46 protein-coding genes, 1 other RNA gene and 1 pseudogene (1 of these 48 cut by a window edge) are annotated in these 57,181 nt (G+C 72.8%); 17 read left to right on the top strand and 31 right to left on the bottom strand.

The window, feature by feature from the left end; all coding sequences use genetic code 11:
- Together LZ495_RS34570 and LZ495_RS34565 are read left to right on the top strand one after the other, a co-directional pair.
- A protein-coding gene (locus LZ495_RS34570) for a nicotinate phosphoribosyltransferase (RefSeq protein WP_235057085.1) crosses the window boundary here: on the top strand, nt 1–677 show its 3' portion. It extends 628 nt beyond the left edge of the window; the window shows 677 of its 1,305 coding nt (coding positions 629–1,305); the start codon falls outside the window, past its left edge; the stop codon is at nt 675–677.
- Nucleotides 678–733: 56 nt separating this feature from the next.
- Nucleotides 734–1,366, top strand: a complete 633-nt coding sequence (locus LZ495_RS34565) for an isochorismatase family protein (protein ID WP_235057084.1) — start codon at nt 734–736, stop codon at nt 1,364–1,366.
- 73 nt (nt 1,367–1,439) lie between these two features.
- Here LZ495_RS34565 and LZ495_RS34560 read toward each other — a convergent pair whose 3' ends face one another.
- Entirely contained in the window at nt 1,440–3,359 is a 1,920-nt protein-coding gene (locus LZ495_RS34560) for an immune inhibitor A domain-containing protein (protein WP_235057083.1), read from the bottom strand.
- 124 nt (nt 3,360–3,483) lie between these two features.
- On the opposite strand from LZ495_RS34560, the gene LZ495_RS34555 reads away from it, so the two are divergent.
- Nucleotides 3,484–3,753: a hypothetical protein gene (locus LZ495_RS34555; protein ID WP_235057082.1), complete on the top strand. Its 270-nt coding sequence runs from the start codon at nt 3,484–3,486 to the stop codon at nt 3,751–3,753.
- 117 nt (nt 3,754–3,870) lie between these two features.
- Here the strand turns inward: LZ495_RS34555 and LZ495_RS34550 are convergent, their stop codons facing one another.
- The 4 genes from LZ495_RS34550 to hppD all read right to left on the bottom strand — a co-directional run bounded on the left by LZ495_RS34550 (nt 3,871) and on the right by hppD (nt 8,512).
- Entirely contained in the window at nt 3,871–4,527 is a 657-nt protein-coding gene (locus LZ495_RS34550) for an RDD family protein (RefSeq protein WP_235057081.1), read from the bottom strand.
- Between the two features lie 140 nt (nt 4,528–4,667).
- Complete coding sequence (locus LZ495_RS34545; protein WP_235057080.1) at nt 4,668–5,675, bottom strand: RDD family protein; 1,008 nt, start codon at nt 5,673–5,675, stop codon at nt 4,668–4,670.
- An 88-nt stretch (nt 5,676–5,763) separates the two neighbouring features.
- Nucleotides 5,764–7,170, bottom strand: a complete 1,407-nt coding sequence (locus LZ495_RS34540) for an FAD-binding oxidoreductase (RefSeq protein WP_235057079.1) — start codon at nt 7,168–7,170, stop codon at nt 5,764–5,766.
- A 208-nt stretch (nt 7,171–7,378) separates the two neighbouring features.
- Nucleotides 7,379–8,512 carry a 4-hydroxyphenylpyruvate dioxygenase gene (hppD, locus tag LZ495_RS34535; RefSeq protein WP_372498687.1) on the bottom strand — a complete coding sequence of 378 codons (1,134 nt, stop codon included), beginning with the start codon at nt 8,510–8,512 and terminating at the stop codon, nt 7,379–7,381.
- 233 nt (nt 8,513–8,745) lie between these two features.
- Between hppD and LZ495_RS34530 the strand changes: the two genes are divergently transcribed.
- The gene (locus LZ495_RS34530) at nt 8,746–9,225 is read left to right on the top strand and encodes an Lrp/AsnC family transcriptional regulator (RefSeq protein WP_235057078.1); all 480 of its coding nucleotides are present in this window, start codon (nt 8,746–8,748) and stop codon (nt 9,223–9,225) included.
- A 96-nt stretch (nt 9,226–9,321) separates the two neighbouring features.
- Here LZ495_RS34530 and LZ495_RS34525 read toward each other — a convergent pair whose 3' ends face one another.
- From LZ495_RS34525 to LZ495_RS34515, 3 genes are all read right to left on the bottom strand, one after another.
- Nucleotides 9,322–10,089: a S16 family serine protease gene (locus LZ495_RS34525; RefSeq protein ID WP_235057077.1), complete on the bottom strand. Its 768-nt coding sequence runs from the start codon at nt 10,087–10,089 to the stop codon at nt 9,322–9,324.
- A gap of 12 nt (nt 10,090–10,101) precedes the next feature.
- Nucleotides 10,102–10,809: an IclR family transcriptional regulator gene (locus LZ495_RS34520; protein WP_235057076.1), complete on the bottom strand. Its 708-nt coding sequence runs from the start codon at nt 10,807–10,809 to the stop codon at nt 10,102–10,104.
- Between the two features lie 781 nt (nt 10,810–11,590).
- Nucleotides 11,591–13,372, bottom strand: coding sequence for a DEAD/DEAH box helicase (locus LZ495_RS34515; RefSeq protein WP_235057075.1), 1,782 nt, complete (start codon nt 13,370–13,372; stop codon nt 11,591–11,593).
- 252 nt (nt 13,373–13,624) lie between these two features.
- Between LZ495_RS34515 and LZ495_RS34510 the strand changes: the two genes are divergently transcribed.
- The gene (locus LZ495_RS34510) at nt 13,625–14,506 is read left to right on the top strand and encodes a hypothetical protein (protein ID WP_235057122.1); all 882 of its coding nucleotides are present in this window, start codon (nt 13,625–13,627) and stop codon (nt 14,504–14,506) included.
- A 107-nt stretch (nt 14,507–14,613) separates the two neighbouring features.
- On the opposite strand, the gene LZ495_RS34505 is transcribed toward LZ495_RS34510, so the two are convergent.
- On the bottom strand, nt 14,614–15,048 hold the full coding sequence (locus tag LZ495_RS34505) for a winged helix-turn-helix transcriptional regulator (protein WP_235057074.1): 435 nt from the start codon (nt 15,046–15,048) through the stop codon (nt 14,614–14,616).
- Nucleotides 15,049–15,155: 107 nt separating this feature from the next.
- Between LZ495_RS34505 and LZ495_RS34500 the strand changes: the two genes are divergently transcribed.
- From LZ495_RS34500 to LZ495_RS34485, 4 genes are all read left to right on the top strand, one after another.
- Nucleotides 15,156–15,818, top strand: coding sequence for an NADPH-dependent F420 reductase (locus LZ495_RS34500; RefSeq protein WP_235057073.1), 663 nt, complete (start codon nt 15,156–15,158; stop codon nt 15,816–15,818).
- Nucleotides 15,819–15,987: 169 nt separating this feature from the next.
- Nucleotides 15,988–16,437, top strand: coding sequence for an SseB family protein (locus LZ495_RS34495; protein ID WP_235057072.1), 450 nt, complete (start codon nt 15,988–15,990; stop codon nt 16,435–16,437).
- Nucleotides 16,430–16,804: a hypothetical protein gene (locus tag LZ495_RS34490; protein WP_235057071.1), complete on the top strand. Its 375-nt coding sequence runs from the start codon at nt 16,430–16,432 to the stop codon at nt 16,802–16,804. The genes LZ495_RS34495 and LZ495_RS34490 overlap by 8 nt, the downstream gene beginning before the upstream one ends.
- A complete protein-coding gene (locus LZ495_RS34485; protein WP_235057070.1) occupies nt 16,804–21,399 on the top strand; it encodes a DUF6531 domain-containing protein in 4,596 nt (1,531 codons plus the stop codon). Before LZ495_RS34490 ends, LZ495_RS34485 begins: the two co-directional genes overlap by 1 nt.
- 75 nt (nt 21,400–21,474) lie before the next feature.
- On the opposite strand, the gene LZ495_RS34480 is transcribed toward LZ495_RS34485, so the two are convergent.
- The 5 genes from LZ495_RS34480 to LZ495_RS34460 form a co-directional block, all read right to left on the bottom strand.
- Nucleotides 21,475–22,167 (bottom strand): response regulator transcription factor, encoded by a 693-nt coding sequence (locus LZ495_RS34480; protein WP_235057069.1) that lies wholly within the window; start codon nt 22,165–22,167, stop codon nt 21,475–21,477.
- Entirely contained in the window at nt 22,164–23,447 is a 1,284-nt protein-coding gene (locus LZ495_RS34475) for a sensor histidine kinase (RefSeq protein ID WP_235057068.1), read from the bottom strand. The genes LZ495_RS34480 and LZ495_RS34475 overlap by 4 nt, the downstream gene beginning before the upstream one ends.
- 4 nt (nt 23,448–23,451) lie before the next feature.
- On the bottom strand, nt 23,452–24,615 hold the full coding sequence (locus tag LZ495_RS34470) for a hypothetical protein (protein WP_235057067.1): 1,164 nt from the start codon (nt 24,613–24,615) through the stop codon (nt 23,452–23,454).
- Between the two features lie 103 nt (nt 24,616–24,718).
- Nucleotides 24,719–26,203, bottom strand: a complete 1,485-nt coding sequence (locus LZ495_RS34465; protein WP_235057116.1) for an MFS transporter — start codon at nt 26,201–26,203, stop codon at nt 24,719–24,721.
- A gap of 58 nt (nt 26,204–26,261) precedes the next feature.
- The gene (locus LZ495_RS34460; RefSeq protein ID WP_235057066.1) at nt 26,262–27,191 is read right to left on the bottom strand and encodes an NAD(P)-dependent oxidoreductase; all 930 of its coding nucleotides are present in this window, start codon (nt 27,189–27,191) and stop codon (nt 26,262–26,264) included.
- 133 nt (nt 27,192–27,324) lie between these two features.
- Between LZ495_RS34460 and LZ495_RS34455 the strand changes: the two genes are divergently transcribed.
- The 4 genes from LZ495_RS34455 (at nt 27,325) to LZ495_RS34440 (ending at nt 29,901) form a co-directional block, all read left to right on the top strand.
- On the top strand, nt 27,325–28,332 hold the full coding sequence (locus tag LZ495_RS34455; protein WP_235057115.1) for a helix-turn-helix domain-containing protein: 1,008 nt from the start codon (nt 27,325–27,327) through the stop codon (nt 28,330–28,332).
- A 26-nt stretch (nt 28,333–28,358) separates the two neighbouring features.
- Nucleotides 28,359–28,919 (top strand): hypothetical protein, encoded by a 561-nt coding sequence (locus tag LZ495_RS34450; RefSeq protein ID WP_235057065.1) that lies wholly within the window; start codon nt 28,359–28,361, stop codon nt 28,917–28,919.
- 90 nt (nt 28,920–29,009) lie between these two features.
- Nucleotides 29,010–29,360 carry a VOC family protein gene (locus tag LZ495_RS34445; RefSeq protein WP_235057064.1) on the top strand — a complete coding sequence of 117 codons (351 nt, stop codon included), beginning with the start codon at nt 29,010–29,012 and terminating at the stop codon, nt 29,358–29,360.
- A gap of 208 nt (nt 29,361–29,568) precedes the next feature.
- The gene (locus LZ495_RS34440; protein WP_235057063.1) at nt 29,569–29,901 is read left to right on the top strand and encodes a hypothetical protein; all 333 of its coding nucleotides are present in this window, start codon (nt 29,569–29,571) and stop codon (nt 29,899–29,901) included.
- A 51-nt stretch (nt 29,902–29,952) separates the two neighbouring features.
- Here LZ495_RS34440 and LZ495_RS34435 read toward each other — a convergent pair whose 3' ends face one another.
- From LZ495_RS34435 to LZ495_RS34415, 5 genes are all read right to left on the bottom strand, one after another.
- Nucleotides 29,953–32,142, bottom strand: a complete 2,190-nt coding sequence (locus LZ495_RS34435; protein WP_235057062.1) for a xanthine dehydrogenase family protein molybdopterin-binding subunit — start codon at nt 32,140–32,142, stop codon at nt 29,953–29,955.
- Nucleotides 32,139–34,511, bottom strand: a complete 2,373-nt coding sequence (locus tag LZ495_RS34430) for a (2Fe-2S)-binding protein (RefSeq protein ID WP_235057061.1) — start codon at nt 34,509–34,511, stop codon at nt 32,139–32,141. Before LZ495_RS34430 ends, LZ495_RS34435 begins: the two co-directional genes overlap by 4 nt.
- Nucleotides 34,508–35,338 (bottom strand): FAD binding domain-containing protein, encoded by an 831-nt coding sequence (locus LZ495_RS34425; protein ID WP_235057114.1) that lies wholly within the window; start codon nt 35,336–35,338, stop codon nt 34,508–34,510. The genes LZ495_RS34430 and LZ495_RS34425 overlap by 4 nt, the downstream gene beginning before the upstream one ends.
- Nucleotides 35,339–36,377: 1,039 nt before the next feature.
- The gene (locus LZ495_RS34420; RefSeq protein ID WP_235057060.1) at nt 36,378–36,668 is read right to left on the bottom strand and encodes a DUF3039 domain-containing protein; all 291 of its coding nucleotides are present in this window, start codon (nt 36,666–36,668) and stop codon (nt 36,378–36,380) included.
- A gap of 89 nt (nt 36,669–36,757) precedes the next feature.
- On the bottom strand, nt 36,758–37,315 hold the full coding sequence (locus LZ495_RS34415) for a YqgE/AlgH family protein (RefSeq protein WP_235057059.1): 558 nt from the start codon (nt 37,313–37,315) through the stop codon (nt 36,758–36,760).
- 336 nt (nt 37,316–37,651) lie between these two features.
- On the opposite strand from LZ495_RS34415, the gene murA reads away from it, so the two are divergent.
- A complete protein-coding gene (gene murA, locus LZ495_RS34410) occupies nt 37,652–39,031 on the top strand; it encodes a UDP-N-acetylglucosamine 1-carboxyvinyltransferase (protein ID WP_235057058.1) in 1,380 nt (459 codons plus the stop codon).
- Nucleotides 39,032–39,199: 168 nt separating this feature from the next.
- On the opposite strand, the gene LZ495_RS34405 is transcribed toward murA, so the two are convergent.
- Nucleotides 39,200–39,481 carry an HU family DNA-binding protein gene (locus LZ495_RS34405; protein WP_235057057.1) on the bottom strand — a complete coding sequence of 94 codons (282 nt, stop codon included), beginning with the start codon at nt 39,479–39,481 and terminating at the stop codon, nt 39,200–39,202.
- Between the two features lie 204 nt (nt 39,482–39,685).
- Nucleotides 39,686–41,116, bottom strand: coding sequence for an NAD-dependent malic enzyme (locus tag LZ495_RS34400; protein WP_235057056.1), 1,431 nt, complete (start codon nt 41,114–41,116; stop codon nt 39,686–39,688).
- A 475-nt stretch (nt 41,117–41,591) separates the two neighbouring features.
- On the opposite strand from LZ495_RS34400, the gene LZ495_RS34395 reads away from it, so the two are divergent.
- Both LZ495_RS34395 and LZ495_RS34390 read left to right on the top strand, forming a co-directional pair.
- Nucleotides 41,592–42,821 (top strand): AGE family epimerase/isomerase, encoded by a 1,230-nt coding sequence (locus tag LZ495_RS34395; protein WP_235057055.1) that lies wholly within the window; start codon nt 41,592–41,594, stop codon nt 42,819–42,821.
- Entirely contained in the window at nt 42,818–43,783 is a 966-nt protein-coding gene (locus tag LZ495_RS34390) for a carbohydrate kinase family protein (RefSeq protein WP_235057054.1), read from the top strand. The genes LZ495_RS34395 and LZ495_RS34390 overlap by 4 nt, the downstream gene beginning before the upstream one ends.
- A gap of 1,651 nt (nt 43,784–45,434) precedes the next feature.
- On the opposite strand, the gene ssrA is transcribed toward LZ495_RS34390, so the two are convergent.
- From ssrA to ftsE, 6 genes are all read right to left on the bottom strand, one after another.
- Nucleotides 45,435–45,802: a transfer-messenger RNA gene (ssrA, locus tag LZ495_RS34385) on the bottom strand.
- Nucleotides 45,803–45,947: 145 nt separating this feature from the next.
- Nucleotides 45,948–46,460: an SsrA-binding protein SmpB gene (gene smpB / locus LZ495_RS34380; RefSeq protein WP_235057113.1), complete on the bottom strand. Its 513-nt coding sequence runs from the start codon at nt 46,458–46,460 to the stop codon at nt 45,948–45,950.
- A 77-nt stretch (nt 46,461–46,537) separates the two neighbouring features.
- Nucleotides 46,538–47,698 carry a S41 family peptidase gene (locus LZ495_RS34375; protein WP_235057053.1) on the bottom strand — a complete coding sequence of 387 codons (1,161 nt, stop codon included), beginning with the start codon at nt 47,696–47,698 and terminating at the stop codon, nt 46,538–46,540.
- Nucleotides 47,699–47,744: 46 nt separating this feature from the next.
- On the bottom strand, nt 47,745–49,007 hold the full coding sequence (locus tag LZ495_RS34370) for a M23 family metallopeptidase (protein ID WP_235057052.1): 1,263 nt from the start codon (nt 49,005–49,007) through the stop codon (nt 47,745–47,747).
- A 318-nt stretch (nt 49,008–49,325) separates the two neighbouring features.
- Nucleotides 49,326–50,240: a permease-like cell division protein FtsX gene (gene ftsX / locus LZ495_RS34365; protein WP_235057051.1), complete on the bottom strand. Its 915-nt coding sequence runs from the start codon at nt 50,238–50,240 to the stop codon at nt 49,326–49,328.
- A 116-nt stretch (nt 50,241–50,356) separates the two neighbouring features.
- On the bottom strand, nt 50,357–51,046 hold the full coding sequence (gene ftsE / locus LZ495_RS34360; protein WP_235057050.1) for a cell division ATP-binding protein FtsE: 690 nt from the start codon (nt 51,044–51,046) through the stop codon (nt 50,357–50,359).
- A 313-nt stretch (nt 51,047–51,359) separates the two neighbouring features.
- Here ftsE and LZ495_RS34355 point away from each other — a divergent pair, with 313 nt between their 5' ends.
- Entirely contained in the window at nt 51,360–51,548 is a 189-nt protein-coding gene (locus tag LZ495_RS34355; RefSeq protein ID WP_235057049.1) for a hypothetical protein, read from the top strand.
- Between the two features lie 141 nt (nt 51,549–51,689).
- On the opposite strand, the gene LZ495_RS34350 is transcribed toward LZ495_RS34355, so the two are convergent.
- The 4 genes and pseudogenes from LZ495_RS34350 to LZ495_RS34335 form a co-directional block, all read right to left on the bottom strand.
- The gene (locus LZ495_RS34350) at nt 51,690–52,583 is read right to left on the bottom strand and encodes an LPXTG cell wall anchor domain-containing protein (RefSeq protein ID WP_235057048.1); all 894 of its coding nucleotides are present in this window, start codon (nt 52,581–52,583) and stop codon (nt 51,690–51,692) included.
- Between the two features lie 336 nt (nt 52,584–52,919).
- Entirely contained in the window at nt 52,920–54,029 is a 1,110-nt protein-coding gene (prfB, locus tag LZ495_RS34345; protein WP_235057047.1) for a peptide chain release factor 2, read from the bottom strand.
- A 61-nt stretch (nt 54,030–54,090) separates the two neighbouring features.
- Nucleotides 54,091–56,163, bottom strand: a complete 2,073-nt coding sequence (locus tag LZ495_RS45095) for a protein kinase domain-containing protein (RefSeq protein ID WP_308268686.1) — start codon at nt 56,161–56,163, stop codon at nt 54,091–54,093.
- Nucleotides 56,164–56,466: 303 nt separating this feature from the next.
- Nucleotides 56,467–57,181: pseudogene (locus LZ495_RS34335) on the bottom strand (hypothetical protein); the annotation flags it as partial.

The following is a 57,181-nucleotide window of genomic DNA, read 5'->3' as shown; positions in this document are numbered from 1 at the left end:
AACGCGCCGCGTTCACCGCGCAGATCGCCGCGCTGGGCAAGGACACCACGCTGCTGGTGGACACCTACGACGTCGCCGAGGCGGTGCGCACCGCGGTCGAGCTGGCCGGGCCCGAACTGGGCGCGGTCCGGCTGGACTCCGGCGACCTGCTGCTGCTCGCGCACCGGGTGCGGCGGCAGTTGGACGACCTGGGCGCCGCGAAGACCCGCATCGTGGTGACCAGCGACCTGGACGAGTACGCCATCGCCGCCCTGCGCGCCGCCCCGGTGGACGCGTACGGCGTGGGCACCCAGCTGGTCACCGGCAGCGGCCACCCGACCGCGTCCATGGTCTACAAGCTGGTCGCCCGGGCCGGTTCCGATGCGGCCGACGCGCCGCTGGTGCCGGTCGCCAAGAAGTCCCCGGGCAAGCCGAGCCACGGCGGCCGCAAGACGGCGCTGCGCGCGTACGACGCGGACGGCGTGGCCGAGGCGGAGGTGCTGCGCACCGGCGCGACCGGCCCGGTGGGGCCGGAATTGCGGGAGCTGCTGGTGCCGTTGATCCGCAAGGGCGAGGTCGTGGGGCGCGAGCCGCTGGCCGCGGCGCGCGAGCGGCACGAGCGGGCGCGGGCGGAGCTTCCGCTGTCCGCGACGCAGCTGTCCCGCGGCGAAGCGGTGCTTCCCACCGTCTACGAGTGATGCGAGTGAGCAGTACGTACATCCCGATGTCCGATGGCGGTTCCGAGGAGGGCGGCATGACCCGGGCCTTGATCGTGGTCGACGTGCAGAACGACTTCTGCGAAGGCGGCAGCCTCGCGGTCGGCGGCGGTGCCGGCGTGGGCGCGGCGATCCGCGCGCATGTGGCGGGCAATGCCGCCGAGCAGCCGCCGGACCCGGTGCACGTGCCGGGCGGGGTGCCCGCGTACGCGCACATCGTGGCGACCCGGGACCGGCATGTGGACCCGGGCGCGCACTTCTCGGCGACCCCGGACTACGCGGCCAGTTGGCCGGTGCACTGCGTCGCGGACACCCCGGGGGCGGAGTTCCACCCGGCGTTCGCGCCCGCGGTGGCGGACGGGCAGGTCGAGGAGGTGTTCTCCAAGGGCGCGCACGCGGCCGCGTACAGCGGCTTCGAGGGGGCGGCCGAGGACGGCACCGGGCTCGCGGCGTGGCTGCGCGGGCACGGCGTGACGGACGTGGACGTGGTCGGCATCGCGACCGACCACTGCGTGCGCGCCACCGCGCTGGACGCGGCCCGCGAGGGCTTCGCGACGCGCGTGCTGCTCGGCCTGACCGCGGGCGTGGCGGCCGAGTCGACCGCGCGGGCGCTCGGCGAGCTGCGCACCGCGGGCGTCGAGCTGGTCGGCGAGCCGGTCGTCACGGGCTGAGCCGCCCGCACAGACCGCACGGACCGAGCAGACGGAGCAGACGGAGCAGACGGAGCAGACGGAGCGGACGGAGTCAGCTCGGCCCGACGGTGATGCGGACCGCATCGCCGGCGCGGGCCGGGCTCTCCACCGCCACGCGCACCCCGACGGCCGGCACCTTCACCCCGGCCAGCGGCGACTGCGACGACCAGTACGTGCCCGCCCGGTCGTCGAAGACGGCCTTGCCGGGGCGGGGCGCGAGGGTGGTGCGGCGGTCGGGTGAGCCGACCAGGATGGCGTCGGTCTTGTCGTCCGGCAGCCCGAAGGGCGCGTCGAAGACGGCCAGTCGGGCCCGGGCCGCGGTGTTGTCGGCGGACAGCGGTTCGGCGTGCGCGTCGATCGGCAGGACCAGTCCCTGCCCGGGATGGTCGGCCACGTCGTTGTCGCCGTACGCGGTGTCCCACAGCCACACCATCACGCCGGTGCCGTACGGGTAGTGCGAGGAGCCGGCCGAGGCGCCCTGGCCGTCGTACGGCCCGGTGCGCAGCACCTTGTCGGTGCCGGTGTACTGCCGGTTCTCCACGATGTACCAGCGGGCCTTCGTGCTGCCCTTGCGCGGCGGCAGCGGCACCAGGACGGCCTGCGGGTCGCCGGTCGACTGCAGCGGCGCGAGGAGGACCGACATGGTGGCCTTGGGATCGGCGATCATCCAGTCGAGCCAGCCGAGTTGCAGGCGGTCCCAGGCGGACAGCGAGCCGGGCGAGTTGCCGAGGCCGGGGGCGCCGTCGCCGAGGTAGCCGCCCAGGCCCATGAGGGACCAGAACGCGACCGGGGAGCCGCTCCCGGTGTCGCGCCGGTCGTACAGGTCGGGAAGGCCGAGGTCGTGGCCGAACTCGTGGGCGATCACGCCGAGTCCGCCGTTCTCGGCCTGCATGGTGTAGTCGCCGGCCCAGACGCCGCTGCGGCCGATGCGGGTGCCGCCGGCCTGATTGCCGGGCGGGCCGGTGCGGCCGGCCTGGTCGCCGTACGCGAACCAGCGGTGCGACCAGATGGCGTTGGCGCCCTGCGCGCCGCCGCCGGCCGCTTGGTCGGCACCGGCCTTCACGACTTCAAGGTGGTCGAGGTAGCCGTCCGGCTCGTCGAAGTCCCCGTCCCGGTCGTGGTCGTCGCGGTCCCACTTGTCGAACGGGGCCAGGGCGTCCTCGATCTGGCGGGCGCTCAGCCCGTCCGCAGCGCGGTCGGCGTACCACTCGTTCATGGCGTCGCGGACGAGTTCCCACACGTTGGTGCAGACCTTGGCGCCGCAGGCGTCGCTGCCGTAGCGGGCCTCGTTCCAGCGGACCCGCACCCAGTCGGTGACGTTGCCCTCGACTTCCATGCGGCCGGAGGACTGCGCGCGGTAGTGCGTGGCGAGCGAGGGGCCTTTGGACCCGTCGCCGAAGAACAGGTCGTGGAAGTAGGCGCGGTCGAAGCGCTCGGTCCACACCGTCTTGTCGTCGACGCTGCGGTCGGGCTCCGGGATGGTGCCGTGCCGCGGGCCGGGCACGGCTCCGTACTTGGGGGTGCCGTTGGCGTCCACGCCGGCGCTGCGGTCGATGCTGTCGCCGAATTCCACGAGGACCACGAAGACGCGGGCGTGCGCGGGCGGCCGGAGCTGCACTTTGGGGCCCGCCGGGAGCGTGACGACGTCGGGGGCGCTGTGCGGGCCGGCGCCGGCCCCCTGGGAGGCGGTGACGACCGAGGAGACGGCGGCCTCGCGCTGGGCGCGGCGGGCTTCGGAGAACGGCCCGGGCAGATCGTCCGTGTCCAGGGGGCGGGCCGGGCCGGCGGCGGCCGGTTCCGGGCCGTCCGCGGTGCCGGTGCTGCGGACTCCGCCGCCGCCGGACGTCGTTCCGGTGCCCACCAGCAGGCAGCCGATCACGCCTGCGACCGCGAGAGACGCCGCCGCGCGCGGGCGCAGCGCGGCGCCGAGCCGGCCCGCGGCGGCCCCGATCGCCCGTCTGGTTCTGGTCAAGTAGCCCATGGCGCCTCCGTGTTCGCACGCCGTCTCGAGTGGGAACGCCTACCGGCAGCGGGGTACGGTGGCCCGAGGACCCGGGCCACGAGGACCCGGCCGAAGGCGGGGAGGTGGGCCGGCCGTGAACCGACTCGACATCACCCATCTGTCGTCAGGAGCGCTGGTCGCGGTCACCGCGACCGCACTGTTCCTTGTCCTGACCGGGACGCGTTCCGCGGGCGGTGCGGCGGTGGCCGCACTGCTCGGGATCGTGCTCGGCACGGCGACCGCGCTGCACCGCACGCGCTCGCCGATGAGCCCGCGCGCCGTGCAGGCCCGGGCGGTCCGCCGCCGGAATGCCGGAGCGGGGCAGGGCCGTACGCCGTCGGACCGCCGGCGTCACGGCTCCTGACCTCTGCGTCCGGAACCGGCGACACGAGGAGCAGCGCAGGACCACTGCGGTGCCGGGCCGCGGAGACGCGGCCCGGCACCTGTCCGGCGCTGTGCGGCTGCATACCCGGCGCCCGGCTCAGACCCGGATGACCGTGGTCTTGGCGGCCTTGTCGTGCAGGCACTGCTGCCACGGCTGGTCCCAGGTGTGCCACAGCACGTTGATCAGCCAGAAGACGAGGCCGGGGCAGGACAGGATGAGCGGCAGGACGTAGACGGCCGCGCGGATCCAGGACGGCGAGCCCTGCACGCTGCCGCCGTCGGCGACCCGGACGACCCGGATCCCGGCCGCCTTCTTGCCGAGCGTCTGGCCGTTGTTGTTGAGCATCAGGCCCTCGTACAGGAAGTACAGGACCGCGGCGACCGCGCCGATGCCGATCTGCTTGCCCAGGCTGACGTCGTCGGTGTCGGTGCCGACGAACGCGAGCGAGATGACGAACGCGATCACGAACCAGATCAGCGTGTCGATGACGCGGGCCATGAAGCGGCGGCCGCTGCCGCCGAGCGTGGGCCCCGCGTTGTAGGGCGCGCCGTATTCGCCGGGCGGGGGCGGCATCTGGCCGTACGGCTGCCCGGGCGGCGGCACCGCGCCGCCGTAGGGGTCCTGGCCGTACGGCGGCTGGCCGCCCTGCGGAGGCTGGCCGTACGGGGGCTGCGGCTGCGCCGGGTCCGCATCGGACCCGGACGGCTCCTTGCGGAACGGGTCCGGGGGGCCGGGAGGTTCGCTCGTACTCATGCATATGAGTAAAAGCGACAGTTAGTACTTTTCTGCGCTTAATGCTCCATTAGAGGGCATGGCGCGCCGCGAACCCGTCGCTCGTTCGAGGGAAACCGCGCGTTCCGGAGCGGCCCGTCGCCGCCGCGGCTGATGCGCCGTCAGTCGCAACCCACGAAGGTCCGGGACGCCTTGTCGTGCCAGCCCTGCCGCCACGGCCGGTCGAAGGCCCCGCGGACCACCCCGACCAGGCCCACCAGCAGCATGCCCGGCACCCCGAACACCAGCCAGCGGGTCGCGGTCTGCCGGAACGTCGGGGTGTCGTGGCTGTCGATGTCGACCACCTTGAGCCCGAACAGCGTCTTGCCCAGCGAGCGCCCCCAGCGCCAGGTCGGCAGCGCCTCGTACAGGAACATCGCGACCAGCACCGACCCGGCGACCGCGCCGCCGGCCAGCGCGGTCTCGGCGTCCAGCAGCCAGACCGTCTCGGTGCGGCCCTCGTAGCGGATCCGGTTCACCTTCTCGCGCAGGTGGTCCAGGGCCGGCGGGACCATCACGATCGCCACCGCGACGCCGACCGCGAGCGGGATCAGCAGGTCCGCGATCCGGGCCAGCAGCCGGCGCGGCAGCGGCGCGGGCCGCAACTGGGCGATCGCGAACAGGTCGTTGCGCGGCGGCGGGATGAACGGCTCGACGGTCGTGCGCGTCGCGGCACCCCAGGCGGGCGCGCCGGACTCCGCGGCCGCCCGGCCGGCGGCCGGGAACGGGTCGGCGGCCGTGGCGGTGCCCGCCGAGGACGCGTGCGGCTGCGCGTTCGGCGCGCCGGCGGCGGCCGGGCCGGGGTCCGGCGGGAGCCGGTCCAGCGGCACCGACTGCGCGGCTATGACCTCGCCCTGGATCACGCGGCCCTGGGACTGGCGGCCCGAGTCGTGCGCCTGGTCGGCGTCGGCGTACGCGGCAGCGTCCTCCGCACCGGCGGCGCCTTGCCCGGGCCCGTCGAACTCCCCGGCCGGGCGGCTGGAATCGGGCACCCAGGCGGAACCGTCCCAGTAGCGGACGTAACCGGGGTACTCCGGATCCGGGTACCAGCCGGCGGCTGGAATCGAGGAGTTCGAGGACATGGCCCAGATCTTGCCGTACCGCCGCCCGCGGCGGGCACGCTCCCCCATGCGCACCCGTTCTTTTTCCGCCGGACCCGCCCCGGACCCGCCGCGGACCCGCCGCGGACCCGCCCACGGCCGCGGCGCCGGCCGCAGGTCAGGGCGCGACGACCTTGCCGGGGTTGAGGATCCCGAGCGGGTCGAAGGCCGCCTTGACGGCCTGGTGGGCGCGCACGCCGACCGGGCCGAGTTCGCGGGCCAGCCAGTCGCGCTTGAGCGAACCGACGCCGTGCTCCCCCGTGATGGTGCCGCCGAGTTCGAGGCCCAGCTCCATGATCGCGTCGAAGGCCGCCCGGGCCCGCTCGGTGGCGGCCGCGTCCGCGGCGTCGAAGATGACGATGGGGTGGGTGTTGCCGTCCCCGGCGTGCGCGCACATGCCGATCACCGTGTCGTGCGCGGCGGCGATCCCGGCCACGCCGTCCAGCATCGCGGCAAGCCGCGAGCGCGGCACCGCGACGTCGTCGATCATGCTGGAGCCGAGCCGCTCCAGCGCGGGCAGCGCCAGCCGCCGCGCGGTCAGGAACATCGCGGACTCCTCCGCGTCGTCCGCGGCCAGCACCTCGAACGCTCCGGCCGCGGTGCACAGTTCGCCGATCGCGGCGAGCTCCGCGCGCGGGTCCGGGGTGTCCAGCGCGATCAGCAGCAGGGCCTCGGTGTGCTCCGGCAGGCCCATGTTGGCCAGCGCGTTGACGGCCCGCACGGTGGTGCCGTCCATCAGCTCCATGAGCGAGGGCGTGTGCCCGGCGGCGGTGATGTCCGCGACGGCGCGCCCGACTTCGGCGGTGCTGCCGAACTGCGCGGCCAGCACCAGCGCCGGGGGCGGCGTGGGACGCAGCGCCAGGACCGCCCGGACGACCACGCCGAGCGTGCCCTCGGCGCCCACGAACAGCCGCGTGAGGTCGTACCCGGCCACGCCCTTGGCGGTGCGGCGGCCGGTGCGCAGCAGTTCGCCGTCGGCCAGCACGACGTCCAGGCCCAGCACGTACTCGGCGGTGACGCCGTACTTGACGCAGCACAGCCCGCCCGCGCCGGTGCCGATGTTGCCGCCGATCGTGCAGGTCTCCCAGCTCGACGGGTCCGGCGGGTAGGTGAGCCCGAACGCGGCGGCGGCCTTGGACAGATCGGCGTTGACCACGCCCGGTTCGACGACCGCGACGCGGTCCACCGGGTCGATCTCCACGATGCGGTCCATGCGCACCAGGGACAGCACGATGCAGCCGTCGACCGCGTTCGCCCCGCCGGACAGCCCGGTGCGGGCGCCTTGCGGCACGACGGGCACCCGGAGCCGCGAGGCGACCCGCATCACGTGCTGCACCTGCTCGACGGACTCCGCGAGGACCACCGCGGCCGGCCGTCCGGCGGCGCACAGACTGGCCTGGTCGTGGGCGTACGAGGCGGCCACGTCGGGGTCGGCCACCAGCGCCCGGTCGGGCAGCCCGGCCCGCAGCTCGGCGATCAGATCGGCACCCGGTTCGCGGTGCCCGGCATCGTCCCTATCGTCCATACCCGCAGGCTAGCGCCGCACCCCGGACACCCCCAGAGCACCCGCACCACGCCGTCCTCCGGGCCCGCGAAGACCCCGGGGCCACGTCGTCGGGGCCCCGGGGTCTTCGTTCGTGCGTGGTGCACCCGGGTCGGCGATGGCGGTCGCCTGCCGGGCGATTCCGCGGTGCCACCGGCCCGCCGCCCGGGCCGGCGTCACATCCGCGGGGTCAGAGGTTGCCGCGCTTGGCCTGCTCGCGCTCGATGGCCTCGAACAGCGCCTTGAAGTTGCCCAGGCCGAAGCCCTGCGAGCCGTGCCGCTCGATGATCTCGAAGAACACCGTCGGGCGGTCCTGGACCGGCTTGGTGAAGATCTGCAGCAGGTAGCCGTCCTCGTCGCGGTCCGCGAGGATCTTGAGCTCGCGCAGCGTGTCGACCGGCACGTGCGTCTCGCCGACCCACTCGCCGAGCGTGTCGTAGTAGGTGTCCGGCGTGGCCAGGAACTCCACGCCCGCCTCGCGCATCGCGCGCACGGTGGCCACGATGTCGTCGGTGGCCAGCGCGATGTGCTGGACGCCGGGGCCGCCGTAGAACTCGAGGTACTCGTCGATCTGCGACTTCTTCTTCGCGATCGCCGGCTCGTTGATCGGGAACTTCACCTTGCGGGTGCCGTCCGCGACGACCTTGGACATCAGCGCCGAGTAGTCGGTGGCGATGTCGTCGCCGACGAACTCGCGCATGTTCGTGAAGCCCATGACGCGGTGGTAGAACTCCACCCACTCGTTCATCTTGCCGAGCTCGACGTTGCCCACGCAGTGGTCGATCGAGGTGATCATCGGCTTCTCGCGCACCGGGGCGAGCGGGCCGCGGGCGGCGTAGCCGGGCAGGTACGGGCCCGCGTAGTCGTGCCGGTCGACCAGCGAGTGGCGGGTGACGCCGTAGGTGGCGATCGCCGAGCGGACCACGGTGCCGTTGTCGTCGCGCAGTTCGTTCGGCTCCTCGACGCCGGCCGCGCCGTGGCCGGTGGCGAAGGCGTACGCGGCGCGCGCGTCCGGGACCGCGATGGACAGGTCGACGACGCCGTCGCCGTGCTCGGCCACGTGCCGGGCCAGGTCGGTGTCCGGGTGCATCGGGGCGGTGACCACGAAGCGGGCCTCGCCGGACTCCAGCACGTAGGAGGCGCTGTCGCGGTTGCCGGTCTCCGGGCCGGAGTAGGCCACGCAGGTGAAGCCGAACGCGGTGGAGTACCAGTGCGCGGCCTGGCGGGCGTTGCCGACCGCGAAGACGACCGCGTCCATCCCGAGCACCGGGAAGGGGTCCTGCGCCGTGTCGCCGGCGTCGGTGCGGTGCAGCATCTCGGTCATGAGGGCTCCCGGGTCGGTCGTGGCGATCGGCGTGCGATCCCCGTGCATCGGCGTGCCGCCGAGTACGTCCGTACGTCGGCTCCTGTTCGAAGCCTCACCCCGCCTGGCAAGTTGCGCAACAGGTGCCATTTCGACTGGTCAATCTGTACAGTCGAGCCCGCGACCGTCCGGTTGATCTGTGCAGCCTGCCCAGCCGCCGGGAAACGCCCGCGACGCAAAGACCGGAGGAGCCCGTGGCCATCGACCGGCTCGACGCCGCCCTGATCCGCCTCCTCGACGAGGAGCCGCGGCTCGGCGTCCTGGAGTGCTCGCGCCGCCTGGGCGTGGCCCGCGGGACGGTCCAGGCGCGCCTGGACCGGCTGCACGCGCGCGGCGTGGTCCGCGGGTTCGGGCCGCATCTCGACCCGGCAGCACTGGGGTTCGCGGTGACCGCGTTCGCGACGCTGGAGATCCGGCAGGGCCGCGGCCCGGACGTGCGGGCGCACCTGGCGTCCATCCCCGAGGTGCTGGAGCTGCACACCATCACCGGGCGCGGCGACATGCTGTGCCGCCTGGTGGCCCGGTCGAACGCGGACCTGCAGCGGGTGATCGACCATGTGGTCGAGTTCGAGGGGATCCTGCGCGCGTCGACCGCGATCGCGCTGGAGAATCCGGTGCCGTACCGGGTGCTGCCGCTGGTGGCCGCCGCGGTCGAGGAGCCGGAGAAGCCTTAGGGGGTGCCGGGCCGCGCCGGCCTCGGCGGGGCGGGCTTCGGCGGGACGGGCTTCGGCGGGACGGGCTTCGGCGGGACGGAGCTCAGCGGACGCGCCTCAGCAGGCGGGGACCTTGCCGCCCTGCTGGATCGCCATCAGCGCGTCGACCGCCTCGGGAAGCGTCTTGACCGGGACCAGCCGCAGCCCGTCCGGCGCCGCGTCCTCGGCCGCATCGCATTCCTCGGCGGGCAGCAGGAAGACCACCGCGCCGTCCCGCTTGGCGGCCTTGGTCTTCATCGCGACGCCGCCGATGCGGCCGACCTTGCCGTCCGCGGTGATGGTGCCGGTGCCGGCGACGGTCTTGCCGCCGGTGAGGTTCTGAGTGCCGAGCTGGTCCACGATCCCCAGCGAGAACATCAGCCCGGCACTCGGGCCGCCCACGTCGGGCAGGTTGAGCGTGACCTTGACCTGGTTCGGGTCGAGGCCCAGGTAGTTCAGGGCCGCGACCGCCGCGTGGTCCTGGGACTCCACCATGTCCTTGGTGTTGTCCGCGATGATCTCCTTCTTCGACTTGCCCTCGGGGTAGACCGACGACTTCGGCACCACGGCCTCGTCGGAGTCGAACCACGCGTCGAGCAGGTCCGGCAGCTTGAGCTTCACGTCCGGGTCGGTGGCCCGGATCGTGGTGAGCAGCAGCTTGCCGTCGGTGGGCTGCGGGGTGGCCCCCTCGATCCGGATCACCGGGACACCGTCCTCGCTGCCCAGCGTGTCGGCCGTCTCGCCGGGCACGATGAGCGTGTACGGCAGCGGCACGGTGAACGAGAACACACCGAAGACCACCACGAGCAGCAGCGAGAGGAGGAGGTTGCGCTTGGTACGGGCCACCCCGGAATTAAATCAGCGCACCCGCACGCTCGCGGCCGGCTCGTCGCGCTGCGCGGGGACGACCGGTCCCCCGCCCAGCGTCTCGGCCAGTTCCAGCGCCGCTTCGGCGACCCGCGGTCCGAAGCGCTCGCTGTCCAGTTCGCTGAACGACAGGACGCCCACGCTGGCCTCGACCCCGGCCAGGGCCGGCACCGCGGCGGCGATGCCGGGGGCCGAGCGGTGTCCGTCGCCGGGCACGTGCACGTACGGGACCGCGGGGTCCAGGCCGGCGCGTACGCGGCGGGCGGTGAGGATCGCCAGTCCGGCGGCGCCCTGTTCGAGGGCGTGCCGGGATCCGACCCGGTAGGCGACGTGATAGTCGGTCCAGGTGGGTTCGGCGACCGCGACGGCCAGCGCGTCCAGGCCGTCGACGATGGTCAGGTGGGCGGTGGCACCGGTCTCCTCGGCGAGGCGGCGCAGGCACGGCACCGCGGCGTCGCGCACGAGCGGGTGCGCGCGGCGGGCGAGTTGCAGCGCGCCGAGGCCGAGCCGGGTGCGGCCCCCTGCGTCGCGGCGTATCAGGCCGTGCTGTTCGAGCGTCGCGAGGATCCGGTACACGACGGTGCGGTTGACCCCGAGCGCCGCCGAAATCTCGGGAACGGTCAGCCCTTCGGGGGCGTCGGCCAATTGTTCGAGGACCTTGAGTCCCCGGTCCAGGGTCTGTGATGTCTCCGCGGCCACGAGAAGCCTCCCTTGCACGCGTGCTCTAGCATTCCCGGGATTGCCAAATGCCCGGGTCCTCCACAAGGCGCGACTCCGGGCGCGGCCTGGTGGCGGACGCCGGGGTCACGATGCTGCTGCGCGGCGCCAGGTCGTGGTTGCGCGGACAACTCGTCTGCCGTCCGTGGACAGGTTGGACGGGGGTGCCGGCCGCCCAGGGCTCTTGTCTCTGGTACGGCTGTCGTCAATCACGGTAATCAGGGGTCAGCCTGCTGGTAAGCGAGTTTCCGGAATGTGGACGGATTCTCAGCGAGATCTCATCGCCAAAAGCTGGCAAAGTCGGGCAAAAGACACGGTTCGTTCGCGAGTGACACGTGCGACATCCGAAGTTGATCTCATCATGCGGACCATGGAGCGTCCGAATCTCGTGCGTACCGTCCGGTAGGCGGAGCCTCTGCACCGATTCAACGCGCGAAGATGCGCTCAGCGTGCCGGATTTCCAAGATCGAAAGCAAATTCCGGCGCCGTTCGCAGCCTCGGCGAAACGATCTTTCGGAAATTTGCGCAAAGTCGCGAAGGAACCCTGCGGAACGGCCTCGCGACGCGGCCGCACCGCGCTCCGGCGGGCCCGATCCACCGCCCTGCCGCCACGACATGACACGCGACATGACACATGTCATCACGTCTGGGCGGCCTGCGCTGCGAAACCCGCGACCCGGATCCGGCGCGACGACTGCGGCCGGGCGGACAGCGGAGCATCCCGCGGGACGTCACGTCCCGCGGGGCATCCGAACGGGCGCGTTCAGCGTGACGAGGTCGCCCACTGCTGGATCTTGCTGATCCGGTCCTGCAGCTGCCCCGCCGAGGCCTGCGCGGTCGGCGGTCCCCCGCACACCCGGCGCAGCTCGTTGTGGATCACCCCGTGCGGCTGCCCGCTGCGGTGGTGCCACGCGGCGACCAGCGTGTTCAGCTCCTTGCGCAGACCCGACAATTGACGGTGCGTCACGACCGGGCGCTGGGTGGCCGGCTTCTCCGAGAGGTCGGCCTCTTCGTCGGGCTTCTTGCGGCTGCGCGCCAGCTGCCGGGCCTGCCGGTTCTGCAGGAGCATCTGCACCTGGTCCGGCTCCAGGAGCCCCGGGATCCCGAGGTACTCCTCTTCCTCTTCGCTGCCGGTGTGCGCCTGGAGGCCGAATTCGGCGCCGTCGTACAGCACCCGGTCGAACCGGGCCTCGCTCTCCAGCGCCTCGAAGGAGAACTGCTCCTGCTCGCCGGGGGTGTCCTTCTCCTGGTTGGCCTGCGCAAGGAGGGCGTCCTCGCTGTCGTACAGGCCCTCGCCCTTCTTCTGCTTGTCGAGCACGTGGTCGCGCTCGACCTCCATCTCGTTCGCGTGCTGCAGCAGCGTCGGGACGGACGGCAGGAACACCGAGGCGACCTCGCCGCGGCGCCGCACGCGCACGAAGCGGCCGACCGCCTGCGCGAAGAACAGCGGGGTGGAGATGGTGGTGGCGAAGACGCCGACCGCCAGGCGCGGCACGTCGACGCCCTCGGAGACCATGCGGACCGCGACCATCCAGCGCGAGTCGCCCGCGCTGAACTCCTCGATCTTCTTGGACGCCCCCACGTCGTCGGAGAGCACGATGGTGGCGCCAGTCCCGGTGATCTCGCGGATCATCTTGGCGTACGCCCGGGCCGACTCGTGGTCGGTGGCGATGACCAGGGCACCCGCGTCCGGCACCGACTTGCGCACCTCGGTGAGGCGCTTGTCGGCGGCCTTGAGGACCTGCGGCATCCACGACCCGTGCGGGTCCAGTGCGGTACGCCAGGCCTGGTTGATGGCGTCCTTGGTCATCGGCTCGCCGAGGCTGGCCGCGACCTCGTCGCCGGACTTGGTGCGCCAGCGCATGTCGCCCGAGTACGACATGAAGATCACCGGGCGGACGACGTGGTCGGCGAGGGCGTGCGCGTAGCCGTACGTGTAGTCGGCCGCGCTGCGCCGGATGCCGTCCGAGCCCTCGACGTACGAGACGAACGGGATCGGGTTGGTGTCGGAGCGGAACGGCGTGCCGGTGAGCGCGAGGCGGCGGGTGGCCGGCTCGAAGGCCTCGAAGACCGCGTCGCCCCACGACTTGGAGTCGCCGGCGTGGTGGATCTCGTCGAGGATCACCAGCGTCTTGCGGTTCTCCACCCGGCGCCGGTGCAGCATGGGGTGGACGCCCACCCCTGCGTACGTGACGGCCACGCCGTGGTACTCGCGGTTGGCCGGCCCTCCGGAGCCCGAGTAGTTCGGGTCGATCCTGATCCCTATGCGCGCGGCCGCCTCGGCCCATTGCTTCTTGAGGTGCTCGGTCGGCGCGACGATGGTGATCTGCTGGACTATGTGGCGCTGCAGCAGCTCGGACGCGATCCGCAGCGCGAACGTCGTCTTGCCCGCGCCCGGGGTGGCGACCGCGAGGAAGTCGCGCGGCTGACGCAAGAGGTACTCGTCCAAGGCGCCCTGCTGCCAGGCGCGCAGTTTGCCGGCGGTGCCCCAAGGGGCCCGGGCGGGGAAGGCCGGGGACAGATGAGACGCGGCTGAAGTACTCACTGCGGGACAGGCGCTCCGGGTCAAACGGGGGCAGGACAGGAAAGTCTCACGGGGGCGGGACGGGAACGGCCCAGGCTACCCGAGGGGATGAGGCGCCCAGGGCAACGACGCGGTTACCCGCGCGGCCTGGCGGCGTCCCGGTGTCGTCCGTCCGAGGGCCGTTGCTCCGCGCGCGTCGTCGCGGCCGGGGCGTTCGGGTGAGATTGCGCACCCCGGCGACTCGGACAACCCCCAGGGGGTAGCGCGCGCCCTATGCGCCGCCCTTGGTCCAGTACGCGCCGCCGGGTCGGCGGCGTCCCGGCCGCCCTGCTCGCGACGGCCGCGGCAGCGGTCGTCCTCGTCCTCGCCGCAGCCCCCGCGGTGATGGCCGCCGCGGCCGGCGGCGCGGAGAATCCCGGCGGCCGCGGGCCCGTCCGGCAGAACTGCGCCGGCATCGTCCCCGGCACCGCGCCGTGGACCGATGGAGCGCACCGTGCCTGCGAGAGCGCGGTGTTCACGCTCCGGGCCGCCTCGGGCGAGGTCGCCGCACGCCTGCAAAGCGCCGTCGGCGCCTGGCCCTCGACGCACCCCCTGGCTCCGCCGCCGCAGCGCGCGGCCCCGGAGGCTTCCCCGGCGCCGCACGTGAACGAGGCCGCTCCGCCGAGCCCGCCGACGCCCCTGCCCACCCCTGCCGCGCTCCCGCCCCTCCCATCCCCGTCCCCGCCTCCGGCGACCCCCGAGGCGACCCCCACGCCGAGCCTCCCGCCGACCCCGACCCCGACCGCGGCCCCGGCGGCCGCCGCCATCGCGTCGGCCCCGGTCGGCAGCAGGGCTGCATCAGCTCAGCCGGACACCGCTCCCGCACCGCCCGTACCCCTGCCGTCGGCCTCGTTCCCCTCCGCAACCAGATCGCCATCACCGTCCCCGACACCGTGGACGCCGCCCGCCGAGGACGCGGCACCGCCGCGCACCCCGGCAACCGCCGCCGGCACCCCCGCCCCCTCCGGCCCCCCTCACCGCCAGTCCCGGGACATCGCCGTCACCGGGGCTGCCGGGACCGCGTTCCTCGCGGCCACCGGCGCGCTGCTCGTCGCCTTCGGCGCGATCGCCCTGTACGCCGCGCATGCCGCGGGCCGGCGGCGGCTGGACCCCTAGGCCGTTTCTGCGGAGCCCCTGTGCCGGTTGGCTTTGCTCGGGCTGGTGGTCTCCTCGCCGTGCACTCGTTCCGGGGCGGTCGGACCGGCCCGGCGGTGGTCCGACGGCTATCGCGGCTCCGCGGCGACCGGGCCCTCGACTGCTGCGGGTTCGCCGTCCATCGCGGCGGCGACCGCGGCGCCGTGCCGGTCGGCCCAATGGCCCAGGGCGAAGATCGGTTCGAGCAAGTCCCTTCCTGCCGCCGTCAGTCCGTACTCGACGCGGGGCGGGGCCTCGGCGTAGCGGCGGCGTTCGACGAGCGTCATGTGCTCCATGCGGCGCAAGGTCTGGGTGAGCATCTTCTGGCTGATGCCGCCGATGGCCTTGCGCAGGTCGCCGGGCCGCATCGGGCCGTCGCGGAGCATGTAGACCACGACGGGCAGCCAGGTGTTGGCGAAGAGCTCGGTGGCGAAGCGGGCGGGGCAGTCGGCCTCGAAGGCGCCGTAGTCGGCGTATTCGGCCGGCTCGGCGTCCGCGGCCGGCCGGGTGCTCTCGTCGTCCATGGCTCCACTCTCCCGGTTCCGTTGCGCACCTCGGGGTGCCTTTCGACTCGCCTACGTTCCGGTACGAGGCCGCAGGCGCGGCGACGGTTCGACCTTCGGAGACTTTCATGCGTATCGGAATCCTCGGCACCGGCCAGATGGCCGTGGCTCTGGGCGGGGCCTGGGCCAAGGCCGGCCACGACGTCCTGATCGGCGGGCGTTCCCCGGAGAACGCCGCCAAGGCCGCGGCGGACGCAGGTGCGCGGCACGGAACCCTGCGGGAGGCCGCGGAGTTCGGCGAGGCGGTTCTGCTGGCGGTGCCGACGTCGGCGGTCGCGGACGTGCTCGGCGCGGCCGGGGACGGCGTGCTTTCCGGCCGCCCACTGATCGACTGCACCAACGCGTTCCAGCCCGACACCGCCGCGGCAGGCGGGGCAGGCGGCTTCGTGCTGTCCGTCGACGCGGCCGCCGAGCAGATCGCGGCGCTGGCCCCGGGTGCGCACGTGGTGAAGGCGTTCAACCTGTGCGCGGCCGAGGTGTGGGCATCGCATGTCCGCACCTACGAGGGGCGGAAGTTGGCGGTGCCGCTGTGCGGCGACGACGCGGCCGCGGTGGCGGCGGTCGCCAGGCTGGCCGCGGACATCGGCCTGGCGGCGATCCCCGCGGGCGGCCTGCGCCGGGCGAAGTACCTGGAGGCCGCCTCGGTGTTCGCGGTCGGCCTGTGGTTCGCCGGGCACGACGCGCGGGCGATGTTCCCGCCACTCGAGGCGGCGTTCGCCGAGGTCGACTGAGCACGGACCCCGACCTGCGGGAACGGTTCCCACCAGGGACTGGCCCCGTCTCGATAATCAACCAAGCGCTTGACAGTACTGGCTGGTAATGAGCGGCGCCGCTCCAGCCAACTGACTCCTTGGAATCGATCTTGCTATGGTCCGTCGGACTCGACGCGACGGGGGCAGGATGCGTGAGAGCGACTTCGGCATGCCACCGGACGGCACGGCCGGAAACGAAGTCTCCGGCGGCGGCCACGAGCACGGCGCCGCCGCGGAGTTGACCGCCCAGGTGGCCCTGCTGGCGGCCGGCGACGGCGATGCGGCCGCCCTGGTGGCGGCACTGCGCCGGACCCGCCTGTACTGCGTGCGGCTGGACCGCGTCGGCTTCGCCGCGATGGGCCCGCCCGGTGCGCAGATGGTGCCGGTGTTCACGTCCGAGGAGCAGTTGGCGGTTTTCCTGGGCGAGGGTGCGCACGACTGGTTCTCGCTCTGCGGCGACGACTTGCTGGACCTGCTGCCGCCGGGGACCGACCTCGCCCTCGACCTCGGCGGCCCGCAGCCCGTCCGGCTGCACGAACGCATGTGGAAGGTGCCTGCGGGCGCATCAGCCGAGACTCCGGCAGGCTCCGATGACTGATTTCGAGGTCACCTCGCAGTACCTGCGCGACAGCGCCCGGGAACTGACCGATGCGCTGCTCCTGGCCCGTAAATTCGTGCCGGCCATCGACGGCATGAAGGCCTCGGTCGACGACGTGGGGAGCCTGTCGGTCCGCGCCCAGGTCCACGAACTCCTGGAGGTCTCCCGCAAGGCGATGGTCGGCCTGGTGCAACTCGGCGAGAACGTCGGCATCTCGCTCCTGTTCGCCGCGCAGCAGTACGACGACGCCGAGGCCGAGGCGACCCGCCTGATCACGCAGCCGCTGGGCGCGCTGACGTCGACGCTCCCGCCCGGTGCCGCGCTGCCCGGTGCCGGGGACACGCAGCCGCCGGGGGTGGGCCCGTAATGCCGGCCCCGATTCCGCTGCCCGAGGGGCAGGAGCAGCAGGCCGGCACCGAGGCCGTGAAAGGCAATTGGCAGGGCCTGGTCGACACCGCGAACACGCTGCGCGGGTTCGCGAACGAGGCCTCCCAGGGCCGCGACAAACTGGCCAAACTCGACGACCCCAAGCTGTGGCAGGGCGGTGCCTCGGCGGGGTTCCGCAAAGACCTCGGCATCGTGGTCGACATCCTGGAGCTCTACAGCAGCGTCTACCCGCGAGCCGCCGACGAGATCAAGACCTACGCCGACGCGCTGTGGGCCGCGCAGGACAAGACGGCCAAGGACCACATCCCCAAGGCCCAGGAGGCCACGACCAAGTCGCGCACCTGGCGCGACCAGAAGTCGGCGTACGACACCGCCAAGACGAACAACCAGTCCGCGGTCACGGCCGGCGTGGACGAAAGCACCCTGCCCCCACTGCCGAACGACCCCGGCGAGGACCCCGGGGCGCGGCAGCGCCGCGAGGCCGAAACCGAACTCGGCGCGACCCGCGAGACGTTGAACGACGCCGCGGCCACCTGCGCGCTGAAGATGACGCGGCTCATGAACGAGCTCAACAACGCGCCCGACCTGTACAAGTGGATCCAGCGGGAGACCGTCGAGTTCATCAAGGGCATCGGAGCCGGCACGCTCGACCTGGCCAATTTCGCGTGGACCATCGACCCGGCCCGCGTCTACGTCGACGGCCCGGGCGCCTACTTCACCGACCTCGCCAAGATCGCGGCCGGCATGACGAAGCCGGTCTGGGACCCGCTGGGCTTCGCCGCCGACACCCGGGCGCAGGTCATCCAGTCGTGGGAGGACTTCAAGAAGGCGCCGGGGCGCACCGCGGGGACCACCGTCCCCGACCTGGCCCTGGCGTTCATCACCAAGGGCGGCTTCAAGGCGCGCACGCCCAAGGAGCGCGCCGACTTCGACGCCAAGCACAACCACGACACGTCGTGCCGCGACCCGCGCTCCTGCGGCCTGGTCGGCGAGCCGGTCGACATCGCGACCGGCGAGATGGTCCTGGACCACGTCGACGTCGACCTTCCGGGGACTCTCCCGCTGGTCCTCGAACGGCGGCACCGCACGCACTTCGACCGAGGCCGCTGGTTCGGCCGGCGCTGGTGCTCCACATTCGACCAGCACCTCGCGCTGACCCCCGAAGGCGTCCGGCTGATCCTCGCCGACGGCGTCGAACTGGCCTACCCCGTCCCCGAACCGGGCGGCACCGTGCAGCCGGTCGGCGGCGCCCGGTGGCCGCTGCACTGGGACGGCCGCCCGGGCGGCGTGTTCACCCTCACCGATCCGCAGAGCGGCCGGGCCTGGACTTTTGCCCCCCACCCGGCGCTGCGCGACCCGGTCCTGCCGGTCACGTCGCTCGCCGACCGCAACGGAAACCGGGTGGAGTACCTGTACGACGCCGAGGGCACACCCTGCGAGGTACGGCACTCCGGCGGCTACCGGATCGCGGTCGACACCGCAGACGGCCGCATCACCGGCTATCGGCTCCTCGGTGCCGACCCGGCCACCCACCTCCGGTCCGACGACCCGGCGCACAGCATCCGCCTGCGGCGGTTCGGCTACGCGGCGCCGGACGGCCGGGAGGGCACCGGAGACCTGACCGAGAGCATCGACTCGACCGGCCTGCCGATGGTGTTCGGCTACGACGGGCAGCACCGGCTCACCTCGTGGACCGACCGCCTGGGCGACTGGTACCAGTACACCTACGACGACGCCGGGCGCTGTGTGCACGGCACCGGCAGCGAGGGCTTCCTCGACAACACCTTCGCCTACGACGACACTGCGCGCGTCACGCGCATGACCGACGCGAACGGCGCGGTGTGGGAATACGCCTGGGACGAGTGGGGCCGCATGGTCCGCCGCACCGACCCGCTCGGCAACACCGCGCGGCAGGAATGGGACCCGTACAACCGGCTCGCCGCGACGATCGACCCGCACGGCGCCGCGACCCGCTTCTCGTACGACGAAGCGGGCAACCGCACGGGCATCGTGTATGCCGACGGCTCGTACACGATCATCGACTACGACACGGTGCTCAACGTGCCGCTGCGCATCATCAACCCGGACACCACCGTGCAGCGGTTCACCTACGACGAGCGCGGCAACATGCTCACCGAAACCGACGAACTCGGCGCCGAATCGGCGTACGCGTACGACAACCGGGGCGGACTCGTCTCGGCCCGCGACCCGCTCGGCGGCATCGCCAAGTTCGCCCGCGACGCCGCCGGGCTGGCAGTACTCCTCGCCGATCCGACCGGCGCGACGGTGCGCGCGGAGCGCGATGCCTTCGGCCGTACCGCGGCGACCACCGACGCCAACGGGGCCACGACGCGCCTCGCCTGGACCGTCGAAGGCCTGCCGGCCTGGTGCGAGCACCCCGGCGGCGGGCGGGAATCGTGGACGTACGACCCGAGCGGGAACCTGGTCGCCCATCTGGATGCCGCGGGCGGCATCAGCCGCTTCGCGTACGGGCCGTTCGGCCTGCGCATCGCGCAGACCGCCGAGGACGGCACCCGCCACACCTTCGCGCACGACCGCGAAAGCCGGCTGGCCTCGGTCACCGGACCGGACGGCGCGACCTGGTCGTACACGTACGATGCGGCCGGACGCACCCTCACCGACACCGACTTCGACGGCCGCACGCTGTGCTACGAGCACGATGCCGCAGGCCAGGTCACCGCCCAGGTCAACGGCGCCGGCCAGCGCATCGAGTACCGCCGCAACGTGTTCGGCCAGGTCGTCGAGGCCCGGCACGCGGACACCGGCCATGCCACGACGTTCACCTACAACACGGCCCGCCACCTGGCCTCGGTCACCGGACCCGATGCCCGGCTCGTCTACGAACGCGACGCCCACGGACGCGTGGTGGCCGAGACGTGCAACGGCCGCCGAAACACCTACGCCTTCGACGCACTGGGCCGCCTGACCCGCCGCACACTGCCCGACGGGCAGGCCACCGACTGGACCTACGACCCGGCCGGCCGCCTGACGCGGATCGCCACCGGCGGCCACACCATCGCCTTCGTGCACAACGCCCTGGGCCGCGAGACCGAACGCCGCTACGACGGCCGGATCCGCTTCGGCCAGGAGTGGAACGCGGGTCGCCGCATCGCCGCGCACACCATCAGCGTCGGAGACGACGTCGACCCGGTCACCGCGGCGCTGAGCCCCGGCCTCGGCCCCGCCGAACTGCTGCGCCGCACCTACGGCTACCGGGCCGACGGGTACCTGACCTCGGTGGACGACAGCGTGCGAGGCCGGCACACCTACGACCTCGACCCGGCGGGCCGCGTCACGCGCGTCACGGGAGCGGACCGGTCGGAGCAGTACGCCTACGACGCGGCGGGCAACCTGTCCTTCGGCACCGCGGGCCAGGCCTCCGGCGACGACCCGCAGCACCGGCCGTCCGGCCACCGGGTCACCCGCGCGGGTCCGGACACCTTCGCCTACGACGGGCAGGGCCGGATGGTCCGGCGGACCCGGCAGTTCCCCTCCGGAGACGTCCGGAGCTGGACATTCACCTGGGACGCGGACGACCGCCTCCGCACCGCGACCACCCCCGACGGCGCGTGCTGGCACTACGCGTACGACCCGCTGGGCCGCCGCATCGCCAAGCGGCGTCCCGACGACCCCTCCCAGGACGTCGAGTTCGTGTGGGACGGCATGCGCCTCGCCCAGGAAGTGACCGCGGCCGGGACCACCACCTGGCACTACGACGCGGAGAGCTGGCGGCCGGTCTCTCGCTCCCACTACACGGCGTCCGGCTCCGCCGAATCGGCGGACTTCCATGCCGTCGCCACCGACCTGGCCGGTGCGCCGACCGAACTCCTCGACGAGCAGGGCGAGATCGTCTGGCAGCGGCACACCACGCTGTGGGGAGCCCGCCCGGACGACACGCACGACCCGTTCGAGGTCCGCTTGCGTTTCCCGGGCCAGTACCACGATGCCGAGACGGGGCTGTCGTACAACTTCTTCCGCTACTACTGCCCCGAGACGGCTTCGTACATCAGCCCGGACCCGCTGGGCCTGGAAGCCGGACCGAGGCCGTACGCCTACGTGCGCAACCCGAACGCGCTCGTCGACCCGCTCGGCCTCAAGCCGCTGCCCGAGCGCTGCACGGTCCTCACCCCCACGTTGCTCCAGCACGTCCTCAAAGGCGAGTTCGACGAACTGACCAAGAAGATCACCGGTTGGCACCTGCACCCCGACCAGCACCCGGGCGGCGTCATCCCGCCCGACCGCTACGCCAGCCCGAACCAGACCGTGCTGCCCAACGGCGTGGTCAAGGTCAACGGCCCGGTCGGCGCGCGCGACGCGGACGGGAACTACTACCCGAAGGACACGAAGTTCCCGCACACGTTCTTCCCGTCCACCTGGGACGCCGAGAAGATCATCCAGGCCGGCCAGACACTGATCAAGGAAGGCAAGGTCAACAGCACCGGCTCCCGCGTCACGATGACGATCGACGGCGTGAACATCACCGGCCTGCTCAGCCGCACCGACGGCAAACTGACCCTGGACACGTTCTTCCCGAGCCCCAACCAGCCCGGCTGACGCGAGCGAACGCCCGCGCTTCCGCGTGACGCAGCAGCAACTCCCCCGGGAACCCTGACGCCCGGTGGGAAGCCCTCAGCGCGGCCCTTCGGAGCGGGTGATCCCCACCCCCACGAAGCCGCTCTCGTAGGCGGCGATGACCGCCTGGGTGCGGTCGCGTACGCCGAGCTTGGCGAGGACGCGGGCCACGTGGGTCTTGACCGTCTCGGCGCCGAGGCCCACGCGGTCGGCTATCTCCGTGTTGGACAGGCCGGCCGTCATCAGGCGCAAGACCTCCTGCTCGCGGGCGGTGAGGCGGTCGACGCGGGTACGCAACTCCATGTTGCCCTCCTGCTGCTTTCGGGTCAGGGCCAAGTCGCGTACGGCCGAGGGGAAAAGCAGCGAGTCGCCGCGCGCCACGACCCGCACCGCATGGACCATCTCGGCCGCGCTCGCACGCTTGAGCAGGAAGCCCTGAGCGCCCGCCCGCAGTGCGTCGTAGACGTAGTCGTCGTTCTCGAAGGTGGTCACGACGAGCACTCGGGGCGGCTCCGGCATGCTGCGCATCAGGTGCGCCGTCGCATCGATGCCGTTCAGGCCCGGCATGCGGACGTCCATGAGGACGATGTCGGGCCGCAGTTCGCGGATCTGCGCCACCGCGTCCGCGCCCGTCTCGGCTTCGCCGACGACATCCAGGTCCGGCTCGGCCGAGATGATCGCCCGGAGCGCGGTGCGCACCAGGTGCTCGTCGTCGGCCAGGAAGACGCGGACGGTGGTCCCCTCGCTCATGTGTGCTCTCCCAAAGGAATCCGTGCCGTCAGGTGCCACCGGCCGTCGTGCTCGCCCGCACTGAACTCGCCGCGCAGCACCGCCACTCGGTCGGCCGCACCCCGCAGGCCGCGGCCGCCGTTGCGGCGTCGTGCGGTGAAGGGCGTGCGTCCGGTGACCGGGTTGGCCACGCTGATCTCCAGTTCCCCTGATGCCACGGCCACCCGCAGCGCGACCGGTGCCGCGCCCGCGTGCCGCAGCGCGTTGCCGAGGGCTTCCTGGACGACGCGGTACGCCTCCCGGGAGACGACTCCCGGCAATTGCGCGGTGTCGAGTCCGGCCGGGCCCAGGTCCAGTTCCACGTCGGCCCCCGCGGCGCGCGTCCGGGCGACCAGGTCCGGCAGCGCGGACAGGTCCGGTGTCGGGGCCGTCTTCACGTCGCCTTCCTCGCGGAGCAGTCCCAGCACGTGGTCGAGTTCGGCGACCGCCGCGCGGGCGGTGTCCTCGATGGCGGCCAACGCCTGAGCCGCGAATGCGGGGTCCCGGTCCAGGACGCGCCCGGCCGCCGAGGCCTGCAGGGTCACCGCGCTGAGCGCGTGGCCGACCGAGTCGTGCAACTCCCGCGCGATGCGTGTGCGTTCCGCCATGCGCTCGGCGCGTCGTTCGGCCAGGGCGAGGCGGTCGGCGGGGGTCGGGCCGAGCAGTACGGGAGCGAGGCGCGCCAGCCACGCACCAGCCGCCGCCGAGGCCGGCAGCGGCAGGACCAGCAGGATCAGACCGGCCAGGACTCCCAGGACCGGACGTGCTTCCGCGGGGCCCATCCAGGCCAGGCCGGCCCCGGCGTCGGGCACGAACGGCAAGGCGACCAGCAAGACTCCGGCAGGCGGCGCGGCCAGCGAGACGGCCGCGACGACGCTGCCGAGCGCGGTGTGCAAGGTGAACCACGCCGCAGTGCGGCGACGGGCGGTCCAGGTGCCGGCGGGTTCGGTGCGGACGTCGCCGGGGGCGTCGGACAGCACGCGTACCGCGTTGCCTTCGAGGGTGCGGACCAGCGGCAGGAGTCCGGCGACGGCGACCAGCGGGAGGTCCAGCGCAAGGGCGATCAATTGCTGCGTGTACGCCGAGCCCGGGGTCCCGTCCACGAGGCCGGCCGTCCCGACGATGGTCGTGGTCAGCAGGTGGAACGGCATCATGAGCGCGCCGCCGAGCACGAGATGCACCCACCGCAGCCGCGCCCGGCGGCCGGTCAGCTGCCGGACGCGGGTGCGGAGCCGGGCGGGTATCCGGGAGCGGGCCGGCACGGGATCAGGGCTCGGAGCCGGTGCGCGAGGCTGCCGGGATCCCGTCCCGCGGGTCCGCAGCCTGCGAGCCCGCGGCCTGCGGGCTCGCGAAGTGCCTGGCGCAGCGGGTCAGGAGGTACCAGCCCGCGGTCAGCACAAGGAGCCCGGTGATCATTTCGGCAGTGTAGACAGCGCGCAGCAGGCCGGACGTGCGCAGCGCGAGTTCGCTGTCGGGCGCGGCGACCACGGTGGCCAGGCCCAGCCATCCGCCCCAGCCGAACGCGCTCGCGGTGCCGACCCAGGCCAGCGCCAGCGGCCCGCGTACCTTCCCGCCGCCCGTCCGCAGCACGAGCAGCGCCAGCCCTGCGGCTCCGGCAAGGGCCAGTCCGCCTTGGACGCAGTCGAGCGCGCGGCTGGTCGCGTCGCGGTCCGCCGTCCACGCCGCGGTCATCCCGAAGTCGCTGCCCGCAGCCCAGGCCAGGCGCAGGACGCCGGCACCTGCCAGCAGCGCCGCGCCCGCCGCTCCCAACCCCCGGAAAGGCACCCGGCTCCCGGCGAGCGCGGGCCGCAGGTCGCGGCGCCGGGCGTTCAGCAGCGCGCCCCAGCGTTCGCCGGCGTACAGCACGAACGCGCCGAGCAGCACCGCGCCTTCGACGATGAAGCCGCCGTACACCACGCCGTAGACCCAGCCGCGCAGGAAGTCGTCGCCGCCGAACGGGTTCGGGCCGCCGCCGACGAGCGCGCCGCCGATCCCGAGCGGTACGGCGAGCATGATCACGGCGAGCAGCCCGGACGCCACCCACAGCGGCGGCAGGATGAGCCAGGCCCGTCCGCGGCGGGTGGCGGGGCGGGTGAGCGTGTAGGCGATGAACGCGGCGACGCCGTCCATGACGAAGGTCAGGGCGTTCGCGGCGATCCATGCGGCGCGGTCGATGCGGCCGGGGTCGACGACTCCGGCGTCCAGCCCGGCGATCCACAGCAGCTTCAGGCCCAGATACGGCGCGCAGGCGACCACCGCGCACCACGCGAGGCGGCGGCGGAGCAAGTCACGGCGCCGCACTGTCCCGGCGCCCGGCGCGTCGCCCGGCGCGTCGCCCGGCGAGGAGTCGTGCGAGGAGTCCTGCGAGGAGTCCTGCGGCGCTGCGGATCGAGCGGCGGAAGTGGCGGCCTGCGTACCTGTCGTCTGCATGCCGTCCAGACTTCCGGCCGGCAGCCGCCCGGACCTCCGCCTGCGCGGCGAACGTGGTCCCCCGTCCGGGGGACGGCGTCAGGCTGCTTCGTCTCGCGGAGCGTCAGGCCGCCTCGTCCTGGGCAGCGCGTGCCGCCGGGACCTTCGCGGGGCGGATGCGCGGCCCGATGAGCGAGCCGAGCAGCGATATGCCGAGCAGGATCAGGAAGATCACCGTGAAGACCTTGCCGTCCTGGCCTTCACCGTTGTGCAGCGCGGCGAAGAACGCGCCGCCCAGGGACATGAGCAGGACCGTGCCGAGGGCGTCCGAGACCTGCAGCGCCGCCGAGTTGCCGCCGGCCTCGTCCGGTGCGGACAGGTCGAGGGTCAGCGTGCTGAGCGCGGCGATCGACAGGCCCATCCCGATGCCGCCGACGAACCAGGCGGGCAGCACGACGTACGGCGATATCCCGGGGACGAGTGCCAGCGCCGCGCCGCCGATCGCGCAGGACACAAGCAGGAAGCCGATCGGGACGAGGTACGGACGCCGGGATGCCGGCGTACGGCCGTGTAGCCAGGACCCGAGGGCCCACGACAGGGCGCCGGTGGTGAGCGTCCAGCCGGCCCGGGTCGGCGAGAAGCCGTGCTCGCTGACCAGCATGAGCGGGACGAACGACTCGACCGCGAAGAACGAGCCCGCCAGGAGCCCGCGCGACAGGATCACCGACGGCAGTCCTCGGGCGGCGCGCAGCGTGCCCTTGGGCAGCAGCTTCGGGACGGTCGGGAGCATGAGCAGCGCACCGGCGCCGAGGAGGATGCCCCCGACCACCGAGAGGTGCTGGCCGCCGTACTGCAGGAGTCCGGCGCCGAGCGACGCGCCCGCGGCGGCGAGGATGCGGCGGCGGTCGATGCGCGCTTCAGGGCCGACGTCCGCGGCGATCTCGGCCTGCACCTTGCCGAGCTGCGGCACGATCGTCAGCATCGGCAGCACCACGAGCGCCGGGATCGCCAGGAACACCCAGCGCCAGCCCAGATGGTCGGTGACCATGCCGGACACCGGCGGTCCGACGATCGAGGGCAGCACCCACGCCGCGGAAAAGGCGGAGAAGACCTTGGGCCGGATCGAGGGCGGGTACGTACGGCCGACCACGACGTAGAGCGCCACGATCACGAGGCCGCCGCCGATGCCCTGCACCGCGCGTCCGGCGACGAAGGGCAGCATCGACTGGGCGGTCCCGGACAGGACCAGTCCGGCGGCGAACGCCGCGATGCCGCCCACCAGGGGTATTCGGGGGCCGCGGACGTCGCACCACTGCCCGGAGAAGACCATGGCGAGCAGGCTGGTCGTGAAGTAGCCGGAGAAGGCGAGCCCGTAGAGCGACATGCCGTCGAGGTCGCGTACCGCCACCGGCATCGCCGTCCCGACGGCCATCGCCTCGAAGGCGATGAGCAGGACGACCGAGACGATGCCCAGGGTCAGGGCCCGGTAGGGCTTCTCCATGACGCTGGTCGGCTGGGCGGGGGTCTCGCCGGGAGACTCGGGGGAGGTCTCGGCGGAGGCACCGGCAGCGGTCTCGTCGGCGGGGGATATCTCACCCTTGTCCAGCATCGTCACCGGCATAGCGTACGTGGCCCCTGCAACCACTTTTGCTGCCGTGTCATCCGTGTCAGCCGCGGAAGTGCTCGACGATCCGTGCGTAGCTGTCGAGCGCGTGGCCGCGGCCGATGGCCGCCTCGATCGCCGCCTTGGTGTACTCCGGCAGCGTGGTGTCCACGCCGCGGGCCCGGCTCTCCTCGACCAGGTGCTCGATCGGCGGGAGCTGCGTCTCCAGGGTCGCGTCGACCGCCGCGAAGTCGCCGGCGTCGATCTGGCCCGCGTACAGCTCGACGAAGGACTCGATCGCGCCCAGCCAGTACTTGGCGAGCGGCAGAAACTCCTTGGCGGGGATGCCGTCCGCGCCGAGGAGGGCGACGCCGTGCAGGAAGCCGTTGAACGTCGACCACATCAGGCCCAGCATCGCCACGTCGTACACCGACGCGACGCCCGGGTCGGCGCCCAGGTGGCGGCTGCCGCCGCCGAGGAGGGCGAGGGTGGCGGCGTGCTCGGCGTAGACGGCCGGGGCACCGCCGTACAGGACGACCGTGTTGATGTCCCCGATGCCGGGCGGGGTCATCATGATCGCGCCGTCGAGGTACGCGGCCCCCTGCGCGGACGCCCACTCGGCGGTGTCCCGGCCCTGCTGCGACGTACCGGACGTGAGGTTGACCAGGACGCGCCCCTGGAGCGCCCCCGCCTCCGCGGCCGCGTCGAGGGCTTCGTGCACGGCCTCGTAGTCGCGGACGCAGACCACGACCAGGTCGGCGGCGCGGACCGCGGCCTCGGCCGATGCCGCCTCGCGGGCACCTGCGGCCACCAGCTCGCCGGCTCGTCCCGGTGTGCGGTTCCAGACCGCGGTGGTGCGCCCGCCGGCCAGGAAGGCGGCTGCCAGGGCGCGTCCCATCATCCCCAGGCCGATCACGGCGACCGACGGACTTCCTTCACCGGCAAGGGAGTTCTTGACGTCTTCGAGAGCTGCGTTCTGCGGTGCGCTGTTCATGCCACGACCCTCGCAGGGCGGCCGCATGCCGCGACAGTGGCAGGACTGACGATATTCGCCAGATTCCTGCCATCGTGCCTAGAGTGGGCCGATGAGCACCGCAGCCGTCTCGCCGCGCGCCCGTACCGTCGCCATGGCCGTCTTCGACGACGCTCCCCTGCCCTTTTGGGACGTCTACGAACTGGGCGTCGCCTGCGCGGTCTTCGGCGTCGCGCACACCGACCTCGCGGACCCCTGGTACGACCTGCGGCTGTGCGGCTTCCGCCCGGGTGCCGGCGCCGGCCTGCCCGGACTCTCGCTCAGCGCGCAGTACGGCCTCGACGAGCTGGCCCGCGCGGGCACCGTGATCGTCCCGGCCGTCCCGGAGGAGTGCATCGACGGCACGCGCCCGATCCCCGAAGAACTGCTGGACGCCCTGCGCGCCGCGTCCGCTTCCGGCGCCCGCATCGTCTCCCTCTGCAACGGCGCCTTCGCGCTCGCCGCCGCGGGCCTCCTCGACGGCCGCCGCGCGACCGCGCACTGGGCGCACACCGAGACGCTGGCCCGCCGCTTCCCGGCCGTGGACGTCGACGACGACGTGCTCTACATCGACGGCGGCGACGTCCTGACCAGTGCGGGCATGAGCGCCGGTCTCGACCTGTGCCTCCACCTGGTACGCCGCGACCACGGCGCGGAGATCGCCAACCGGCTCGCCCGCGTACTCGTCGTCCCGGCCCACCGCCCGGGCGGCCAGGCCCAGTTCGTCGACCAGGCCATCGCGGGCAGCGACGACGACAGCCTCGCACCCGTCCTCGAATGGGCCATGCGCAACCTCGACGCCCCGCTCACCGTCGAGGACTTGGCGGCCCGCGCCGGGATGAGCCCGCGCACCTTCCACCGCCGCCTGCGCGGCGCGACCGGCACCACCCCGATGCAGTGGCTCCTCGGCCAGCGCCTCGCCCGCGCGCAGTCGCTCCTCGAGGCCACCGACCTCCCGATCGACCGCGTCGCCGAGGGCAGCGGGCTGGGCACCGCCAACAACCTGCGCCGCCAGTTCGGGCTGCATGTGGGCGTCTCCCCCACCGCGTACCGCCGCGCCTTCCCCGGCACCCGCGACGTCCCCCGGCACCGGCCCCACCCCACCGCAGGACGACCGTCCTGACCGCGGCCGCTGGTACGGTGCCCGGCGTGACAGAGCTGGCAGCACTGGTCCTGACCTCCGGCGAGCGGGACCGCGGGGTCCCCGTCGACCGCGTGGTCTTCGCGATGGACTGGAGCGGGGAGGAAGAGCCAGGCGACCTGGCGGCCTTCGCCGCCGGCCGCCTGCGCGCCTTCGGCGCGGACCCGACCGGCCTCGACACGGCCCCCGTCTACGGCGCAGCCGAGACCGACCCCGCGCTGTCCCGCGGCGACCTCCCGACCCGCCTGCTCGACCACGTGGCCGCAGCCCTGACAGAGGCCGGCTGCACGCTCCTCCTCCGCCACAGCGGCACCGACAGCTACGAGGTCCTCGTCGCGCCCACCACCCAGTTCGCGTGGACCGATCTCACCCACGAGGGATGCCCCGTACGCCCCTGGGGCTCGGCCTCCGAACCGACCCTGACCAGCCTCGACTGCCCCGCCTGCGGCGACATGCTGGTCTGGGAACTCCCGCCCGGCGAGACCCTCGCCGACGAGCATTGCGACTGCGGCACCCCGCTCTTCGACAGCACCGGCCACCCCCTCCCCAACATCACCCTCCACGCCTGAACCACCCCGGACCGATGAGTTCGGCACATGTGGGCAGTCGCCACTAAGGGGACGAGGCACCCGGTCTCGCCCTCCGAAGGGAGCCTGCGCATGACCATGACCCACGTTCTCGCCGTGGCCCCGGTCTCCGACATCGAGCGTTCCGTCGCCTGGTACGAGCTGCTGTTCGGCCGCCCCGCCGACCTGCGCCCCATGCCGGGCCTCGCCGACTGGCACATCACGACCGGCGGCTGGCTCCAGGTCTTCCAGGACGAGGAACGCGCCGGATCCACCCTGGTCAACTTCGCCGTGGACGACCTGGACAAGGCCCTGGCCACCCTGTCCACGCGGGGCCTGACCGCAGGCGCCATCCAGCCCGGCGCAGGCGGCACCGCCCGATTCGCCGCCCTGACCGACCCGGACGGCAACCGCATCACCCTGATCGAAAACCCCGCCACCTAGCCCGCAAGTCGACTACGGCGAGCGGCTCTTCATCCCGGGGCATGACAACTGCTCTGACAGGGAAAGTTCTTGTACACCGAGCAAAGGCGGGACGAGATTGCGTAGTTCGCGGAAGCGGCCGGTCGATCATGGAACTCCTTCCCGTACGTCACGCGATTACCAGAGGCCACTCTCACCTCCGGGCGCCCCGGCGCCGCCCGTCGGCAACTTGCCTTGGTACCGGCGCACGGGACCGATCGTCGCCCTGCTGATCTTCGTCGCCCCGGTCGGCATCCTCCTTGTCTGGACGTCCAGTTCCTGGGCGCGTTCGGTGCGCCTTGCCGCGTCCGTCGTCAGTGCCGCGCTCTTCGCCGTCGTGATCATCACCAGCGGCGGCCCCGACAAGAAGGACGACGAGAGCACCACCGCACCCGTGCAGGCCACTTCGTCCGCAGCACAGGCGCGGGCCTTCACCGCGCCGGACCACCCCGACGGCTTCGGTGCGGCAACGGCGGAGAAGATCCTCGACGTCGAGCACACGCACATCTGCCCGACGTACTGACGCCTGGCCGGCGGACAGGGTGTCCCGCACCTGCGGGCGCACTGCCGTACGTCAGGCGCCCGCGGCCACGGCCTTCGGGGTCAGAGGAAGTCCCGGGAGTTCCAAGCCCGTTGCATTGCGGACTGCGGCGGCCACGGCGGCCGGGACCGGGACGATGGCAGCGTCCGTGATGCCCTTGGCGCCCAACGGGACGCCGGGCTGCGGGTCTTCGTGCCAGGCGGCGACGCGGACCGGGGGGACGTCGAGGCTGCCGGGATGGCCCCAGGCCGCGGGGCCGTGCAAGCGGGCGGCGTCCAGGTCCTCGGTGAGGGCCAGGCCGATACCGAGGGCCACGGCGCCCTCGACGCGCGCGAGGGCCTGGGTGTGGTCCAGGACCTTCCCCGCGTCGTACGCCCCGGTCACGTCCACGACCTTGACCTCGCCCGTCTCCGGGTCGACGTCCGCGACCACCCGGCACGCGGCGAAAGCCACCGCCGGATAGGCGTCGCCCTGGCCTGCGTCGTCGAGGGGTTCGGTGTGCCGGGCCCGGCAGGCGCCCGCGGTGGCGGCGACTTCCTGGCCCTCGGTCATGACCGACGCGGGCAGGTCCACGAGCCCGTCGTACGAGACGATCCGGCCGTCGCGGATGTCCAGCAGCGCGGCGGTCATGCCGTAGCGGGCCGCGATCGGGGCCAGCAGCTTGGCGCGGATCTCGCGGGCGGCCTGGTCGACCGCACCCGCGGTCAGCATGGTGTGCCGGCCCAGGCCGGGCGGGCCGGCGCTCGGCAGCGCGGTGCCCGCGGGCAGGACGATCGCGTCCGGGATGCCCAGCACGTCGGCGACGATCTGCCGGACCAAGTACGTGAAGCCCTGGCCGACTTCGACCGCCGCGCAGGTGACCGTGACGACGCCGTGGTCGAGGCGTACGGTCGCGGTCGACGACTCGTCGGCACCCTCGATGCCCAGCAGCGGGATCAGGCCCACCGCGTGCCCGATGCCGCGCTTGAGGCCCGCCGGGGGTTCCGATTCCGGTTTGGGGGCAAGCGCCACCGCACGCAGCAACTCGCCTGCGGGCGTGGGGCCGTCGAGGATCTGACCGGTGGTCAGCATGGTGCCCTCGCTCAGCGCGTTGCGCAGCCGCAGTTCGACCGGGTCCATGCCGAGCGCCTCGGCCAGACGGTCCATCTGGGCTTCGTACGCGAAGCACACCTGCGTCGCCCCCGGCCCGCGCATGGTGCCGGCCGGCGGGTTGTTGGTGCGGACCGCCCAGACGTCCACGGCCGCGTACGGCACCATGTACGGCCCGGTCGCGCAGCCGGCCAGGCGGCCCACGACCTCGGGCGAAGTCGTCGCGTACGCACCGCCGTCGAGCAGGATCTGCGCCTCGACCGCGAGCAGCCGCCCGTTGCGGTCCGCCCGGTGGGTGTACTTCAGGCGCGCGGCATGCCGGTGCCCGCCGCCGTTGAGTGCGTCGGCGCGCTCGACGACCGCCTTCACCGGGCGATTGGTCCCCGCGGCCAGCCAGGTCAGCACCGCGAGCAGCCCGACGTCCTCGCGGGTGCCCCCCGAGCCGCCCACGCCGGTCGGCATGAGCCGCAGCGCCCCGGGCGGCAGCCCGATGCACTGCGCGACCTGGTCGCGGTCCGCGTGCGGCCACTGGGTGGCGACGTGCAGTTCGATGCCGCCGTCCGGGCACGGGAGGGCCAGTGCCGCGTCGGTGGCCGGGTTGGCCTGGTCCTGCGCCGCGATGTCGTAGAGGCCTTCGACGACGACCTCGTCGACCGCGCTGCCGTCGGGACGGCGCTGCACCTGGCGGCCGTGCCGCAGGGCGATATGCCGGAAGACGTTGCCGTCCGGGTGCAACGGGGCGCTGGCGAAGGCGTGTTCGGGGTCGATCCGGGCGTCGGTGGGCTCGTAGTCGACGTAGACGGCCTCGGCGGCCAGCCGGGCCGCGTGCGGCGTCTCGGCGGCGACCGCGGCCACCGGCTCCCCGACGTACCGCACGACATCGGACGCCAGCACCGGGCAGTCCGCGACCACCGGCCCGTGGTACGCGTCGGCGGGCAGATCGGCCGCGGTGATCACCGCGTGCACGCCCGGGACCGCGTATGCCGCCGACACGTCGATGCCGAGCACGCGTGCGTGTGCATGCGGCGAACGCACCAGCACGCACCACAACATGCCCGGCGCCCACAGGTCGGCCGTGTACGAGAAACGTCCCTGCGCCTTGGCAGTCGCGTCCGGCCGCTCGGCGGCGGTCATGCGGTTTCCTCCGGCCCGCCGGCGTTGGCCGGCTCGAACACCGAGGCCGACGCGTCCAATTGCGTGGCGTCCGCGGCCGCGGCGGCGACCGCGCAGACGGCCGCGACCATGCGGTTCGGCCCGGCGCAGCGGCATGGGTGGCCGGCGAGCGCGCGGCGTACGGTCGCCTCGTCCGGCTGCGGTATGCGGGCGAGCAGCGCATGGGCACTGACCACGACGCCCGGAATGCAGAACCCGCATTGCACCGCGCCGTGTTCGACCAGCGCCTGCTGCACGGCCGTGGGGACGCCGTGCTCGGAGATCCCCTCGACCGTGGTCACATCGCGATCCCCGACCGCGGCGGCCGGGACCAGGCAGGACGCCGTCGGCGCACCGTCGAGCAGCACCGTGCAGGAACCGCAAACGCCTTGCCCGCAGCCTTCCTTGGCCCCGGGCAGGCCGAGCCGCTCGCGCAGCACGTAGAGGAGGTTCTCGCCGATCCAGGCGCCGTCGATGACGTGCATGGCGCCGTTGACGCGGAGCGGGTACGAGACGGCGGGCACCTCGGACAGGACGTCGACGAAGGCGTCTACGCCGAGGGGGCCGTCGTCGGGGGCGAGGTCGAGGGCGGGAGCAGGGTCGTCGGCGGGCGGGGGTGCCGGGACGGGTACGGCAGCCGGGTCGGCCGCGGGCGCGAGCAACGCGGCCGGTGCAGCGGGCTCTTCGGCGGTATCGGCCGTTTCGGTTGTTCCGGTTGCTTGGACCGTGTCGACGGTCCCGGTGATCTCGGCGGCTTCGGTGATCGCGGCGATCTCCGTGATCTCGGGGACCTCGGGGATCTTGCGGCTCTCGGGGATCTCGGCGATTGCGGCAGGTCCGGCCGGCGGCGCCGCAGCCTCGGGCTCCGCGACGGCCGTGGTGTCCTCGGCCGTGACCGCCGCGAAAGCCCCGGCAAACTGGGCGGCTTCGGGTTCCGCGGGCAGCACGGACAGGTTGGACAGGTCGACCGGCATGATGTGCCGCGTCGCGGGCGGCGGAGGCACCGACGGCAGCGGCGGCGGCTCGACCGGGCGCGACCGTACCGCGGGAGGTTCGGACGCGGGACGCGCAGGGGGCACGGGCGGCGCAGGGGGCACCGGCGGCGCTGGAGGTGTAGGCGGAGCAGGGGGCACCGACGGTGCAGGCGGCGCTGCCGGGACCGCGGGAGCAGCCTGCTCCAGGTCCGGCGGGAACGTGAAGGCGCGCATCAGGCCCGTACTGCCGACCGCACCGACATAGCCGGACAGGCCAGGGTCCTCATCCGCCCCAGGCTGCGGCACCGCAGACGCTTCAGGTGCGGGCTCGACGGGCGCGGATGCACCGCCGTACGCAGCCATGAAGCCGGTGCTCCCCAGCGACGCCACGTCCGCGGACGGACCCGCGCCCTGGGCACCCGGCTCGGACGGCGCGACCGCTCCCGTCCCGCTTCCGCTGCCCGCACCCGCGCTCGGCCACCAGCCTTCGGTCCCGAAGCCCGAACGGCCGCCCGCCCCGGGCACGATGTCGACGCCCGCCTCGATCCACAGCGCGTCGCCGGTCACCTGGGGCAGGTACGGCCCGGGCGGAGGCGGATCGGCGGGGTACGGGACCGGCCCGTAGAGGCCGGCGTCAGCCTGGCTCGCCACCCGGGGCTGGGCAGCATAGGGCTCGGCGGCATAGGGCTGGGCGGTCTCGGGCTGGGCGGCCTGGTGGTCCGCCGAGGCAAGATCCCCCGCGCCCGAGTCGCCGGACTGCGGACCGGAGGTCCGAGGCTCCGGCACGTACTGCTGCGCCCCTGCGGCGTCGGCTGCCGAGGACCAGGGCGCGTGCGAGTCCGCCCCGACGTAGGGCGCGTAGGAACCCGATGCGTCGGGAGCACCCGCATCATCAGCCGCAGCACCAGGCGTACCGGGCACACCGGGTACGCCAGGCACGCCGACCGGCGGAGGCGGCGGCACGGAGAAACCCGCCGCATAGGGGTCTGCCGCGGACTGAGCAGGCCCCTCGGAGCCGCCCGCGACCTCCCCGTAGACGTCGCCCGGCCCCGCAAAGCCGCGCACCTGGACACCGGCATCGCCGGCTTCGGCGGCGGCGTACGTACCGGCTGCCTGCCCGTCGGCGGAGTACGGAGACGGCAGCGGTGCCCGCAGGTCGGCCACCCCGGGTTCCGCCGGGCGGCGGGCGCCCGGCAGCGCGGCCGGTACCTGCGGCCCGGGCATGTAGGGGGCGCCCGCGTACGGGTCTCCGAGGTGTCCGGGGTCTCCGGCGTACGGGTCCCCGGTGTACGGATCCGTCGTGCCCGGATCCGTCGTGCCCGGATCCGCCGCGTACGCGTCCGGCAGGTGCCGGTCCCGCGGGTGCTGGTCGGTCATGTCCTGCCCGCCTTCCGGGCGAACGCCCGTTCCGCCGCACGCCGCGCCAGCGCCGCCACCACGCGTGCCTCGTGCGCCCGCGCCGAACGCGGGCCTTCGCTGCGCGAGAGCCCGTCCGCGACCAGGGCGCCGAAGCGGGCCGGAGCGTCCGGGTCGGTGAGCAACCCGGTGCCCGGATCGATGCGCTCGGCAAGCCACTGCTCCGCGGCCGGGGTGCGCTCCGCGCCCGGGCGCACGCCGCCGACCGCGCAGCGCACGCTGCGCGCGCCGGGGTCCGCGACCAGCGCAAGCGTCGCGTGGAACCCGGCGGCGACCCGGGCCTTCAAGAACTCCTGCGGGCCGTGCAGCACCGGCACCCGCACACCGACGATCAGCTCGCCGGAGCGCAACTGCGCGCCCGGCTCCGCATCGCACACGAACTCCCGGACGCCGCCGGGCGAGCGCACCACCACCGTGGCCTCCAGAGCGGCCAGCACGGGCACCGAGTCGGCCTCCCGGGTACGCGCGGCCAGGTTGCCGCCGAGCGTGCCCATCATCCGGATCTGCGGCGTGCCGACCTGCCGGGCGGCCATCGCCAGCCCGGGCACGAGCGCCGCGAGGTCGGGTCCGGCGAGCCGGGCCCAGGTCACTCCGGCGCCGACGACCGCGGTGCGGCCCTCGTACTGCCAGAGCCGCAGCTCGGGAATTCCGGACAGGCCGAGGAGCGCGCGGGGGCGCAGCAGCCCGGCGTTCACGCGCGGCATCAGGTCGGTGCCGCCGGCCACCGGGAGGGCGGCGGGCTCGCGGGCCAGCGCGTCCACGGCCTCGTCGAGGGAGTGCGGCAGCATGATCGCTTCGTTCACAACGGGGCAACGCTACTGCGCCGGACGGGTGACGCGAGCAAGACTTCCCCGGAACCCCTCGGAACGACCCCCGAAAACCCCCCACCCCACCCCGCCACCCCCTCCGCAAGGGCCATCCGGCAGGCAATCCACCCCGTGCCGAAGGCACCGCGGAAGGGCCGGCCCGGCGCCCCGCATCCACGCACCGCAGGCACCACGGACCGGCCGGACCGACACACCAACACCGCGACCACCCGGAGCGCACCGCGACCCGGGGCCCCCACCAACCCGCAGACGCAGCAACATCGCGCCCGCACCCGACGCACTCCCCCGCCCCGCGCAGACCATCCGCCAAACCTCTGCCGCGCGCCGCAGGCACCGCGGACCGGGCGGCAAGGGACGCCACGCCATCCCCCCGCCGCCCCCGGACCGCGCCGCACCCCGACTCCCCACACACAGCACCTCGCAGCGGCAACTGACGTAGTCCCCCAGCCCTGCAGAAGCCACCCGGCACGTGAGCCACCCCGTGCCGAAGGCATCGCGGATCCGGCGTACAGGTACGCACCGACCCCGCTTGGCGTAGTCCCCCAGCCCCGCACGTGCCGCACGCCGCCGACCGTGCCGCAGGCAGTTGCGGCGTAATCAGTGCGATGTGGCGCAGCGAGATGTACGTGAGGCGGGATGCGGCCTGGGAGGAGGAAGCAGCTGTGAGGCGCGGCGTACAGACCGAGCGGAGAGGGCATGCGGTGTGGCGTACGCGGTCAGGCGCGGCGGGTGGGGCGGTGCTTCGCACCTGAGGCGCGCACGAGGCACAGCGCGGCGTCGGTCGGTTGCCTCGGCTTGTGGTCCCGCCTCCGCCATGGTTCGGCGAACTTCACCCGTTCGCCGGGGCCGCCAGGGCGCCGTAAAGCGCAGAAAAGCCGGGAGCGCCGAGGGGTGTGTCCCTCGGCGCTCCCGGCTTCGCATTACAGCGCGCAGTCCGCCGCGGCGTCGCGCGGCGGTTCGCGGGTCGTCGCGCGGTCTCGCGGGGACGCGCGACGGGCGGTTACTTGTCGCCGCCCTTGTCGTTCCCGCCCGTGCCCATGGTCTCGTAGATTTCCTTGCACATCGGGCACACCGGGTACTTCTTCGGGTCGCGGCCCGGCACCCAGACCTTCCCGCACAGGGCGATCACCGGAGTGCCCGAGAGGGCGCTCTCCATGATCTTGTCCTTCTGGACGTAGTGCGCGAAGCGCTCGTGGTCGCCGTCGCCGTGGGAGACCTGCGGGGTCTCCTCGATGAGCGTCCCCGTGCCCGTTCCGCGCTCGGGCTCGGGATAGTCCTGCGGAGTGGTCATGCCCCGATTCTAAGCGGGGCCGCCCGCACAGCCCCCTGCGGAGCCCGATCCGGGCCGGGACCGCGCACGATCCGGGCCGCCGGTCGCCGTCAGTTGAAGGACGGGTCCTCCGGATACGTCGCCACCATCGCCAGCTCGCCGCGCTGCCGGCGCAGCACTGCCCGCCACAGGCGCTCCGGATCGGGGCTGAAGGCGTCACCCGGCTCGGACTCCACCACGTACCAGGCGCCGTCGTGCAGCTCGGCCTCCAGCTGGCCCGGGCCCCAGCCCGAGTAGCCCGCGAATATGCGCATCGAGCCGAACTCCGCGGCCACCAGTTCGGGCGGCGCGTCGAGGTCGACCAGGCCGAGGCCGCCGAAGACGCGGCGCCAGCCGACCGGCTCGCCGCCGCCCGGCACCGACGCGATGGCCAGCGCGGAGTCCATCGCGACCGGGCCGCCCTGGAACACCACCGAAGGCTCGGTGACCGCCTTGGACCAGCCGGTGAGCACGTCGTGCACGTCGACCGGAGTGGGCCGGTTGAGGACCACCCCGTGCGCGCCTTCGTCGTCGTGGTCCAGCACCAGGACCACGCACCGGTCGAAGTTCGGATCGGTCAGCGCGGGGGTCGCCACGAGGAGGCGTCCGGTGAGCGAGACCTCGGTCATGGGCCCATGATCCTGCATCCGGGCACCGGGCGTACCGCCGCTCTCCCCATCACGCGCCCCCTCTGTGCCGCCTCCGTACCGCCGCCGTGCCGACCCGCCGGGCCGGGTCGGCCCTGGTCGGACCCGGTCGACGCCGCCGGTCGATCCCGCCGGGCGTCCCCGGCGGCGACGCGCCGGTGGGCCCGAAGCCGGTCGGCCCGGCCTTTGGTCCCGAATCCCGGGCCGTCCAAGATCCTGTGCCCCTCAGGGGCCCCGACAATGCGCGTACGGGCGTATCGAGCGCGTACCGTTGTTCGCTGTTGCCCGACGCCCCCTCCGTCCAGGATCGCGAGATATATGCAAGACGACGTGCTGATCGTCCACGGTGGTTCCCCGCTCGAAGGCGAGGTCCGCGTCAAGGGCGCCAAGAACCTGGTGCCCAAGGCGATGGTCGCCGCTCTTCTCGGCGAGGAGCCCAGCCGGCTGCGCAATGTCCCCGGGATCCGCGACGTGCACATCGTGCGCGGCCTGCTGCAGCTGCACGGGGTCGCGGTGTACGAAGGCGACGAACCGGACGAACTGGTCATGGACCCGTCCTCGGTCGAGCTCGCCAACGTCGCCGACATCGACGCGCACGCGGGCTCCAGCCGCATCCCGATCCTGCTGTGCGGCCCGCTGCTGCACCGGATCGGCCGGGCCTTCATCCCGGACCTGGGCGGCTGCCGGATCGGCGACCGGCCGATCGACTTCCACCTGAACGTGCTGCGCGAGTTCGGCGCGACCGTCGACAAGCGGCCGGAGGGGCTCTACCTGGAGGCCCCGAACGGGCTGCACGGCGCCAAGATCGAGCTGCCGTACCCGAGCGTGGGCACCACCGAGCAGGTGCTGCTGACCGCGGTCCGCGCCGAGGGCACCACCGAGCTGCGCAACGCGGCCGTGGAGCCGGAGATCATAGACCTCATCTGCGTGCTCCAGAAGATGGGCGCGATCATCTCGGTGGCCACCGACCGGGTGATCAGGATCACCGGCGTGGAGCGCCTGGGCGGGTACACGCACCGGGCCCTGCCGGACCGCCTGGAGGGCGCCTCGTGGGCCTGCGCGGCCCTCGCGACGCAGGGCGACGTGTTCGTGCGCGGCGCCCGGCAGCTGGACATGATGACGTTCCTGAACGTCTTCCGGCAGGTGGGCGGCGCGTTCAGCGTCGAGGACGAGGGCATCCGCTTCTGGCACCCGGGCGGCCGGCTGCGCGCCATCGCGCTGGAGACCGACGTGCACCCCGGCTTCCAGACCGACTGGCAGCAGCCGCTGGTGGTCGCGCTGACGCAGGCCACCGGGCTCTCGATCGTGCACGAGACGGTGTACGAGAGCCGGCTCGGGTTCACCTCCGCGCTCAACCAGATGGGCGCCACGATCCAGTTGTACAGCGAGTGCCTGGGCGGCACGCCGTGCCGGTTCGGGCAGCGCAACTTCCAGCACTCCGCGGTCATCTCCGGCCCGGCCAAGCTGCACGGCGCCGACCTGGTGATCCCGGACCTGCGCGGCGGATTCTCGTACCTGATCGCCGCGCTGGCCGCCGAGGGCACCTCGCGCGTGCACGGCATCGACCTCATCAACCGCGGCTACGAGGGCTTCCACACGAAGCTCGCCGCGCTCGGCGCGCGCGTCGAACTCCCGCCGCAGCAGAGCGGGATCGCGGTTGCCGCGGATGCCGCGGGAGCGGTGCACAGCGTGGCCTGAGCCACCCGCGACCAACCGTACGGTACGCGAATGCGCTGACGCCGAAGGGCGGTTCCCCCGCCGGGGGAACCGCCCTTCGGCTTGTCCTACGCCTGGTCCGGACACTCCGGGACCGCTCCGCCGGGCCTCAGCCCGCCGTCACGCGCCCGCAGGCCGCACCGGGACGCGTCACTTGCCCTTCGCGGCTTCCTTGAGCTTCGAGCCCGCGGAGACCTTGACGCTGTAGCCGGCCGGGATCTCGATCGGCTCGCCGGTCTGCGGGTTGCGCGCGGTGCGCGCCGAGCGGTGGGTCCGCTCGAAGCTGAGGAAGCCGGGGATCGTGATCTTCTCGTCGCCCTTGCTCACGATCTCGCCAACGACCTCGGCGAAAGCGTTCAGCACGGCGTCGGCGTCCTTGCGCGTGACGTCGGCCCGCTCCGCGAGGGCGGCCACCAGCTCACTGCGGTTCATGTGTATCTCCCGTGGTCTTTCCAACTCGCTGTTCTTGCCCCGGGGACGAATCCTGCACGTATCCGGGCCCGGAACCTAATCAGGGACACGCCGAATCACGCGGAAAGCCCCGCGATTTGGCGGTTCGAGGCAGATTACGCGCCCGAATCGGGCTCGCAAGCACCCGCCACACCCCGACCATACGACCACCATCACGTACGCTCGTCACACCGCCCCCGGCGCGTCCTGCCCTGCTTCGTCGGCCTGACGGTCCGCCAGAACCGCGTCCCGGACGGCCGCCGCGACGACGTTCGAGACCTCCGGGTGGAATACGCTCGGGATGATGTAGCTCGCATTGAGTTCATCGTCCGTGACGACCGACGACAATGCCCGCGCGGCGGCGAGCAACATCGCGGTCGTGATGTGCCGGCTCTGCGCGTCGACAAGCCCGCGGAATACCCCGGGAAAAACCAGTACGTTGTTGATCTGGTTGGGAAAGTCGCTGCGGCCCGACGCGACGACCGCGGCGTGCTCCTGCGCGACCGCCGGGTAGATCTCCGGTTCCGGATTGGCGAGTGCGAACACGATCGCGTCGTCGGCCATCTTCGCGACGTCGCCGGCATCGATGACGTTCGGCGCGGAGACCCCGACGAACACGTCGGCGCCGACCACCGCTTCCTTCAAAGTCCCGGTCAGGCCCTCGGAGTTGGTGTGCTCCGCGATCCACCGCAGGTCGTCGCCCATGTCGGTGCGGCCGCGGTGCACGACGCCGTGCACGTCCGCGACCACGACGTCGGTCAGGCCCGCGGCCATGAGCAGCTTGAGGATCGCCGTGCCGGCCGCGCCCGCACCGGACATCACCAGGCGCACGTCGCCGAGCTTCTTGCCCACCACGCGCAGCGCGTTGGTGAGCGCGGCGAGCACCACGATCGCGGTGCCGTGCTGGTCGTCGTGGAAGACCGGGATGTCGAGCGTCTCGCGCAGCCGCCGCTCGATCTCGAAGCAGCGCGGCGCGGAGATGTCCTCGAGGTTGATGCCGGCGAACCCGGGCGCCATCATCTGCACCGCGCGGACGATCTCGTCCGGGTCCTGGGTGTCCAGGCAGATCGGCCACGCGTCGATGCCCGCGAAGCGCTTGAACAGCGCCGCCTTGCCCTCCATGACGGGCAGCGCGGCCTTCGGGCCGATGTTGCCCAGGCCGAGCACCGCGGAGCCGTCGGTGACCACCGCGACGGTGTTGCGCTTGATGGTCAGGCGGCGCGCGTCCTCGGGGTTCTCGGCGATCGCCAGGCAGACCCGGGCGACGCCCGGCGTGTAGATCATCGACAGGTCGTCGCGGTTCCGGATCGGGTGCTTCGCCTGCATCTCGATCTTGCCGCCGAGGTGCATGAGGAACGTACGGTCCGAGACCTTGCCCAGGGACACGCCCTCGATCGCCCGCAGCGCCGCGATGAGCTGGTCCGCGTGGTCGGTGGACGACGCGGCGATGGTCACGTCGACCCGCAGCCGCTCGTGGCCGGACGCGGTGACGTCCAGGCCGGTCACCGAACCGCCCGCGGATTCCACGGCGTTGGTGAGCTGGCTGACCACCCGGCCTCCGGCCGGGACCTCCAGGCGGGCGGTGATCGAGTACGAAGCGCTCGGCGCTGCGGGCATGAAACTGTCTCCTTGGGAAGTCCGGTGCCCCGGCACGGCACCACAGATGATCGTCTCATTTCGGTGCACGGGCCGACGACCGGCCACCGGAATCGGCCCCGGCTACCCTGCACCGCGAGCCCCGCAAACTGTGATCCGCATCCTCCTTCCGCTCCCGGCGCGGTCGGTTACTCTGTTCATGGCACCGGCTCGATCCAAGCCCCCGGGCCCAACCATTAGTCCCTTCGAGGGACCACTTGCCGAGAGGCGAGCATTGGCGGGTCGGTGTCGTAAGCGTCGGATCCGGCGGCCCTTCGGGGCCGCCGGATCCGTTTTCCGGCCTCGTCCCCGGACTCCTGCACGGCCCGCTTGCCGGCCCGCTTCCCGACCCCCTGCGCGGCCGTTCGCGGCGCCTGCTTCGCGGCTTCTTTTCCGGGCCGCCTCCGGCCCGCGCGTTTCCGGCGCCGGGCCCGCCCGCGGTGGGACGATGGCCCCGATGAACGCCTCACACGACGGCTCCTGGACCGCGCTGGCGGCGCACCGCGCCTGGCTGGACGCCGAAGCGGACCGCCTGCTGCGCTTCGGCGCGGCGGCCCGCGACCCCCGCGGCGGCTTCGCGTGGCTCGGCGCGGACGGCACCCCGGACCGGGACCGCGGCGTACAGCTGTGGATCACCACCCGGATGGCACACGTGTTCGCCCTCGCGCATCTGCGCGGCGTACCGGGCGCCGGCCCGCTCGCCGACCACGGCCTGGCGGCGCTGAGCGGCCCGCTGCGGGACGCTCAGCACGGAGGGTGGTATCCGGCCATCCCCGGCCCGTCCGAGCCGCCAGAGGGCCGCAAGACGGCCTACGGGCACGCTTTCGTGCTGCTGGCCGCCTCGACCCTCGCGCTCGCGCAGCGTCCCGGCTCCCGCGCGCTCCTCGCGGACGCCACCGGGGTCTTCGAGGCGCACTTCTGGGACGACGCGCACGGCCGCGCCCGCGAGTCCTTCGCCCGGGACTGGTCGGACCCCGAGGACTACCTCGGCGCCAACGCCAACATGCACACCGTCGAGGCGTTCCTCGCCGCCGCGGACGCCACCGGCGACCCCTCGTGGCTCAGGCGCGCGCTGCGCATCGCCGACTTCTTCGTGAACCACATCGCGCGCTCGGGGTGGTGGCGCGTACCGGAGCACTTCACGGCCGACGGCCACGTGCTGCCGGAGTACAACGCGGACGCCAAGGACGACCCCTTCCGGCCGTACGGCACCACGCCCGGACACGCACTGGAGTGGTCGCGCCTCCTGCTCAACCTCGAAGCCGCGCTGCCCGACCCGCCCGACTGGCTGGTGGAAGCCGCCCGCTGGCTCTTCGTGGTCGCCGTCGGCTCGTGGGACCACGACGGGCACCAGGGCTTCGTGTACACGATCGACGCCGACAACCGGCCCGTCGTGCGGGCCCGCATGCACTGGGTGACCGCGGAGGCCATCGCGGCCGCGGCGGCGCTGCACCGGCGTACCGGGGACCTGGTCTACGAGCACTGGTACCGCGTCTGGTGGGACTACGCCGCGCAGTACGTCATCGACCCGCGCGGCAGCTGGCACCACGAACTGGCCCCGGACAATACGCCCGCGGCCACGGTGTGGTCGGGCAAGCCGGACATCTACCACGCGTACCAGGCGACGCTGCTGCCCCAACTCGCGCTGGCCCCCACGGCAGCCGCACAGTTGCGGGGTGCACGGTGATCGCGGTCGCCGGGGAGAACGTCGTCGACCTCGTCCCGGCCGGCGGAACTCCCGACACGTACCGGGCACTTGCCGGCGGCAGCCCGGCCAACATCGCCATCGCCGCGACCCGGCTGGGCACCCCGGCGGCGCTCATCGCCCGGATCGGCTCGGACGCCTTCGGCCACCGCGTACGCGAACGCCTGGCGGCCGACGGCATCTCGCCGCGCTACCTCGTGGACGCGCCGGAACCGTCCAGCCTCGCCGTCGTCTCCTTCGACGAACAGCGGCGCGCCTCCTACGACTTCTGGTTCACCGGCACCGCCGACGGGCAATGGGCCGGCCACGAACTCCCGGACCCGCTCGACCCCGACATCCGCGCCCTGCACGTCGGCTCCGCCGCCCTGCACCTGGAGCCGGGCGGCGCGGCCCTGCTGCGCATGATCCTGCGCGAACACGCCCGCGGCGCTGTCACGTTGACGCTGGATCCCAACGTACGCCCGGACATCTCCGGGGACCTGGGCCCGGTACGCCGCCGCCTTGAGGCCGTCATGCCGCTGTGCGACGTCGTCAAGGCGAGCGACGAGGACCTGCGCCACCTGTACCCGGACCTGGACCCCGTCGAGGCCGGCCGCCTGTGGCGCGACTCGGGCCCGTCCCTCGTCGTCGTCACCCAGGGCCCGGACGGCGCCACCGCGATCCTCGAACACGAAGCAATCGCGGTCGCCTCCCCCGAGGTCGACGTAGCCGACACCGTAGGCGCGGGCGACGCCTTCATGGGCGCCCTCCTCCACGGCCTGGCGACCCGCGACCTCCTGGGCGGCGACCAGGTGGGCGCACTGCGCACCATCGCGCCGGAGGAACTGCGGAGGGTCCTGGAGTACGCGGCAGCCGCGGCGGCGTACACGTGCACGCGGCCGGGGGCTGATCCCCCGACGTCGAAGGCGCTGGCAGGGTGGCTGGCCGAGCGCTCGGAGGCTTGAGGGCTCGAGGGGTTGGCGGTCGACGCGGCCAAAGGTTCACGAGTCCGAGGCTCCACAGGACAAGCTGACGAACAAGTCCACGGCTGCCACCGCACAGGACCGCGGACGAGTCCACGAACGCTTCCGACTGGGAACACGGACGGTTCCGTCGCAATGAAGGTGGGCCGTTGCCCCGGCCCTCCCGAACGCCGATTGTCGCGCGGCCGACTGCCTTGCCAAGCGTCATCAACGGCCCACGAATACCCGTCGGCAGGAGGCCGCTTGACAAGCCACCCGCCCGCGCTGAGTCACAACCGCGGGAGGGCCGGGGAACCGTCCATTGCCAAGCAACTTGCGCTCGTATGCCCCCTCCCAGCCCACCCACCGAAGGCACGCAGGCAACTACTGGCGGCCAGTGGTCCCCGTCCCGATGCAGCCCCAGCGAATCGCGAGATGAGTGCAAGGGCGACCGACTTACAGATCCAACGCCCAATCCGTGGAGGGGTGGACGGAAGCAGGGTCGGGCATGCGGGGTCAGGGATGCGGGGTTCAGGCGCCGCTGCCCACAGGCAGCGGCGCCCCTCCAACCATCCTGCGCGCCAAGCGATACCAGCCGCCAACTCCGTCCCGGAATTGCCGACCCTGGTTGCGCGGCGCCGCCCGGGGTTGGCGCCGCGCAAAGGGCCGCCCAGTAACCGGTCCGCACTGGTCAGAGATGTCGCGTACGCGGCGGACGCCGTACCGCTTGTCCCTGCGCGGCCGCCCGACCAGGCGGCCGCGCAACCCCGTCTCCTCCTGGACGTTGCCGTCAGTGCGGCCAGGCGCCGACCTCATCGACCCCACGCTCGCTACGCGTTCTTCCTTGCGCAGCCGTCCGTTTGGGCGGCCACGCAACGCCCACTCCTTCTCGCTATGGGCGCGCACGACATGTGTGCGCACCAGTCGAGGGCGACATGCCAGCCCTGGTTGCGTGGCGTCGCGCAGGGCGGAGCCACGCGGGTGCCCGTGGCGACCAGGTCCGCGCTGGTGAGGCTGTCGTGTATGCGATGGGGCGTCATGTCGCTTCCCTCTGCGCGGCCGCCCGGATGGGCGGCCGCGCCACCTCGACGAACACTCGCTACGGGGCACACACGACATACGTGCGCACCAAGCGCAGTCGGACGCACAAGCCTTGATCGCGTGGCGCCGCGCAGGGCGGCGCCACGCAGCACTCCCAGGTAGTTCCGTCTGCGTTCAGGAATGCCGATGCCGGTTGGCGCGGCGCCGCACCGGGCGGCACCGCGCAAAGGGCTGCCCCGTAACCGTGAGCGCACTGGTCAGCGGTCTCGCGTACGCGGTGCGGATGTCGTACCGCTTGTCCTTGCGCGGCCTCGCTCCGGTCTGTCTCGCGGCGGCTGCGGGGCTTCGGTATGCCGCCGGAATCTGCGAATCGCGGGAAGGCCGATGCTCTCCCCCAATCGCAGTCCGGGGTGAGGGGTAGATGCCGGTGGAGGCGGGGCGGTAGGCGGAGCGCCAGGGAGGGGCCGTCGGAGCGACGGTCGGGGAGTGTCCTGCGGTTGGGGGCCACCCATAGTGGAGGGGGTGTGGGTGGCGAAGCCCCCACCCGCGGCGGAGCCGCGCAAAAGGAAGAGCCCTGCTCGCGCTTTTTGCGAGCAGGGCTCTTCCGAAAAAGGGGTGGAGGTGGCGGGAATTGAACCCGCGTCCTGAAGTGCGAGACCAGAGCTTCTCCGAGCGCAGTCCGCTTCGATTTTCTCAGCCCCGGCAATCACGCGGACAAGTTGCCGACGGGCTCAGTTACTGTTAAATGTTCCGAACGGCCCCGTAACCGGGCAGTGCGGTGGAGTCCCCTTGATTATGCCAGGATCCGGGGCGGGGACGCACCCGGTCTGACACCTTCGAAGCTCGCTCAGGCGGCGAGGGCGAAGGAATCGCGCTTGTTATCGGCGATTATAGGTTTCGGCATATGGTTAACGAGATCATTGCCGCTTCCTCGGCTCGCTTCCTCTGCTCCGACATCTCCAGTCGAAACCGATCACCCCCTATTGAGTTTTCAAGCGTCGTGCTCTGCCGGCCGGAGCCGGCTCGCTTGACGGTCGCACCCGGCGTGTTGCCTGAGCCCGGTGCAGCCGGTGTCATCGTACGGAACAACCCCGCCGGGGGTCCACTTCATTCCGTACGGCGCGGCTCAGCTGCTCTGCCGGCGGATGGCCGCGCTCATCGCGCGCTGGGCCTCGCGCTGGCCCTGCTTCTCGATGAGGGTCTGGCGCTTGTCGTACAGCTTCTTGCCGCGTGCGAGGGCGAGTTCGACCTTCACCCGGCCGTCCTCGTTGAAGTAGATGCTCAACGGGACGAGCGTGGTGCCCGAGTCGTTGAGCTTGTTCTCCAGCTTGGCGATCTCGTCACGGTGCAGCAGCAGCTTGCGGGGGCGCCGGGGGGCGGAATTGTTCCAGGTCGCCTCCAGGTACTCCGGGATGTGCGCATTGCGCATCCAGACCTCGTGGTTGTCGACGGTCGCGAATCCGTCGACGAGGGACGCGCGGCCTTGCCGCAGCGACTTCACCTCGGGGCCGGTCAGCACGACACCGCACTCGAACGTGTCGTCGATGTGGTAGTCGTGCCGCGCCTTCTTGTTCTGCGCGATCATCTTGCGTTTGGGAGCCGCCGACGCCTTCTTGGACTTGGTCGGCTTCCCCGGCATCTGCACGATGGTTGGTCTCTTCGCCATGATCTCCGCATTCTCGCCCATCGGCGGGGGTCCGGGCCACGGGGTTCCGCTCAGACGGTCGTGTCGGCGGCCGCCAGGCCGGCCAGGACCTCCAGCGCCCGGGCCTCGGCCTCCTCCGCGGGGGCGGACGCGGGGACGGCGATGTCGGGGTCGATGCCGCGGCCTTCCACGTTGCGCCCGTCGGGCGGGTACCAGCGGCCCACGGTCAGCTCCAGGACCGCGCCCCCGGCGAGCAGCGCAGGGGCCTGGACCGAGCCTTTGCCGTACGTGGTGCTGCCGACGACCACCGCGCGGCCGCGGTCCCGTAAGGCCGCGGCGACGACCTCGGCGGCGCTGGCACTCGCCCCGTCGACCAGGACCACGACGGGTGTCGCGGTGTCGCCGGGGGCGGCCGCCGCGCCGAGTTCGCGGCGGGTGCCGGTGCCGTCGTCGTACGTGACCACGGGCCCGGGCAGCAGGAACGCGGAGGCGACCGCGGCGGCCTCCTCGATCAGGCCGCCGGGGTTGCCGCGCAGGTCGAGGAGGAGGCCCGCGGGGCGGTCCGCGAGTGCGGCGCGTACCTGGTCGGCGGTGCCGCGGCCGAAGCCGGTGATGCGGACCCGGACCAGGCCCGCGGTGCCGACCGGCTCGACGGTGACGCCCGCGCCGGTGAGGAGCTCGCGGACCAGCGGGACGTCCCGCGGGGCGTCGCCGCGCACGACGGTGAGCACGAGTGCGGTGCCGGCCGGGCCGCGGAGCCGCGCGACGACTCCGGCGAGCCCGAGCTCCGCGGCGGGTGCGCCGTCCACGGCGGCGAGCACGTCGCCGGCCTTGATGCCGGCCCGGGCGGCGGGCCCACCGGGATGCACATACGAGACGCGTACCCGCCCGTCGGTCTGACGCACGGTCAGGCCCACGCCCGGGTACGTCCCGTCGACCTGTTCGAGGTGCTCCGCGGCAGTGCCCGGCGGGTAGTACGCGGCCCACCGGTCCTCCAGGACGGCCAGCAGGTCGCGGGCCGCGTCCGGGTCCAGTTGGAGGCCTTCGAGTGCGGCGGCCGCCTCGGGCGGCAGCGTGGGCGCCGTCCGGGGCGGCGGGACGCGGTGCGCGGACTGGGTGTTCAGGCCGGGCACCGACACGGCGTCCCATGCTCCGGTGGCCGCCCCCGTGGTCAGGACCGCGCCGAACACCAGGGCCACTGCGGCCCTTCGGCGCACCCGACCGGACGTCATGGCGGGAGCATAAGGCAGCGCGGCAGGCCGCCCTGCGGAGCCCGGACTAAAGCCAGGTCAGCGGGTCCGCGAACGCCCCGTCGACAAGGACCTCGAAGTGCAGGTGCGCGCCCGTGGAATAGCCGGTGTTGCCGACGAGTCCGACGGTGGCCCCGCGCCGGATGCGCTTCCCCTCGCCGACGTCGATGCGCGAGAGGTGGTTGTAGGTCGTGGTGAGCGCGACGCCGCCGACCTGGCCGTGCGAGACCACCACGCGGTAGCCGTACGCGCTGTTGTAGCCCGCGGCGATGACCGTGCCCTCGCGGGCGGCGCGCACCGGGGTGCCCTCGGCGGCGCCGAAGTCCGTTCCGCTGTGCAGCTTCACGTACTCGAGGATCGGGTGGAACCGCATCCCGAAGTTCGAGGTGACCGCGCCGTCGACCGGGTACGACAGCGCACCGCCGCGCTGCCCGGAACTCCCGCCGCCCTTGGCGGTGCCCCCGCTGCCCTTCGCCACCGGGGCGTTCAGCCGGTTGACGAGTTCGGCGAGCCGGCGCTGCTCGACCACGAGGGCCTCGTAGCGCTGCTGGTCGGCGGCCTTCTCCTCCTGCGCGGTGGCCATCGCGCTGCGCCGCGCCTCGACGAGCTTCTCGACCGCGGCATTGGCGGCGCCCGCCTCGGCCTCGACGGCGGTGAGCACGGTGAGCTGCGCGGCCGCGGCCTCGCGCTCGATGCGCACCTGCTCGCGGGCGCGGCCGAGTTCCTTCTGTCGCCCGTCGGTCGCGGCGTGCACTTCGCGGAGGCGCTGCAGGGTCGCCTCGTCGGCGCGCAGCACCGAGCGGAAGCCTTCGAGCCGGCTCATCAGCTGGGCCGGGGTCTCCGCCTCCATGATCACCGAGAGCTGGGCGAGGGCGCCCTGCTGGTATGCGCGGCGCGCGACCTGGCCGAGGGCGTCGCGCATCTCCGCCATGGAGGCCTCGACGTCGAGGAGTTGGCGCTGCGCGGCGGCCTCGTCCTCGACCGCGATCTCGAGGCGGCGGCGCAGGTCGGACTCCTTGACCCGGGCCGCGTCGAGCTTGCCGCGGGCCTGCGCCAGCGCGGCCTGCGCGGCCGGCATGCGGGCGTTGGCCTCGGCGTACGCGGTCTCCGCAGCGGCGAGGCGCTGCGCGGACCCCTCCAGGTGCGCCCGGACGTCCTGGACCTGGCCGTCCACGCGGGTCTTGGCGGTACGCGGATCGTCGTCGGCGTGCGCGGTGCCCCAGCCGATGGCCGCGCCGGTGGCGGCGATGAGGGCGAACAGGCCGAGACGCCGGCGGTACGTGGGGCGCATGGGCGCGGCCTCCTGCCTGGGGACTGGTTCCGAGCAATACGTCAGTCCCACAAGTACCAGGAGTCCCATCCCATTTACGCCATATAACCCACTTTTCACTTGATATGGCACTCGGATGGCGTAGGAGAAGCACGGGAAGGCTGTCGGCCCGGCCCCGAAAGAGCGCCGCAACAGCACCCCAGGGCCGCCGCAAGAGTGCCGGAAGAGTGCGCGCGGCAGGCCGGAAATGCCGCAGGGGCAGACCGGTTTCCCGACCTGCCCCTGCGCTCGGACCGTCCCCGCGGCAGCGGAATGCGCTGCGCGCCGGACCAGACCTCGTCAGACCTTGAGGTATTTGCGCAGCGTGAAGAACGACGCGATCGCCGACATGCCGATGCCCAGCAGGAACAGCCAGGGCAGCACCGAGATCACCGCGTCGAAGCCGATCAGCTGCGACTTGAGCAGTTGGATCGAGTCGGCGAGACCGCGCTTGATGCCGAAGTAATAGCCCGCGCTCAACAGGCCGGTCGCCACCAGGGCACCCACGAGACCGGCCACCGCCGATTCCAGGATGAAGGGCCCTTGGATATAGAAGTTCGAGGCGCCGACCAGCCGCATGATGCCGGTCTCGCGGCGGCGGCTGAACGCCGAGACGCGCGCGGTGTTGATGATCAGCAAGATCGCCACCAGCAGCATGAAGAACATGATCCCGTAGGCCGCCATGCGCGCACTGGTGAGCAGGTCGAAGAAGGGCTTGAGCAGCTTCTTCTGGTCCTGCACGGACTGCACGCCGGCCCGACCGGCAAACGCGCTGGAGATGACGTCGAACTTGGTCGGGTCCTTGAGCTTCACGCGGAAGGACTCGGGCAGCTGGTCCGGCGTCAGGCTGTCGCCCAGTGGCGAGTCCTTGTTCTGCTCCTTGAAGTGCGCGAACGCGTCCTGCTTGTTCTCGAAGAAGACCTGGTCCACTTCGGGCATCTTCTTCAGGTCCGCGCTGATCGCCTCGCGGTCCGCGTTGGAGACCTCGCCGTTGACGCACCCGTCCTTCTTGGGGTCCGTCTTGTTGCACAGGAAGATCGAGACCTCGACGCGGTCGTACCAGTAGTCCTTCATCGAGTCGGCCTGCTTGCTCACCAGCAAGGCAGCCCCGAACAACGTCAGGGACAGCGCGACACTGACGACGACCGCAATCGTCATGGTCAGGTTTCGGCGGAGACCGATCCCGATCTCTTTCAGCACGAACTGGGCGCGCATGATGTCCTAAATCTTCGGGGCGCCTCGCCTGGACGCCGTTCTTCGGTGGTCGGGCCGGCCGTCGGACCGGCGGGCAGGCCGGTCGCCAGGCCCGCAGCCGGGCGGGCCGGCCCGCGTCAGTGCTGGTAGCCGTAGACGCCGCGCGACTGGTCGCGGACGAGGTGGCCCTGCTCCAGCTCGATGACGCGCTTGCGCATCTGGTCGACGATCGCCTGGTCGTGCGTGGCCATGATGATCGTGGTGCCGGTCCGGTTGATGCGGTCCAGCAGCTTCATGATGCCGACGCTGTTCTGCGGGTCCAGGTTGCCGGTCGGCTCGTCCGCGATGAGGATCATCGGCCGGTTCACGAACGCGCGCGCGATCGCCACGCGCTGCTGCTCGCCGCCGGACAGCTCGCCGGGCATACGGTCTTCCTTGCCGGCCAGGCCGACCAGGTCCAGCACCTCGGGCACCACCTTGCGGATGGTGGAGGTGGGCTTGCCGATGACCTCGAGGGCGAACGCGACGTTCTCCCGCACGGTCTTGTTGGGCAGCAGGCGGAAGTCCTGGAACACCGTCCCCATCTGGCGGCGCAGCGCGGGCACCTTCCAGTTGGACAGCCGGCCGAGGTCCTTGCCGGCCACGAAGATGTTGCCCGTGGAGGGCCGCTCTTCCTTGAGGACCAGCCGCAGGAAAGTCGACTTGCCGGAGCCGGAGGAACCGACCAGGAAGACGAACTCGCCCTTCTCGACCTCCAGCGACACGTCCTGCAACGCGGGCCGGGGCTGCTTGGCGTAGGTCTTGGTGACGTTGTCGAATCGGATCACGGTTGCATCACAGCGCGCCATCCTAGGGGGCAAGGGTGTCGTACGGGGGCAGAGCCGTTGGTGAATGCTCCGCCGCGACCGGGTACGTCCCCGTGCGCAGGTCGTGTCCGCGTCCGAGGTCGTGGTACGTGCGTCCCAGGGACGGTACCGCCACCGCGGCCGGGCGCGAAGGCCAGGGGCGGTACGTCGCAGGGCATGGCCATCCCAGGAGTGTAAGCGGCACAGTGGAAGGCGATGGGAACTTCTTGGTGCCCCGGACGCGTTATAGAAGACGACCAGGCAGGTCGGGCCCGCAGGGGCCGAGGAGGACGTCATGACGTGGGAGCACTTGGTGTGCGCCAACTGCGCCGGCCCCGTGAGCGAGGGCCGGTGTTCGGTGTGCCGTGCGTCGCGCGACCGCCTCGCCCGCGAACGCGGACCGCAGTTCTCGCCCGCGCTGCTCGCCCTGCTGGCCGGCCTGGTGGTCGTGGCGGCACTGCTGCTGCAGCACCTGACGGGCTGACCGGCACCTCCGCAGGCACGCACGCCACCGCGGACCCGGACGACACGGCAGACGCGAAAGACACCGCAGACACGGCAACGGGAAAGGCCCCGGGAGATCCCGGGGCCTTTCCGTTTGCGCATGGTCGCGTCCCGCAGGGCGTCAGGCCGCCGCGGTGGCGTCCTCGTCGCGGCGCATGCGCCGCGGCAGGACGGTGAACGCGAAGCCGCCCGCGGCCATCGCCGCGCCGCCGATGACCAGGAAGACCACGTTGGCCTCCTCGCCGGTCGCGGCGAGCTGCTGCTCACCGGTCGCCGCGGCTCCGCCGGTGGTGGCGCTGCCGGTCGTGGTGGTGCCGCCGCCGTAGTTGCGCTGCGGGCCGCCGCTGCTGGCGTTGTTGCCGGACGCACCGCGGTTGTTGTTGTTCCCGCCGCAGTTCACGCCGCCGTTGGCCACATCGCACGGCTGGCCGCCGGTCGAGCCGCCGGTCGAGGTGGTGCCGCCGCCGGTGGACGTGCTCGCGCCCGTCGTGCCCGCGGTGGTGCCGGCCGACGAGGTGTCGCCGGTCGAGCCGCTCGACGTGGTGCCCGCCGACGTACCGGCCGACGTGCCCGCGGAAGTGCCGGCCGAGGTGCCGGACGCCGTGCTCTGGCCGGACGAGCCGTTCGACGAGCCGTTGGACGACCCGTTCGACGAGCTGCCGCTCGCGCCGGACGTGGTGGTCTCGCCGGTCGCGCCGGACGACGTCGTGCTGGTGCTGCTCCCCGTCGTACCGCTGCTCGTGCTCGTCGAGGTGGTGGTCTCGCCGGTCGAACCGCTCGACGTGGTGGTCGAGGTGCTCGAACCGGAGGTGCCGGGCTCGCCCGTGGTGGTCTCGCCCGTGCTGGTCTCACCCGTGGTCGACGACGCCGACGTGCCGGCCGAGGTGCCGCCCGTGGTGGGCGGCTCTTCGCCCGGCTCCGCGGACGCCATGCCCGCGACCGCCAGCGACGCTCCCGCAGCGAAAACTGCGGCCGCGGCTATGCGCGCAACGCGTGCGCGCACCTTGTTGGTCATTACTGCAACCCCCAGTTGGTCGTGCTCCCCGTCCCCGCACCGGCGCGACAGGAGGCCGAAACGTCAATGGGCATCGCCACGACCGATGGGACCAGACCACAGGAACGGGCCGTGGGGGGACCGTGCCTCCATGTGCTGCCGTGTCGTTGCAATGCCGACGCCCAGCCTGGTGAAGGCCCCGCGGGGTAGTCAAGGGCGTTCCACGAAGGTTGCGGGGGATGTCCCTTTTCCGGCGTGTAATTGAGGGAAAAACACAGCGGCATTCACCGCCGAATTATCGACAAGGTGATGCCGCTGTGTGATGTCGCCTATTGCGCAGCCGCGCGATTATCCGGCTCAGGCCGCGGTCTGCTGCTGCTTGCGCCAGCGGATACCCGCCTCGATGAAGCCGTCGATGTCGCCGTCCAGCACCGACTGCGGGTTGCCCACCTCGAATTCGGTGCGCAGGTCCTTCACCATCTGGTACGGGTGCAGGACGTACGACCGCATCTGGTTGCCCCACGAGGAACCGTCGCCCTTGAGCGCGTCCATCTTGGCGCGCTCCTCCTGGCGCTGCCGCTCCAGCAGCTTGGCCTGGAGGACGTTCATCGCGCTGGCGCGGTTCTGGATCTGCGAGCGCTCGTTCTGGCAGGACACCACGATGCCGGTCGGGATGTGCGTGAGGCGCACCGCCGAGTCGGTGGTGTTGACGCCCTGGCCGCCCGGGCCCGAGGAGCGGTAGACGTCCACGCGCAGGTCCGACTCGTCGATGTCGACGTGGTCGGTGGTCTCCACGACCGGCAGCACCTCGACGCCCGCGAAGGAGGTCTGGCGGCGGCCCTGGTTGTCGAACGGCGAGATGCGGACGAGGCGGTGGGTGCCCTGCTCGACCGAGAGGGTGCCGTAGGCGTACGGCACCTTGACCGCGAAGGTGGCGGACTTGATGCCGGCCTCTTCGGCGTACGAGGTGTCGTAGACCTCGGTGGAGTAGCCGTGCCGCTCGGCCCAGCGGGTGTACATGCGCAGCAGCATCTCGGCGAAGTCCGCGGCGTCCACGCCGCCGGCCTCGGCGCGGATGGTCACCAGTGCCTCGCGGGCGTCGTACTCGCCGGACAGCAGCGTGCGGACCTCGAGCTCGTCGACCGCCTTGCGGACCGAGCCGAGCTCGTTCTCCGCCTCGGTGCGGGTGTCCGCGTCGTCCTCGGCCTCGGCCAGTTCGAACAGGACCTGGACGTCGTCGATGCGGCGGCGCAGGTCCTCGACCTTGCGCAGCTCGCCCTGGAGGAACGAGAGGCGGCTGGTCAGCTTCTGCGCGCTCTCGACGTCGTCCCACAGGTCGGGCGCCGCCGCCGCCTCGTTGAGGTCGGCGATGTCGGCCCGCATCTTGCCCAGGTCGAGGACCGCCTCGATCGACTCCATGGTGGATTCGACGGACTTCAGCTCTTCGGAAGGATCAATGGCAGCCACGCACCCATCGTACTGGCCCCGGGGTGCGGGGCTTGTCGACGGAGGGGTGGACCGGTGGGGCTCAGCCGGAGGGGGCCACCTGGACACGGCCGTTGGGGCCGCGCAGATAGAGGTCGACCCGGCCGGGCGCCGAGCCGACCGCGGCGGCGCCCTCCTGGGCGGGGAGTTCGGCGGGGGCCGACAGCGTGGCCGGCTGCCAGGCGCCGGCCATCGCGACTGCGCCGGTCAGGCGGCCCGAAGTGTCCGGGACGACGACGGCCAGGCCGCCGCCCGGGGTCCAGGCCGCGGCCGGGCGGCCGCCGGCCGCGAAGGTACCGACCCGCTCCGGCTCGCGCCAGTCGCCGCCGGCGAGCGTCATGTGCAGGAGCGCGTGGTCGCCGGCCCGCACCACGAAGGCGTCCAGCGTGCCCGGCGCACCCGGTGCGCCGGCGGTCAGCGCGGGGGCCTGCTCGACGATGCCGCCCTGGTGGACCTTGCGGAATCCGGACCAGTTCGCCCCCGCGAGGGTGCCGTGCATGAGGTCGTCGCCGGACCGGACGAGGACGTCGAGGCGGTCGCCGGTGCCGGACGCGGCGGGTGCTCCGGCGACCTTGGTCTTGGCGTCCACCCGGGTCCACTCGCCCCAGCGGCCGTCCGCGAAGCTGCAGCGGTAGAGGAACCGGTCCGCGGCGCCGACCGCGAGCACGTCCACGCGGCCCGCCGCGGGGGCGGTGACCGCGAGGTCCTCGGCGGCCTTGAAGACCGGCAGCTTCTGCCAGTCGGAGAACTTCACGCCGTCGCCGGTGGAGAACCAGGGCTGTCCCGCGCCGTCGCGCTGCACGACGTAGGTGGCCGCCCCGGCGGGCTGCGCGGCGGCCGGTGCGCCGACCAGGAGCACCGGCGCCACCGGGAGTTGGGCCCACTTGTCCCAGACCGGGATGCGGGCGGCGCGGTCCCCGGCGCCCGTCGAGGCCGGGGTGCCGGCCCCCTGGGCGGGGGCCGAGGCGGGCGGCGACTGGGTCGCGCCGACCGGCTGCTGCTCGGCGGGCTTGTCGTCGCCGCGGCCCGCGATCCACCAGCCGGCTCCGGCGACCACCAGCACGGCGGCGGCGCTCAGCACCGCGACGGCGCGGCCGCGCCGCTTGCGGTGGGTGGTGCGGCGGCGCGAAGCGGCGATCGGCGGGGCCGGGAAGGTCGGCCGGGCCAGGTTGGTGTGGGTGTCGCGGGACGCGTCCATCTCGGTGCCGGAGACCAGCGGCACCACGCCCGCGGGCAGCGGCGGCGGGGTCTCGCCGCGGTCCGGGTGGCCGCCGCCGTCCGGGGCGGGCACGTCGAAGCGCGGCAGGCCGGCCAGCGCGGGCAGCGCGGCGCGCAGGCGCTCGCCGACCTCGCGGGCGGTCAGCCGGGCGGCGGGCGCCTTGGACAGGCAGGCGGCCAGGACGTCGGCGACCGGGGCGGGCAGCCCGGGGATGCCGGGGACCGGCTCGGTGACGTGCCGGCGCAGCACCGCGCCGGGGTGGCCGCCGCCGAACGGGGTCCAGCCGGTGAGGAGTTCGTACAGCACGGTGCCGAGGGCGTACACGTCCACGGCGGCGGTCGGCTGCAGGCCCTCGATGATCTCCGGGGCCAGGTAGTCGGGGGTGCCGATGATGCGGGTCGCGCGGGTGCGGCGCGGTGCGTCGACCAGGCGGGCGATGCCGAAGTCGGTGAGTTTGGCGCGCACTTGGCCGTACGCGGTGTCGAGCAGGACGTTCTCGGGCTTCACGTCGCGGTGGATGACGCCCTCGGCGTGCGCGGCGGAGAGCCCCTCGGCGACGTCCGCACAGATCGCCGCGGCCATCGCGGGGCTGAGCACCCGCTCCTTCTCCAGCCGGGTGCGCAGGTCCGGGCCGTCCACCAGGTCCATGACCAGGGCCAGGTCGGAGCCGTCCACCACGAGGTCGTGGATGCCGACGATGGCGGGGTGGTCGAGGCTGACCAGCGCGGTGCGCTCCTGCACGAAGCGGGCCACCAGGACCTCGTCGGAGGCGAGGTCCTCGCGCAGCAGCTTGATGGCGACGGGCCCCTCGGGTCCCTCGCCTGCCCAGACGGTGCCGCTCGCGCCGCGCCCGAGGATCTTCAGGGCGACGTACCGGCTGCCAATCCTGCGTGCCACTGCTGCTCCGTGTCCCCGGCACCCGACGTGGCCGGTCCGTGCGGAATGTGGGATTCCGTGCCGTATTCCGTGCCGTGATCCGCGCGTCGGCGCGCGGATGGATGCGCGCCTCGTCCCGTGTCCTGCCGTGTCCCTGCTGCGCTTTCCGTGCCCGAAGGCTACCTGGCGGAGGCCGCGCAGCCGTGTGGTGTGGGCAGATCCGACCGGGGTGTCGCACGTCGGGCAAGAGATTTGTCGACCCGAAGCGGGACCCGGGCGCGCCAGGGCGGGCGGAAGCACCGCCCCGGCGGCCCCGGACCGGCCTTACGGGAGCTTGGTCGGAATGCCCTTGGGGAGGCCGGTGGGCAGTCCGTTGGTGCCGCCGGTCTCGCCGGTGCCCTTGTCGCCGCCGCCGTCGAAGAAGTCCTTGGCCTTCTCGTACCAGCCCTTGACCTCGTCGAAGACGTCCAAAGCGCTGTCGATCCAGGTGTGCAGCGGGGTCAGGTAGTAGAGGGCGACGAGCCCCGCGGCCATGATCACCAGCGTCATGACCATCCGCATCAGGCAGCCGGACAGGCAGCCGACGCCCGGGACGCTCGTGGGCCGGAACCCGCGGCCGCGCGACGGGCGCGGTTCCCGCGGCTCGCGCGGGGCCCGGCGGGGCGGTTCGACATCCGGCGGACGCGTCGCCTCGCGCTGCTGCGGCGGCTGGTGCTGGGGCGGCCGGTGCTGCGGGGGTGCGCTGCGCGGCGGCGGCTCGGGGCTGCGGTACGGCGCGTTCTGCCCGGGCCCGGACCCGCCCGCGGCGCCGGGTGCGGCGTACTGCGGGGCGCCGCCGCGGTAGCCCGCGGCCGGGTCGTCGCGGTACAGCGGAGGCGGCGGCGGATAGCCCGGCGGCTGCGCCGGGGGCCGGAACTGCTGCGGCGGGACGACCTCGTCGAGCACCCGGGTCGGGTCCGGCACCGGCGGTCCGGAAGGCCGGCCGGGGGCCGGCGGCATGCCGGAGCCGCCGCGCGGGACCACGCGCGTGGGGTCGTCG

The organism is Yinghuangia soli (assembly GCF_021502675.1).
GTDB lineage: Bacteria > Actinomycetota > Actinomycetes > Streptomycetales > Streptomycetaceae > Yinghuangia > Yinghuangia soli.
Note: the sequence above shows the minus strand (reverse complement) of the source record. Positions and strands in the feature narration are given on the sequence as shown.

What these genes read in the sequence shown, in the direction of transcription:
- LZ495_RS34400 (WP_235057056.1), bottom strand. Translation starts at nt 41,116, where the DNA reads ATGCCCGCAGCGCCGAGCGCTTCGTACTCGATCACCGCCCGCCTGGAG.
- LZ495_RS34470 (WP_235057067.1), bottom strand. Translation starts at nt 24,615, where the DNA reads ATGCAGACGACAGGTACGCAGGCCGCCACTTCCGCCGCTCGATCCGCA.
- LZ495_RS34435 (WP_235057062.1), bottom strand. Translation starts at nt 32,142, where the DNA reads ATGACCGCCGCCGAGCGGCCGGACGCGACTGCCAAGGCGCAGGGACGT.
- LZ495_RS34355 (WP_235057049.1), top strand. Translation starts at nt 51,360, where the DNA reads ATGACGTGGGAGCACTTGGTGTGCGCCAACTGCGCCGGCCCCGTGAGC.
- hppD (WP_372498687.1), bottom strand. Translation starts at nt 8,512, where the DNA reads ATGACCGAGATGCTGCACCGCACCGACGCCGGCGACACGGCGCAGGAC.
- LZ495_RS34565 (WP_235057084.1), top strand. Translation starts at nt 734, where the DNA reads ATGACCCGGGCCTTGATCGTGGTCGACGTGCAGAACGACTTCTGCGAA.
- LZ495_RS34415 (WP_235057059.1), bottom strand. Translation starts at nt 37,315, where the DNA reads ATGACCGAGGTCTCGCTCACCGGACGCCTCCTCGTGGCGACCCCCGCG.
- LZ495_RS34445 (WP_235057064.1), top strand. Translation starts at nt 29,010, where the DNA reads ATGACCATGACCCACGTTCTCGCCGTGGCCCCGGTCTCCGACATCGAG.
- LZ495_RS34510 (WP_235057122.1), top strand. Translation starts at nt 13,625, where the DNA reads ATGCGCCGCCCTTGGTCCAGTACGCGCCGCCGGGTCGGCGGCGTCCCG.
- LZ495_RS34420 (WP_235057060.1), bottom strand. Translation starts at nt 36,668, where the DNA reads ATGACCACTCCGCAGGACTATCCCGAGCCCGAGCGCGGAACGGGCACG.
- LZ495_RS34350 (WP_235057048.1), bottom strand. Translation starts at nt 52,583, where the DNA reads ATGACCAACAAGGTGCGCGCACGCGTTGCGCGCATAGCCGCGGCCGCA.
- LZ495_RS34465 (WP_235057116.1), bottom strand. Translation starts at nt 26,203, where the DNA reads ATGCTGGACAAGGGTGAGATATCCCCCGCCGACGAGACCGCTGCCGGT.
- LZ495_RS34480 (WP_235057069.1), bottom strand. Translation starts at nt 22,167, where the DNA reads ATGAGCGAGGGGACCACCGTCCGCGTCTTCCTGGCCGACGACGAGCAC.
- LZ495_RS34405 (WP_235057057.1), bottom strand. Translation starts at nt 39,481, where the DNA reads ATGAACCGCAGTGAGCTGGTGGCCGCCCTCGCGGAGCGGGCCGACGTC.
- LZ495_RS34545 (WP_235057080.1), bottom strand. Translation starts at nt 5,675, where the DNA reads ATGGGGGAGCGTGCCCGCCGCGGGCGGCGGTACGGCAAGATCTGGGCC.
- murA (WP_235057058.1), top strand. Translation starts at nt 37,652, where the DNA reads ATGCAAGACGACGTGCTGATCGTCCACGGTGGTTCCCCGCTCGAAGGC.
- LZ495_RS34500 (WP_235057073.1), top strand. Translation starts at nt 15,156, where the DNA reads ATGCGTATCGGAATCCTCGGCACCGGCCAGATGGCCGTGGCTCTGGGC.
- LZ495_RS34490 (WP_235057071.1), top strand. Translation starts at nt 16,430, where the DNA reads ATGACTGATTTCGAGGTCACCTCGCAGTACCTGCGCGACAGCGCCCGG.
- LZ495_RS34550 (WP_235057081.1), bottom strand. Translation starts at nt 4,527, where the DNA reads ATGAGTACGAGCGAACCTCCCGGCCCCCCGGACCCGTTCCGCAAGGAG.
- LZ495_RS34505 (WP_235057074.1), bottom strand. Translation starts at nt 15,048, where the DNA reads ATGGACGACGAGAGCACCCGGCCGGCCGCGGACGCCGAGCCGGCCGAA.
- LZ495_RS34495 (WP_235057072.1), top strand. Translation starts at nt 15,988, where the DNA reads ATGCGTGAGAGCGACTTCGGCATGCCACCGGACGGCACGGCCGGAAAC.
- LZ495_RS34460 (WP_235057066.1), bottom strand. Translation starts at nt 27,191, where the DNA reads ATGAACAGCGCACCGCAGAACGCAGCTCTCGAAGACGTCAAGAACTCC.
- LZ495_RS34540 (WP_235057079.1), bottom strand. Translation starts at nt 7,170, where the DNA reads ATGGACGATAGGGACGATGCCGGGCACCGCGAACCGGGTGCCGATCTG.
- LZ495_RS34485 (WP_235057070.1), top strand. Translation starts at nt 16,804, where the DNA reads ATGCCGGCCCCGATTCCGCTGCCCGAGGGGCAGGAGCAGCAGGCCGGC.
- ftsX (WP_235057051.1), bottom strand. Translation starts at nt 50,240, where the DNA reads ATGCGCGCCCAGTTCGTGCTGAAAGAGATCGGGATCGGTCTCCGCCGA.
- LZ495_RS34455 (WP_235057115.1), top strand. Translation starts at nt 27,325, where the DNA reads ATGGCCGTCTTCGACGACGCTCCCCTGCCCTTTTGGGACGTCTACGAA.
- LZ495_RS34395 (WP_235057055.1), top strand. Translation starts at nt 41,592, where the DNA reads ATGAACGCCTCACACGACGGCTCCTGGACCGCGCTGGCGGCGCACCGC.
- LZ495_RS34370 (WP_235057052.1), bottom strand. Translation starts at nt 49,007, where the DNA reads ATGCGCCCCACGTACCGCCGGCGTCTCGGCCTGTTCGCCCTCATCGCC.
- smpB (WP_235057113.1), bottom strand. Translation starts at nt 46,460, where the DNA reads ATGCCGGGGAAGCCGACCAAGTCCAAGAAGGCGTCGGCGGCTCCCAAA.
- LZ495_RS34430 (WP_235057061.1), bottom strand. Translation starts at nt 34,511, where the DNA reads ATGACCGACCAGCACCCGCGGGACCGGCACCTGCCGGACGCGTACGCG.
- LZ495_RS34425 (WP_235057114.1), bottom strand. Translation starts at nt 35,338, where the DNA reads ATGCTGCCGCACTCCCTCGACGAGGCCGTGGACGCGCTGGCCCGCGAG.
- LZ495_RS34375 (WP_235057053.1), bottom strand. Translation starts at nt 47,698, where the DNA reads ATGACGTCCGGTCGGGTGCGCCGAAGGGCCGCAGTGGCCCTGGTGTTC.